We start from the raw sequence: 56596 nt of genomic DNA, 5'->3' as shown, positions 1-56596 counted from the left end.
CATACCATACCACTTGTCCCTGTTGCAAACTGCGCAGCATCTCCCGAATATCATCGCGTGGAATCGCCTTTCCATAACGTTTTTGGCGTAATCTTGCCACGCGCCACTCAATAACTGGATTTTGATGCGGGCGATAAACGACATGCAGGTTAATAAATTTTGCTAATAGACGACCACCTAGCTCTAAGCTAGTAAAATGAGCACTGAGCAAAATAACCCCACCTTGTTGTTGTGCTTGCTGCAAATGCTCCAACCCCTTGATTACTGTTTGCTGGTTTAAGCGCTCACCATCCCCCCACCAACTCAAAGCGGTTTCTAATAGCCCACGCCCTAAAGAAACAAAATGTTTTTTAACCAGATTTTCTTGTTGGGCTGCGTTTAGCTCAGGAAAAGCCAATTGAATATTGACTTGGCAAACATGCCGACGTTGACTTAATAGGTAATACATGAGTAAACCTAGATACTTACCTAGCCCCATTTGTACCGACCAAGGTAACTGCACCACCAGCCATAACCCACCTAACCCCAACCATGTCAGCCAATGGCGGGGATGTAAAAATGATTTGCCCGATAGTCGAGTTTTTTGCTGCATTATTTTACTACTCACCTGTTAACACGACCTTTTATCCTATTTTTCAATTCATCTCAGCTTCAGCTCTTGACAAGCGCGAGTCTGCTTGTTGTACTGAACCTAGTGTTTGGATAGACCAAACTATATCATTACCTCAGTAAGGAGTTTACTGAAGATGCTAGATACCCCAACCTCTACTGACCTCACACCGACCTTTGATTTTTTGGTGTTCATTGGGCGGTTTCAACCCTTTCATCTAGGGCATAAACAAATTATTAGTACCGCACTAGAGCAAGCTAAACAGGTCATTGTATTAGTTGGCTCTAGTCAGCAACCGCGTAGTATTCGTAATCCGTGGAGTTTTCAGGAGCGCGAACAGTTCATTCGTGGCGCTTTTCCTGAGCCTATTCAAAACCGTCTTAATATCCTCCCCATTATGGATGATATGTATAACGATCAAAACTGGATTGCCCGTATACAGCAAGCGGTACAGAGTGTTATCGATACTAAACATCCTCATAGCCCCCCGCATATTGGGTTGATTGGGCATAGCAAGGATGAAACCTCCTATTATCTATCCTTGTTCCCACAATGGGATTCAGTCAGCGTACCTTCTTATTACAATGGCTTATCGGCAACACCTTTGCGTGAACAATATTTTTTAGCCGGTATTATTAGCGAACAACTACCCCCCTCCGTGCAACAACAACTCGCTCAATTTAAAACCACTGAAGATTATGAGCAAGTCGCCGAGGAGTGGAAATTTATTCGTCAATATCAACAAGGCTGGGCAAATGTTCCCTATCCTCCCACCTTTGTCACCGTGGATGCGGTAGTGATTCAGGCCGGGCATGTATTACTCATTCAACGCCGAGCACGTCCGGGTAAGGGGTTGTGGGCTTTGCCGGGAGGCTTTGTGGGGCAAGATGAAACCTTACGCGATGCGGTCATTCGTGAATTACGTGAAGAAACTCGGATAAAAATCCCTGCGCCCGTTTTACAAGGCTCGATTATTAAAACCCAAGTCTTTGATCACCCCGACCGCTCGGCACGCGGACGTACCATTACCCATGCCTATCTCATTGAATTAAAGCCCGATGCCCAAGGTTTGCCTAAAGTAAAGGGTAGTGATGATGCACAAGCGGCAAAATGGGTACCCTTAAGTACCTTGAACCCTGAACAGTTCTTTGAAGACCATTATCATATTATTACGGCGTTAGTGGGCTAGACCTTACTCGCGCCTTATACACGTGCTACTGATAGACGGTAGCTTATTTAACCCCTGAACCGGAGGATTTCCATGTTCAACAATCTCATTCTTAACACTGATAGTTATAAAGCCAGCCACTTTTTACAATACCCTACTGGCTCTGAAATCATTTCAGCCTATGTCGAAGCCCGTGGCGGTCAGTTTAAACAAGCGCTATTTTTTGGCTTACAAGCTTTTATTAAACACTATCTATTGCAACCGATTACACGCTCAGACATTGATGAAGCTGAGGCACTTTTACTCGCTCATGGCGAACCCTTTAACCGTGCCGGCTGGGATTATATTGTTAATCATTATAATGGCTACTTACCTATTGAAATCAGTGCCTTACCCGAAGGTGTAGTCGTACCCACCAAAAATGCACTGGTACAAGTCCATAATACTGACCCGCAATTATTTTGGCTCACCACCTACCTAGAAACGGCTCTGCTTCGTGCTATCTGGTATCCCACTACAGTGGCAACGGTATCATGGCAAGTAAAACAAATTATTGCCAACTATCTCAATCAGACCTGTGATAATCCAGCCCCAGAACTACCTTTTAAACTGCATGATTTTGGCTCTCGCGGAACCTCCTCCCTAGAATCTGCGGCATTAGGGGGACTGGCGCATCTGGTCAATTTCCAAGGTACGGATACCGTCTCTGCCCTGCTTGCTGCCCGTAAATACTATGGTGCAGAGATGGCAGGCTTTTCTATTCCCGCCGCCGAACACTCCACGATTACCAGTTGGGGACGTGAGCACGAAGCAGATGCCTATGCCAATATGGTGCAGCAATTTGCTAAACCCGGAAAATTAGTCGCCGTGGTATCAGACTCCTATGATATTTACCATGCGGTAAGTGATATTTGGGGTCAACAATTACGTGAACAGGTATTAGAGAGTGGTGGTACGGTGGTGATTCGTCCTGACTCTGGCGATCCTGCTACGGTTGTGCCTGCGGTACTCGAACGCTTATATGCTAGTTTTGGTGGCACTATTAATCAAAAAGGTTTTAAGGTACTGAATCCTGCGGTGCGGGTGATACAAGGTGATGGTATCGACATAGACTCCATTGGCGGTATTTTAGAGTCGATTAAGGCTGCCGGATTTTCCACGGAAAATGTCGCGTTTGGTATGGGAGCGGGACTACTGCAAAAAGTGAACCGCGATACCCTAAGCTTTGCCATGAAAGCCTCGGCTATTCGTATTCAGGGGCAATGGCAGGATGTGTATAAGCAACCCATTACCGATCCGGGTAAAAACTCTAAACGTGGGCGCTTAGCGGTCGTTCGCACTGCAGAGGGAATCAAAACCATTCGCCTTGAAGAGCTAAAGGAACAAGAAAATCTCCTCCGTCCGGTGTTTAAAAATGGTGTATTACTCATTGATGAGCCTTTTGATGTCATTCGGGCGCGTAGCGGGGAATCTTTTTAGATTCCCTCTAACCCCTTAAGGCTTTATGATGCTTGAAGGAGAGTTAAGTTATACACCCATAACCTAGGAGGAGAACATCATGCTTTATACTAATCCCAATACCGACGGTGCGGTTATTCACTTCAAAGCTCGCTATGACAATTTTATTGGAGGCGAATGGGTAGCCCCTGTTAAAGGTCAATACTTCGACAATATTAGCCCTGTTACGGGCAAACCTTTCTGCCAAGTCGCCCGCTCCACTGCTGAAGATATTGAATTAGCATTAGATGCTGCCCATGCTGCCGCTGAGCGCTGGGGGGCTACTAGTACTACTGAACGCGCAAATATTCTTAATAAAATTGCCGACCGTTTAGAGCAAAATTTAGAAAAGCTAGCCGTGGCAGAAACGTGGGACAATGGTAAGCCTGTACGTGAAACCTTAGCGGCAGATATACCCCTAGCCATTGATCACTTCCGTTACTTTGCAGGCTGTATCCGTGCCCAAGAAGGCGGTATTAGTGAAATTGACCATGATACTATCGCTTATCACTTCCATGAGCCTTTAGGTGTTGTCGGGCAAATCATTCCGTGGAATTTCCCTATTCTCATGGCTGCGTGGAAATTAGCCCCTGCCCTCGCTGCTGGTAATTGCGTAGTCCTTAAACCCGCTGAACAAACCCCCACTAGTATTTTAATAGTGATGGAGTTAATTGCAGACTTACTGCCTGCTGGAGTGCTGAATACTATCAATGGCTTTGGGATTGAAGCGGGTAAACCCTTAGCCACTAATCCACGTATTGCCAAAGTAGCCTTCACAGGTGAAACCACGACCGGACGCTTGATTATGCAATATGCATCTCAAAACATTATTCCGGTCACGCTAGAGCTAGGGGGCAAATCACCCAATGTCTTCTTTGCAGATGTTGCCGCACAAGATGATGCCTTCTTTGATAAAGCTATAGAGGGTTTTGTGCTCTTTGCCTTAAACCAAGGCGAAGTCTGTACTTGCCCGTCACGCGCCCTGATTCAAGAGTCTTTCTATGATCAATTTATGGAAAGAGCACTGCAGCGAGTCGCAGCTATTACTCAGGGCAATCCATTAGATACTAATACTATGCTTGGGGCACAAGCTTCTAATGATCAATTAGAAAAAATCCTGTCCTATATCGATATTGGTCAACAAGAAGGGGCAGAATTACTCATTGGTGGTCAACGCAATATACAAGCGGGTGAATTAGCCGAAGGTTATTACGTGCAGCCAACGGTATTCAAAGGCCACAATAAAATGCGTATCTTCCAAGAAGAAATCTTTGGCCCTGTTGTCTCTGTCACCACGTTTAAAGACCAAGCTGATGCTTTAGCACTAGCAAATGATACCTTATACGGCCTAGGTGCGGGTGTTTGGAGTCGAGATATGAATACCGCTTTCCGCATGGGACGGGGTATTAAAGCCGGTCGGGTCTGGACCAATTGCTATCACTTATACCCCGCTCATGCCGCTTTCGGTGGCTATAAGCAATCCGGTATTGGGCGTGAAAACCACAAAATGATGCTGGATCACTATCAACAAACTAAAAACTTATTAGTGAGTTACAACCCTAATAAACTAGGTTTCTTCTAGCTAAACACATACTGCCAACTTTGAGCCTTGCTTAAAGTTGGCAGACTCAGGAGGGTTAAAATGGCTGAAACGAACATACCTTTACGGGTTGAATGTACCGCCGCTGCTACCGCATTAATTCATAAACTCCAAGCCCAACATGGCGACCTGCTCTTTCATCAATCAGGGGGCTGTTGTGATGGTAGCGCTCCGATGTGTTATGAGCGCGATGAGTTTATGATTGGTGACGCTGATGTATTACTCGGCTGGGTGGAAGCACAACCGTTCTATATGAGCGCTGCACAATTTGAATATTGGCAACACACCCACCTAACCCTTGATGTCGTGAAGGGGCGTGGCGCTGGATTTTCCCTCGAAGGCCCCGAAGGCGTTCGATTCCTCATCCGCTCGCGGTTATTTAGCGATAGTGAAGCGGAATATTTAGCCCAACATCCGGTACAAAAGGGTGTGCAGCACTAATTAGGCTGCTTCCCAAAATACCTCAATGCTATTTTTCCATACCTGTGGCAATAGCTCATCGATTGCTATGCCTTTAACAGCAGCCACTTTTTCGACAATAAACGGCAAATACTTAGGCTCATTGGTTTGCCCACGATAGGGTACTGGCGTTAAATACGGTGCATCCGTTTCAAATAGAATTTTATCCTGAGGCGTTAAAGCAATAATTTCTCGCACATTGTCTGCTGGTTTAAAGGTACTAATCCCATTAAAACCTAAACAAAAACCCTCACTTAAACAGTACTCGGCTAAGGCTTTACCTGAAGTAAAACTATGAATTACTCCACGCTTTTTCATCTGTGGAATAAAATTCTTTAAAATCGCTGCTGTATCTTCATCCGCTTCACGGGTATGAATCACTACTGGCAAATTTAAATCAATCGCAATTTGTAATTGGCTCTCAAAGGCTTCGCGCTGCTTAGTACGATCGGAATAGTCATAGTGATAATCTAGACCAATTTCACCAATCGCCAGGATTTTAGCATGCTGAGCATTGGTACGAATCTGTTGCTCAACCTCAGCCGTATACTCCTTAGCATCATGGGGGTGTATACCCTGTGTGCCCCACACCTGCGGGTAACGCTGTGCTAAATCAAGTACTTTAGCTAAATTATCAGGCGATACCCCAATCGTAATAATACGCTCGACCTTGACCGCTTGGGCAGCTTGTAAGGCCGCTTCGAGTACGTCTCCCTCAAGGTAATCAAGGTGGCAGTGTGTTTCAATAATAGGATAATCAAACACGGGAATAGCTGGTTTTTTTGACATGACTTATATTTTTATAAAACTATAAATAAGGGCTAATATTGGCTAAAGCACGTTGCACATACTGCTCTTTTTCACCCACAGGTGCAACATAATGAATAATAGCTTGATTAAACCTTAAGTTTAAACCTCAAAAACTACGTCCAAAATTAAAATAAGCTTGATTATCATAGCCTTTCATTTTACGGATACCCAAAAAGGCAGGCCCTAGTGGTGTTGTTGTACCCACATAGAGTGTAGCAGAAGGATCTAAATCACCTAAATCCACATCATCACGTTTTTGCCACACCTGCCCTAAACCAATACTAGCACCCACATGTACTTTAGCGATACGAGGTATTTCTTTCACTTCTCTTAAATACCCAACAGTACCCTCTAAAGTATAATTACCCTCTAATTTAGTATTATCCGATAAGGCCAAACGCCCTGTTTGCAATGTATCTTGTAGTTCGGCTAATACATTTTCATTATTAGAGGTCGAAGTTACTCGTCCATTTGCCAGTATGCGTCCTTTTTCTGAAATCTTCCAAACTTTTTCAGCGTCCACTGTTAAGCGATTAAAAGCGCTATCACTATTTAATGCTGTTAGACCTACTCTTAAATTGGCATTAATGCGCTTACCAAAGGTAGGAAAATCAATCTGATCAAAACTATCAAAGGCATAATTAAACTCTAATCCGGCTGATTTAAGTGAATCTGTACCTAAATCTATGCTACCTGTTTTAACATCAGGTTTTAAATTCTCATAAAATAGTCCAACACGCGCCTCACCATTTTTCCCTAAGGCACGTCCAATATCAATTCGCGCACTGTGTGTTTTAGCACGTATTTCTGCTACCTGTTGACCATCTTCTAATAATTTAATATCACCCTCTTGATACGCAATCTTAGGATTAATAAAGCTATCCCATTTATCTTGAAAGGGATGAAAAATCTCAACATCACCTAGAATCTGATCGCCGATGACTGCGCGACTGCGTAACTCTGTCCCCTTACGAGTGAGTCCTTTATTCACAAAGCGCACACCCGCTTGATACCCCGTATCTCCATCAAAGTCATCACTGAGAGAGAAACCAAAATTTAAGCGTCGATTGCCTTGATCAGATTTTTGCGCTAATACGGTTAGGTCATATTGCCCATTCTCTTTAAGGTCTAGGTCATAATCGACTAAAGAAAACTGCCCCAAACGATACACCCGATTTAAAGCCGCTTGTAATTGATCATTAGTGATTGCACTACCTGCTTGTAGGTTTAAGGCTCGCTGTAAAATCGAGGTTTTTAATACCGAATCATTTTTAATCTGAATACTGGCCAGTCGTAAACCTTCTTTAGGGATTTGAGGTTTACTGATTTTTGCTTTAGGTGCTTGCCCTATTGAACTCATCAACTGTTTTAAGGCGGCTAATTGCGCCTGTGCTCCCTTTATCCCCGCTGGAATCGCGTCTCCCACCAGTTGGAAATCTAAGCTACCAATATCACCAATCGGTGGCTGAATTAGAATATCTTTTTTAGTAAGGCTTTTTAATTGATCTTCACTAGCTTTATAGACCAATAAATCCATCGTTTGTAAGCTAATATCTAAAGCAGAATCCAAACTGCGCTCTTTTCCTTGTGGAATACGGGATACAATCACAATATCTGCCCCCATTTGTCGCGCAATATCCACAGGTACATTATTCGAGACTAAGCCATCTACTAATAGTCGCCCATTTAACTCGACGGGACTAAATAACCCCGGAATCGACATACTCGCTCGAATGGCTGTCGCTAGATTACCTTGTTTTAATACTACCGCCTCGCCGGTGCGAATATCGGTTGCTACTGCTCTAAATGGAATCGGTAATTTATCAAATTGATTAATATGGGCCACGGGCGATAATAAGCGCCGTAATTCAAACATGAGATTTTGCCCACTGATCAAACCTGAAGGTAGTTTAATACCGCGTTTAGATACCCCCATACTCACAGCACTAAAAAACCCACCACTCATTTGTTTTTGTTGATAATTTTGATCGCTGTAAACGCCCGTGTCATTAAATAATTTAAACCAATCGAGAGTACGTGCGGTTTTTTCTAACTCACTCACACTCATACCCGATGCATATAAACCACCGACAATAGCCCCCATGCTATTACCTGAAATGACATCAATGGGAATACCCTGCTCTTCTAATACCTTAATCACCCCAATATGAGAAAGACCTGCTGCACCGCCACCGCCTAAGACTAAGCCAATTTTAGGACGTGCCTCTGCATTTTGTAGGGTAAAAGCTAGGGTTAGTGATGACACTACAATAATCCACCGTTTCATACAGCAATACCTATTGGGGTTTAAAGGAAATAGCTAAATTATAGAACTGATTAAGCCACGCAAGTGTTCATAATGTATCACGTTGCCGTGCTCATTATAACTTTGCTCAATAAACTGGTAATGCGTAGGGGAGTAGAGCAACACACTACTAGAGCGTGTGCCATATTGTCCCTGAGGAAAATTAGCGGCTGGAATAAAGATAGAGGATAACCGGTGCTCATACTTCAGCGGTATGCCTGTCTGGGGTAAGCGCTCATAGGGTGCGGGTGTTGAATCCTGTAATAAGGCCAGCAAAGGCTCTGGCTCTAGTTGTGCATGTGCTTGAATATAGGCTTGTAAGGCTTGTGTACCGCGTGCCATTTTAGGCCAAATATCATCCAGAGCACCATTACTGATACTGTGAAATCCGGGGGGCATTGGTGCAATTTTTGAACGAACACTATCGAATGTCCACAATTGCTGTGCTGAGCCAAATAATAAATTAAAGGGGTTATAGTCTTGTGCATGATCTATTAGCCAACTAGGAAAATCCTCCGTAGCCAATAAATAGTTCACCACTAATTCACCCCGACTGCGTTTATGTAGCTGTGTGAGATCGGGGCGGCGAATATTGGTCAGTCCTGCAATATGCCCTTTAGTAGTTAAGCCTAACCAGGTTCCCCCAGCGGCTAAATCACGCCCGGCGATAATGGGTTGATCTGTCCAAGGAGCTAAGGAAGCCGTATTGCGCTCAAAATATTCATCTCGATTCGCTGCAATAATCAGAGGGTAATCTGGATGCGCTTTCCACGCGATAAACAATACACACATAGACTAGACTCCTCCTGCTCACGCTTAAAGCTGCCAGTTTATCGCATCACGCCCTTGTGCGGTAAGCCAAGTATTGATTTGTGAAAAAGGGCGACTACCAAAAAAACCTTGGGACGCAGAAAGGGGGGATGGGTGAGCTGATTTTAAAATCAAGTGTCTAGTCACATCAATCATAGCCGCTTTCTTTTGGGCATGAGCACCCCAGAGCAAAAACACGACGGGTTGAGCTTGGGCATTAACCGCCTGAATCACCGCATCAGTAAACTGCTCCCAGCCTTTTTTCTGATGACTCCCTGCCTTACCTACCTCAACGGTGAGTACCGTATTGAGCAGTAACACACCCTGCTCCGCCCAAGGCTGCAAATAGCCGGTGTGTTTATTATGAATGCCTACATCACTCTCTAGCTCTTTATAAATATTCACTAATGAACGTGGCAACGGTTTAACCGAAGGCAATACCGAAAACGATAAGCCATGGGCATGTCCTGCCGTGGGATATGGGTCTTGCCCTAAAATGACGACCTTAATATTATCTAGCCCCGTTGCAGCAAGTGCATTAAATCGATCTGCCTTAGGTGGCAATACAGTAGTACGCTCCTCCTCCGCTTGCAAAAAGGTATCTAGCGTCTGCATATACGGTTTTTGCCATTCTGCGCTTAAAACCTGCTGCCATGAGGGATGTAGGGTAGAAATATCGAGCATCATAGAAAATATCCTAATTACACAATGATGTCGGTAGTATAAAGCATGTGCTAGGTCTAGTACTGACCAAGACTTTAATTGATGAGTGATGCTCTATTGAATAACCCCCTAATCCTAAAAATATGCTCAGGATTAGGAGGAGACGATAGTTAGAACTTAATGCGCCAAAATCTGACTGAGGAATAACTGAGTACGCTCATGTTGTGGATGATTAAAGAACTCATCCGGCGTATTCATCTCAATTACCTGACCACCGTCCATGAAAATGACCCGATCTGCTACTGTTTTAGCAAATCCCATTTCATGCGTTACGCACAACATGGTCATACCACTTTCGGCAAGCTCAATCATGGTATCGAGTACTTCTTTAATCATTTCAGGGTCTAATGCAGAGGTCGGCTCATCGAATAGCATAATGCGCGGATTCATACATAAACTACGCGCAATCGCCACCCGCTGTTGTTGACCACCGGATAATTGCCCCGGATACTTTTTAGCTTGATGCGGGATTTTAACTTTTTCCAAGTATTCCATTGCCACCCGCTCGGCTTCTTTACGCGGTACTTTACGTACCCACATCGGTGCTAAACAACAGTTTTCTAATACAGTTAAATGAGGGAATAAATTAAAATGCTGGAACACCATACCCACTTCACGCCGAATTTGGTCGATGTTTTTTAAATCATTCGTGAGCTCAACATTATCAACAATAATTTGTCCTTGTTGATGCTCTTCTAAACGATTAATACAGCGAATCATTGTCGACTTGCCCGACCCTGAAGGTCCACAAATAACAATACGTTCGCCACGTTCTACATTTAAATTTACATCTCTTAAAACGTGGAACTCACCGTACCATTTATTGACACCGATGAGTTGTATCGCCACATTATTTTCCATGATTGCACTCCTTCTTAGCGCTTATGACCGGTATTGAGTTGTCGTTCTAAATATTGGCTGTACCGTGACATTCCAAAACAGAACATCCAGTACACAATCGCTGCAAATACAAAGCCCTCTACTTGCGAGCCTAACCAAATAGGGTCAGCCGCAGCAATTTGCACAATATTCAGCAAATCAAACAAGCCAATAATCATTACTAAAGAAGTATCTTTAAATAAGGAGATAAAAGTATTCACAATACCCGGAATTACTAATTTTAACGCTTGCGGTAAAATAACTAATCCCGTACTTTGCCAATAGCTCAAACCTAGCGCTTTACCTGCTTCATATTGGCCTTTAGGTATGGCTTGTAAACCACTACGCACTACCTCCGCTAAATAAGCCGCCTCAAATAGTGTAATACCAATCAAAGCCCGTAATAATTTATCAAAGCTAGTGCCTTCGGGTAAAAATAAAGGCAACATGACTGAAGCCATAAATAAGACCGTTATTAAAGGTACTCCGCGCCATAGCTCAATAAAGGCAATACATAAAGAGCGGATAATAGGCAGTTCTGAGCGTCGGCCTAAAGCTAGTAAAATACCTAATGGTAAGGAGGCAACAATACCTACAATAGATAAAACTAACGTTAAAGTTAAACCACCCCATTTGCTAGTTTCGACCACGGGCAAATCAAAGAAACCGCCGCGTAGTAATATAAAGGCAATCACAGGGTAGATAATTACCATGAATAAGCCAATATACGCTTTAGCCGGAGTCTTTTTATACATTAATAAACCTAGACCTACCGCTAAAATTAGTGCAGCGACATTAACACGCCATTGCTCGGCTTCAGGGTAAAAACCATAGATAAACTGGTTAAAACGTACTAGGGTAAACGCCCAACAAGCGCCTCCACTGGTACAATCCGTTCGTTTTGTACCTGCCCAATCGGCATCAATAAAAGCCCATTGAACGACAGGAATCAAAGCCCAGAGAATAAACAACACCATTAATACAGTGATGACACTATTAGTCGGGGTCGCAAATAAGTTTTGCTTGGCCCATGCCTTAAAGCCTACGGTGTGAGCCGGAGGGGGTAAGCTAGGCAGTGCTTTTTCTGTGATAATTGCCATAATTTAACGCTCCACCAAGGCCATTTTATTGTTGTACCAATTCATAAATAAAGAAATCAATAAACTGACACTGAGATAAAACATCATTGTCATGAAGATAATTTCAATAGCTTGACCGGATTGATTCAATGTTGTCCCTGCAAATACAGCGACTAAATCAGGATAGGCAATAGCCGTTGCTAGGGAGGTGTTTTTGGTGAGATTCAAATATTGACTAGTAAGCTGAGGAATAATCACACGCATAGCTTGAGGAATAACCACTAATTTAAGTGTTTGATTATGCCTTAAGCCTAGCGCATTAGCCGCTTCTGTTTGTCCATGACTGACTGATTGAATACCTGAACGTACAATCTCAGCAATAAATGCAGCCGTATAAACTGAAAGTGCTATCCATAATACGACTAATTCTGGAATAACACGAATACCCCCTTGGAAGTTAAAACCTTTTAGTACAGGTAATGACCACTCTAAAGGCCGACCTGTCATAAAATAGGTCACTAACGGTGCTCCAATAATTAAAGCAACCCCTATCCAAAACATAGGCCATTGTTGTCCGGTTTTTTCCTGTACTTTACGAGCTATCCAACGTAGTACAATAACTAAAGCGACTGCTAAAACGAAAGCCCAAATAGTCCAATCAAATCCTGCTTGAGGAATAGGCTCTGGTACATAAAAACCACGTTTATTAACAAATACAGCCTCAGCAAAAGAATAACTCTCTTTTGCTGAGGGCAGTATTTTTAATAATAAGGCATATAAAAATACGATTTGCAGTAATACGGGAATATTACGAAAGGTTTCAATGTAAACGGCGGCACTCGTAGATAATAACCAGTTTTTAGATAAACGAGCGACCCCTACGATAAAACCTAAAATAGTCGCTGTAACAATACCCAAACCGGCAACTAATAAGGTATTGAGTAAGCCTACTTTAAAGACTTGCCAATAATTGTCAGATTCTTGATAGGGAATTAAGGTTTGGGAGATACCAAAACCGGCGGTATTATTGAGGAAACCGAAACCGGTTGAGATGCCGCGTTGAGCATAATTAGATAAGGTGTTATAGAAAATAAAGCCAAAAAAAGCGAAGATTGCTGCTAATACAAGTACTTGAATTAGAATTCCACGTTTTTGTGGATCGTTCCAAAGCGAGGGCTTGCTAGGAGCAGCTTGTGGTGTTGCATTTGCCATACCGTGTGCTCTTGTTTTGAAGTTGAACAAGAACTCCCCGCCTGTGTCAACACAGGCACAGGGAGCTACTTAAGATAATACGGATGGATTAACGAATAGGAGCAGCGTATTGCAAGCCGCCTTTGCTCCAAAGTGCATTCAGACCGCGCTCGATTTTCAGTGGTGAACCACTGCCTACATTACGCTCGAAAGACTCACCATAATTGCCTACTTGTTTGACAATATTATAAGCCCACTCATTGCCAAGTTTTAGGCCTTGACCACCGACACCCTCTTCAGCGCCCACGAAACGCTTCACAGAAGGATCTGCACTGGATTTTTTCTCGTCGATATTGGCTGAGGTTAAACCTAACTCTTCGGCTTCAACCATAGCGAATAAAGTCCAGCGTACAATTTTGAACCAGTCTTCATCCCCTTGGCGTACTGAAGGGCCTAATGGTTCTTTAGAAATCACTTCAGGTAGTACCTCAGCTTTCTCTGGCTCTTTTAATTGCAAACGTAAGGCATAGAGTTGAGATTGATCAGAGGTTAATACGTCGCAACGGCCTTCTTCAAACCCTTTAATGGTCTCTTCAACCTTGTCATAGGTGATCGGCTCGTACTTCATATTATTAGCACGGAAGTAGTCAGACAGATTCAGCTCAGTCGTAGTACCGGCTTGAATACACACAGAGGCACCATCTAATTCTTTAGCACTTTTAACACCATTATTAACCAAGAAACCTTGACCATCATAATAATTCACGCCGGTAAAGCTGATACCTAGATTGCTATCACGGGTTAAAGTCCAAGTAGTATTACGAGAGAGTAAATCAATCTCACCAGATTGCAGTGCGGTGAAACGTTCTTTTGCAGTTAGAGAAGTATATTTAACTTTAGTGGTGTCACCAAAGACAGCAGCAGCAACAGCTTTACAGAAATCAACATCTAAACCTGACCATTCGCCTTTGTCATTAGCGATAGAAAAGCCAGGAACCCCACTATTGATACCACATTGGATGAAGCCCTTTTTCTTCACACCATCAAGAGTACCACCTGCATGAGCGCTAGCCATCATGGAGACTGCAACAACCACGGTGCTAGCAATAGCTAATAATTTAGTAGTTTTCATAAATTTTATCTCTCATCCTAATTTAAGCGTTGAAACCGTAAAAGTGCTCAACCCCAATGAGTTAAATCATTCATGTGGTATCTGCCCTCAAAGCGGTCTTTGCATCTTACCACAAGATTCTCAGTACGGAGGAGAAATGAGCATTTGCCCCTAACCAAAGCAAATCCCATACCAACGATGAAATATATTAAAATATCAGGTAATACCCCCCAGCATTGCCCTACTATGGCGCACTAAAGGTGCGTAGGCATCTAAAACGCCCCCTAAAAGCCTACAGCTTACCTCGCTGGAGGCAAGAAAACTGTAGACTTTTAGTGAAATAAATTGGCTAGCTTAGGTATTAACTACCCAGCGCCTAGCGTATGACGACCGAACCTGATAGTGGCACACTAGGAGTGGATAAGCTCGGTAAGGGTGGGAGTTCAATAGTAGGTAAAGGAGTCAGCGCGGGTGCCGCTGGCAATGAAAGGGAGTCTCTAGGCGCTGGGGTATTAGAGCGTGGGGTAGCAGTATTACGACCAGCCCCCAAAAGATCTAAATCCACGGGCTTTAATAATTCCTTGGTTTGCCGATCTAAAGCCGCGCGTTGTAAGCTGGGGGATTGCGTGAGTAGCCGACTCAGTTGTGCTAAATCTTGCTCAGCCAATACACCAGAGGACATCTTTAAATTTACCATATTTAACAGATAGTTATACCGCGCACTGGCATAATCACGCCGCGCACTAAAGGTTGCTGTCAAGGCCGCTACCATATCCACCGCAGTACGTGTACCCACCTGAAAACCTACTTGAGTTGCCCGTGCGGCTGTTTCGGCTGAGAGCAAAGATTGGCGATTGGCATTCGCTTGGGCAATGCTAGATTGCACACTTAAAAAGGCTGAGCGCACCTCTTCCTCTACCAAACGTGCTTGGTATTGATAGTTTTGCTGCGCTTGTTTAAAGAGTAATTGTGCTTGGCGTACTTTAGAGGCCGTTTCCCCACCTGTATATAGCGGGATAGAGGCTTGGACACCGGCACTGAATCCGGTTGATATTGGATCTAACGCACTACTCCCTGAACTCATACTCCCCGTATGATTGGCGTATAGACTCACTACTGGTTTTTTAGCAGCCCGTGCAACCTCAATACTAGCACGCGCCACCTCTATCGCTTTTTGGCTGACTAATAAGGTTTTATTATTTTTAACCGAAGCAGTTATCCACGTATCTACATTATTAGGCTGAGGCATCACCAGCTTAATATTCGGCTGGGGGGCATTCAGGGTTTTATAGTTTTTACCTGTGACAACCCTGAGAGCCTCACGCGCTACTAGTAATTGTTGTTGAGCACTGACTTCCTGCGATACCGTTAAATCATATTTAGCTTGTGCTTCACGTACATCGGTAATCGGTGAGCGTCCCGCCTCGAAAAAGGCTTTGGTTTGCTTTAACTGGCGCTCGGTACTTTGTTTTTGTGAGGCCGCATAGTCGACCGTATCTTGAGCTAAGAGAAAATTAAAATAACGCCGAGCAACATTTAATAATAAACTCTGGCGTTGATTTTCTAGACTGGCATAGGCTTGGGCAATACCCACATCCGCCTGAGCAATGGTGGCCTCAATCGTTTTATTATACAGCGACTTGGTCAGGCTTAAGGTATACGAAGTACTAAAAGTATTATTATGCGCGGTATCGGATAAAACCGAGGCATCATAAAATATATCCGAGCGACTATAGCCGGAACTACCACTTAAAGTTATTTGTGGCTTTTTACTGGCTTTGGCTTGAACGCGGTTTTCTAGGGTAGCTAGATAACCTGTTTCCTGCGCTTTTAGCTGAGCATCAAAGGTTTTAGCTTGTTGATAGACCTGGAGTAAGTTCTCTGCTTGAGCAGACAGACTAACACTACCAAGCGCCACGCACATCCATGCGGACAGAGTGAGTTTTTTCATTTAAATAAAGTACCGTATCTTGCGGTTAGCTCGGTTTAATAACATTGTAAAGGATGAGCTACCTACTAGAGTATTTAGTATTAATGGCATTATGGGATCAATAGCTCTTCTGCTCCATTGATCAATGCCTCCCATTAAATTGATCGCCTCAAATTCGCCTCGCTCTACTATACAGCACACTGTTTTCACCGCGCATAGCGAAAATTATTCCATGAGGTAATCTCAGCGGTATGCTCAAAACTCAAACACCGCCTCAGTATTCATACCACTCAGTGGTGGTAGCTCAGTCTCAAACAGTGGACGACGCTCAAACTCATCTTGATCTTCACGGGTAATTAACCAAGCTTGCATCGGATAATGAGCACCAATGACCACAAACATACGTCCACCAATCACTAATTGCTGCTCCAGTTCTGGTAACGTTTTGGGCAATGAGGCGGTGACAGCAATAACATCATATTGAGGCGTTTGGAACTTTTGCCAATCCTGTAAGATATTACCCACGGACAAGTTTACATTATGGATACCTAAATCATGTAGGTGAGTCTTGGCCTTACGGGTAAAATCGCTAAATAACTCAATAGAATCCACTTCACGCCCTAACTGTGCCATACAGGCGGTGATGAACCCGGTTCCGGTGCCGATCTCTAAACAAAGGTCATTGGTTTTAATATCCAATGCTTGTAGCATTCGCGCCTCAATTCCGGGTGTCATCATGACTTGCCCATGCCCAATAGGAACCGCTACTTCAGCAAAAGCGAGATCCTTCCATTGATGAGGAACAAATTTTTCCCGTGGAATATCATTTAATATATTGAGTATGGTTTGATTGAGAACACCCCACGGTCTAAGCTGCTGCTCTATCATATTTGTGCGAGCTTGTTCTAAATTCATATGTAATTCCAGCAAGTCAGTGACATACACTAATTAAGAGTACGTGTTCTACTCAACTCCTGCAATAAACATAATAGACAAAGGAGACTTCTCAAATGAGAATATTATTTAATATCAGATCTCTATTAACGATAACCGTGTTGCTTATCATGCCATTACACGCATCAGCAACCTCTCTAACAATGCAAACCGCCGCTAAAATTCAAATTAGAATCGTAGCTTGCGAATTACCACGCCCGCTTATCTGTGAACATAATTTTTCACCCGTTTGTGGTATTTTCGCACGTAATAAACCTTCTAAAACCTTTCGCAATGCCTGTCTGGCCTGCAAAAATCCAGAGGTGAAAGCGTATGAAAGGGGGAAATGCCAAAAAGACTTAAAGTATTAAACACCTCGGCAAGAGCGTAATGCTCTCACCGTAGTGTAATTTAAGACTCAACCTAGCGAATGCGTGTTAGAAGCAGATCTGTCCTAGTAGGGATATCTTGGTTGACAAAAGTGAAGTTCTATCAGAAGGAGATAGTCTTCTTTTTGCTAACTGCTTATCAATTTCCGCTATTTTCTTTCTAATCTCAGCCACTTCTTTAGGATTACATGTTCTAGGGTGTACTCGTGTAATCGCCTTACGTGCTTTTTCAGGCAAAAAGTTAAACACAGGTGGCAAGGGTCTAACCCAAGGATTAGGCGTTGGGGTTGGCACGGGTGTTGGTACTGGCGTTGGCACTGGTGTCGGTACGGGTGTCGGAGTTGGCACTGGTGTCGGTACGGGTGTCGGAGTTGGCACTGGTGTCGGTACAGGTGTTGGCACTGGCGTCGGTACGGGTGTTGGCACTGGTGTCGGTACGGGTGTTGGCACTGGTGTCGGAACCGGGGTTGGTACTGGCGTTGGCACTGGGGTTGGTACGGGTGTCGGAGTTGGTACAGGAGTTGGTACGGGTGTCGGTACTGGCGTTGGCACTGGTGCCGGTACAGGTGTTGGAATCACTACCTCTCCGCCCAAATTGTCACAATCCACACTAGAACCATAGTTTCCAGTATATCCAACTAGCCAACCTAGATTAGTGAATTCATTACCCGGATTAGTGCCTGCTGAATTAGGGAATTGAGCAAATGCTTCGCTACTCTCTAATAAACGTACATTGCTCACGCAGCCGCCATTACTATTACTAAAGGCAAATACAGGAACCTCTTGGCCTAACACCCAGTTAAAATTAGGCAACGTACTAGATAAGAAACTAAAACCGAACGAAATAAAATCGCTATAAGGGCTTTCTACAGGGGCATCTATACGTGAATGATTATTCCATGCAATGCCATCTACTAGACTAGTAATACCAGAAACATTAAAACGCTGATTATCTAATAAATGAGGTACTGCAATCGTCACCTGTGAGGAAATACTTTGATCTGGCACGGGTAGTGATAAAGGTGCCATATAAACAACATACCGTTGCGTATCCTCCTGAAAGGCAACACGGAATTTAACTTCTGCGGATACAGTTTGAGTCGCACTTGCTAAAGCTAAAGCACAGAGACTGCTTTTAATAAAAGCGGGGCTATAAAATATTGCGGTTTTCATTATGTCGAGCCATTATTATGGTGATTATTTGGACACTCTGAGCTTCGTTAAAAATTCCTTTTTACCTAACCGCTTCCCTTAAGCTCCCCTTAATTATTTATAAGTAAAAAATAAGTGTCAATAATAAAAAATAATCACCCCGACAAATGGTAGCATATTAATTCTAAACTGACGCTTTTGTGCGATAAAGCCACACGCTACCCCACAAAGTTAGGCTATATACCACAAGTGAACAAAGTACAATTCCTAGCCATCCCGCCTGATTCCAAAACGGACTCAACACTAAACCGCCTAAACTGGCTCCCATATAATAAAATACCAAATATAATGAAGAAGCACTCGCCCGCGCTCGTGTTGCATGATGACTGACCCAACTACTCGCTAAAGAGTGTGTTAGAAAAAACCCAAAGCTATTCATCATAAAAGCAACAATAATAACCCATAGCTGCGGTACTAATGTTAATAACGAACCCAACATTAATAGTAAAATACCTAAAGCCATCCCTAAAGCAGCCGGTATATATTTACTGATATGACCTGATAGAGCAGCGGCTATTGAGCCTGTTAAATAAGTTAAAAACAACATACCTAACTGATGCGTGGATAATTGATAAGGCTCCTCAGCTAATACGAAGGTAATATAACTATATTGATGAATAAACATCATAAAATTACCTCCTGCAATTAAAAAGGCTATTAGTAAAACAGGATTTTTTAAGTGGAAAATAATATCATTAATAATTTGCTTTAAGTGCAATGGCTTAGCAACAAATTGCTTAGACTTTGGGAGTAACACACTAAAAAGTAGGAGAAAAACCAAACCCAATACGCCCATGACTATAAAAGTCATGGCCCAACCATAATGCTCGCCCACAAAACCACTAATAAGACGCCCTGAAACGCCACCAATACTATTCGCACTAATATAAAACCCTACAGCAAAAGCAACTGCCTTACGACTAAACTCATCGCCCATATAAGCAATCGCAATCGCGGGTATGCCCCCTAAACAAAACCCCTGCACGCCGCGCCAAAAAACTAACATGCCATAGCTTGAGGCTTGTGAGATAGCAAACGTACTAATAACCGCCCCTAATAAGGACAAAACCATTAAAGGTTTACGTCCTAAAGCATCTGAAAGTGGGCCATAGATTAATAGCGATACCCCTAACATTAATAGGGCAATAGTCAAACTCCAGCTCACCTGCAATTCTGTTAATTGAAATTCTTGAGCTAATAATGGCAACAGCGGCTGGGTCATATGTAGATTAGCAAATACTAATACGGAGCCTAGACACAAAGCCCAAGTAGCTAACCAAAACTCCCGACTATTTATCTCGACCATACCCTATTCACCTTCACTAAAGCACGCTAGCATAGCCCTTTTGAGATAACTGAATAAGTCTTAGAGGAAAAAATTTTATGCTGCCCTATTGGCTGGATTTAATGGGTACGGGTGTTGGAGCGATTGGCGGGGCTTTAGCGGCTGGGCGTCGCAGTTTAGACCTCGTGGGGGTGATTATTATTGCCATGATTGCCTCAGTAGGCGGTGGCACAGTGCGTGATTTATTATTAGATCGCAATCCGGTGTATTGGATGCGTAGTTCGGATTATATGTTAGTTATCCTGATTTGCTCCTTGAGTACGGTACTGTATCTACGTTACCGCCCTATGCCTAAATATGTGCTAGAAATTGCTGATGCGATTGCACTAGCTATTTATGCCATTTTAGGCGCACGTATTGCGGAATCATTTGGAAATACCCCCGTTATTATGACGGTAATTGGCGTTATTACCGGTATATTTGGCGGTATGATACGCGATGTATTAGTGAATGAAGTACCTTTCATTTTAAATCAAGATTTTTATGCCAGTGCTGCCATTTTAGGAATTGTGGCTTATTGGGGTACAAAGCAATTAGGGCTACATGCCGAATACGCCGCTTATATTGGGGTAATCACCATTATTACCTTGCGGCTAGCTGCCATGTATTTCAAATGGCAAGTGCCGGTTTTACATATCAAGCACTAACCGGCGGTATTATGCTCCACCCAACGCCTAGAACCATCCGCGAGTACTTCATGTTTCCAAAACGGGGCATCACGTTTTAACGCCTCCATGAGTTCCCGACACGCTGCAAAAGCGAGTTTGCGATGGGCTGACCATACCGCTACCACCACAATTGCATCGGCTGGGACAATATCTCCCACCCGATGCTCAATCAACACATGATCAACGGGATATTGCGTTAAGACCTGCTCGGTTAAATCCTGCAATTGGCGCTCCGTCATACCCGCATAATGCTCCAAATGCATCGCTACGATATCATCGCCCTGATTAAAATCGCGCATGGTACCTATGAAAATTGCATTCGCGCCATATGCAGCCGCACGAAATTCAGCTTGCTGTTGAAAGGTTTGAATCGATTGCAAGGGGTCAAAGGCGTGGGGATGGAGCTTAATCTGGATCATCTTAGCCACCTGTTACGGGTGGGAAAAAAGCAACTTCATCCCCTTCATGCAGGATAGTCGAGGCATCACTATAGGATTGATTGACCGCCACCCGCACAGTATTAGGGATGGCCTCTTTGCCTGTCACCTGTTGCCACAATTGTGCAGCCGTTAAAGGCTCGACATAATCAACCAGCACTTGTGCTTTATTAATTTGCTCTTTTAAGCTACCAAAAAACAATACTTTAATACTCATTTATTACTCTTACTCACCCAGTTAGAACTCGCCTTTTCCGCTAGCCCAAAATAATCCATCACAAACTCGACTATTTGCTCTGGTTGATTTAAATCCAACACTGGCAAAATACTCTCTATCATTTCATCACTAACTACTGCAATCATATCGGGATCGGTCAAATGTAATAAGGGATTACCCAAAGCAGGACGATGAATTTCAATTTTGGGATAAGACTCGTGTTTAAAGCCCTCTACAATCACCAAATCCACACTATGCGGGGTTAGCATACTCAAAGCTCGTGTGAGAGAAGCCTCCTCCGGTGCGGTATCGCCCTGCCACGTCAAAGCACACACCTTAGCCGACATCAACAGCACCTGATCGGCTCCGGCTTCACGCATGCGATAGCTATCTTTACCCGGCTGATCTAACTCTAATTGATGATGAGCATGTTTAATAATGGCTACCCGAATCCCTTTGGCTTTAATTAAAGGAATTAATTGAGTCAATAATGTTGTTTTACCTGTACCACTATAAGCACAAAAGCCTACAACGGGGCAAAAATAATTAGAAATGGATAGAGTCACGCGCTGCTATTCTCCTGAGCAAATCATTTTGAACTATCCATATTGTCAAACCTAATAGAATAGAGCAATCTGCAAAACTCATGAATAGTCTAAGTTAGCGATTTCAGTTTGGAGATTTTTTTATGTCCATCATTCACGCGGCCTGCCCTCACGACTGCCCTGATACTTGCTCTATGTTGATTAGCGTCGAAAAGGGGCGAGCGGTCAAAGTAGAGGGCAATCCCGATCATCCTCCTACTGCTGGGGTCTTGTGTACCAAGGTAGCGCGTTATTTAGAGCGTACTTATCACCCTGAGCGCTTAGTCACTCCACTGAAACGTATCGGTGCCAAAGGCAGCGGACAATTTACCCCTATTAGCTGGGATGAAGCCCTCACTACCATTGCTTCGCGTTTACAAACGATTGCCGCACGTGACCCTGAAGCAATTCTGCCCTATAGCTATGGCGGAACGATGGGCTTTGTGCAAAGCGAAGGCATGGCAGCACGCTTTTTTAATAAACTAGGTGCTTCACAACTTGATCGGACTATTTGTGCCGCAGCCGGTGGAGCGGGATTAAAAGCAACCTATGGTTTAGGGGTGGGTTTAGACGGGGATACTATTGATCAAGCGAAGGTGCTGATTCTGTGGGGTATTAACCCGATTACCTCTAGCATCCATTTTTGGCGTAAAGCTCAAGCAGCGAAGCGCAATGGCTCCATCCTAATTGCTATTGATCCCTATCGCTCCTTAAGTGCAGAAAAGTGTGATCAACATATCGCGCTGAATGTGGGTACAGATGCTGCGTTAGCCTTGGGTCTAGTCCATATTTGGATACGTGATGATTTGCTCGACCATGAGTATATTCAAAACCATACCTTAGGTTTTAAGGAACTTAGCGAGCGTGCCCAGCGTTTTACCCCAGACTATGTGGCGCAGACCTGCGGTATTTCGGTGGAAACTCTCGAAAACCTCGCCGCCTTAATCGGGCACACTGCGATTATTGACCAGCAACCGATAGCCATTCGTGCCAGCTACGGCCTACAACGGGTGCGAGGCGGGGGTAATACTATGCGAGCACTGGCCTGTTTACCCAGCCTATTAGGGGCGTGGAAACATCAAGGGGGTGGTTTACTGCTTTCTAGCTCAGGCTTTTTCCCGGTGAATAAGGCCGCTCTAGAGCATCCAGAGCTATTACCTAATACCCCTCGCACTATCAATATGAGCACGATTGGGGATGCTCTATTACACGAAACCACACCCGAATTTGGTCCCAAAATTGAAGCCGTTATAGTCTATAACAGCAATCCGGTCGCCATAGCCCCTGAAGGCGGTAAGGTCGCACAAGGCTTTGCACGCGAGGATTTATTTACCGTCGTGCTCGAACACTTCATGACGGACACGGCTAAATATGCGGATATTGTATTGCCCGCCACCACGCAATTAGAGCATGTGGATATTCACAAATCCTATGGACACCAATATGTACTCTTCAACCATCCAACGATTCAGCCGCTAGGGGAGTGCAAACCTAATAGTGAAATTTTCCGTTTATTAGCCAAACAGATGGACTTTAGTGAAGCATGCTTCCACGAAGATGATGAAACCATAGCCAGCCAAGCCTTTGACTGGTCGCATCCGCATATGCAAGGTATTAGTTTCGAGTCCCTAAAAGCACAGGGTTGGCAGCGTTTAAATACGGACTCTATCCCCTTTGCTCAAGGACAATTTCCTACCGCATCGGGTAAATGTGAGTTTTTATCCAGCACCTTAGCCGCGCAAGGCTTAGACCCGTTGCCCGACTTTATACCCCCCTATGAATCGGTAGCTAGTAATCCCGAATTAGCTGCACGCTACCCCTTAGCGATGATCTCGCCTCCTGAGCGGCATTTTCTCAATAGCACCTTTGTGAATATTGAAAGCCTACGCAAAACCACGCCTGAGCCTACCTTAGAAATTCACCCGATTGATGCCGCCGCACGGGGGATTAGTACGGGTAGTTTGGTGGCTATCTTTAATGATCGCGGTAACTTTCAGGCTAAGGCCGTCATTACGGATAAGGTACGGGCTGGTTTAGTAGTTGCTCCTTCCACTTGGTGGAAGGGTATGAGTCGAGACGGGAAAAATTGCAATGAAGTCACTAGCCAAGCGCTCACGGATTTAGGCAATGGGCCTACCTTTTACGATTGCCTAGTTGAGGTCAAAGTTGCCTAACTCAAGGATGTATTTACAGCGGCTGCGGAAGAAATGCTCGCTTACTTTTACTCAGTGACCTAATAACGGAGCTGGTAAAAAGGGTGGGACTTTATGGTGTAGGAGTTTAACCAACTCCTCATCCATATAGTCATATTCATCTGGAATATCTAAGCAGACAATCTTTTTATTATGCAAATAGGGCTTAAAGCGTTCTGATAGCTTTTTACGTTGGGCTTTTTCCATAACGAAAATCAAATCAGCCCACTCCAATAAATCAGGAGAGACAGGTATTTCAGCGCTCTTATTCAATCCGGCGGAGCTAGTTTCTACCCCAGCCCAATCAGCAAAGAGATGTTCTGCTGTTGGGCTACGTAGTTTATTTTGGCTACAAATAAAGAGCACGTGTAGCAACTGCACACCTAACTTTCATTAATTCGCCGGATCTGGAAAAGTCGACTGAGGAGGCGTACTAGCCGTTTGTAGCGGCGGCTTCCAAATAAAGGACTCAATTTGCCAATTAGCCAATACGGGTAACGGGGGAACGGTATTACTAGCCCCCTCCCATTTGCCATTAAATAAATACAAAATATTGGCGGAATTAGGTGCTCGACATAATACCTTACCCGCTAACTCATCCATGCCCGCCACACACTCTTCTACTTTGTCAGCAGGATAGATATCAACAAACTTAGTCCCGATCTTATGCGCGAGGCGATTACCGATGTAGTTATCATGTACCATCACTGAAAACACCTTATGCTGCTCATGATCAGGATTAATCGTCAACAAAGGCTTAGAGCGCTGCTTAATGGTAATAACAGGATATTTATCACCCTCAATAAAATGGGTTTCTTCGGTGACATTTAAGCCCTGAAACGCATCACCAATCAAACGCAAATTAAAAGGGGTTGCCGCATTAATTGGCCCTACCCCATCTTGGGATAGATAGTGTAGCGGTGTGGTGGGTTGAGATTGATGCAATGAGGCATCACTATCATTACAGCCTGCTAACCCCCCCATACTTAAGGCACTCACTACTAGGGGTAGCAGCCATCCTTTTACATACTTTTTCATACAGCATCCCTCCATATCTTTTAAGGATGGTCTTGAATTGCCCGTACATCTGTGACGCAGATGATTCATTAGATCCTTTCAGTCTACTCTAGTTGTACTGGATAACAAAGGCATCAAAAATAACCGTTTGTCAGAAAATAATAGCCTAATCTGTGATAAATCCCGCAATCAGGCGTTGAGGAAACTATAACTTAGGTTAGGCAATGCGTTGTAAACACCTGCAGCCTAGCTGCGACAACCAATTAACCCCTTACAATGCACTGCTAATATTCCCAATGCCCGTAAAGTAAGGTCTATCGCCGGAATATAACAATAAGCTCAGCCATAACACCAACAGCGGATGCTCCCATGCCAAAGGCTTAAAAGGTTGTAGACTACTATAATTATCCCGCCAGACTTGTGCTGGCGGTTTTGTTATACTCAGCAGCATGCTAAAACCTCCTACCTCTTCGCTTACTACATCGCGGCTCGTCTGGCTGATTGATACCAGTATTTATATTTACCGCGCTTGGCATACTAAAGAACCTACTCTAGTCAATGCCCAAGGGCAACCTATTAATACAGTACGCGGTTTTTTACGTTGGCTATATGGTTTTTTGCTAGAGGCAAAACCGACTCAGATCGGCTTTGCTTTTGATGCATCCCAAACCCAAAGCTTTAGACGCTCATTATACCCCGCTTATAAAGCACATCGTAAACCTATGCCAGAGGATTTAAAGGAACATATTCAACTCTGCCGTGAATTTTTAGCGGCTTTGGGCTTTGTTCAATGCTCTAGTCATCAGTTTGAAGCTGACGATATTATTGGCACTTGGCTCACTCAGCAAGCTCCACCAATCCCTTGCCATATTATTAGTGGCGATAAGGACTTAATGCAGCTCGTACGTGATAAGGATACTTGGTGGGACTATGGCAGACGTCCGGCTTTGACTGAGGGCAAAATCAAAAAAATAACGGGCGTCTGGCCTAAACAAATCCCCGACCAGTTAGCCCTAGCCGGAGATATAGCAGATAATATTGTGGGTATTAATGGTATTGGTTTAACTAGTGCTGCCAAAATTCTGCATCACTTTACCTCTATTGAAGTGCTCTTGTTGCGCCTACCCGAATTATCACAAATCAAACATTTACGCTATGCCAAAACCCTACAAGAGCGTATTAATGAACATCAAGACCAGCTTAAAATTAATAAGCAACTGACCAAAATCTACTGCGCTGTACCGGATATACCCCATGATTTAACGCGCCAAGCTCATGATTTGCACGAGCTACAGCGCTTAGGGGAAAAACTCGAACTCAGCGAGGAACAGTTAGCACTATGGCAACAAGTTTAGCGGCTACTACATAAGTAATCGGGTATTTCTGGAGCAGTCTTGGCGGCAAGGATGCCGCCTTGTAGCGTACAAGGATGTATTCACAGCGACTGCGGAGGAAATGCTCGATTACTTTGGCTCAAGTACTGAGTCATTTATTTATTAAATCTTCATCATACTTTGGCGGTAGTGTTTTAATTCAGCAATAGAGTCACGTACATCATCCAAGGCTAGATGAGTTGACTCTTTAGTAAAGCCCTCTAGGCTCGCTGGATTCCAACGTTTACCTAGCTCTTTTAGGGTACTCACATCTAAATTACGATAATGGAAAAAGCGTTCTAATTGCGGCATGCAGCGGGCTAAAAAGCGCCGATCCTGACAAATACTATTGCCACACATAGGCGATACCCCTGCAGGCACATACTGACTCAAAAACTCTAGCGTTAGGCGCTCTGCTTCGGCTTCATTGGTTTTACTATGCTTTACGCGCTGAATCAGGCCGGATTGACCGTGTTGGTTTTGGTTCCACTCATCCATGGCCTCTAAGACCGTATTAGACTGGTGAATCGCAAACACCGGCCCCTCAGCAAGAATAGCTAAGTCTTTATTCGTCACGATGGTAGCTATTTCAATAATATAGTCATTAAACGTATCGAGTCCGGTCATCTCCAAATCAATCCAAATTAAGTTAGTATCACTAAAGCTCATATATCATCCAGTCTCAATCGAGTTTAAATTGACGTAGCGGGCATGATGCAGTAAATCCATACCCTTTCATGGTTGAAATAGTAACAGAAAAATTTATGCAAACCTTTACCGTCTTATTTCTTATCTTCTTGCTGGCTTATATGGGGGTACAACTGTGGCTATCCCTGCGCCAGTCCAATTATGTGAGCCAACATCGTGAGCGTGTACCGGCTCCTTTTACGGATAAAATTACCCTCGAACAACATCAAAAAGCCGCTGATTATACATTAGCAAAAGGACGCTTTGGGCGTATTGAGTTAATGATTGGTCTAGTGGTGTTATTAGCTTGGACCTTAGGGGGTGGCTTAGAGTGGTTAGATCAAGCGTGGCGCTCACTGAATTGGAGTCCACTCTATACGGGGGTGGCGGTGATTCTCAGTATGTTAGTAATCGGTAGCCTCATTGACCTACCCGCGAGTTTATACCGTACTTTTGTATTAGAAGAGCGCTTTGGCTTTAATAAAACCGACCTTAAAACCTTCTTTATTGATGTAGCTAAAGGCACAGCTTTAACACTGGCGTTAGGTGTACCGTTAATCATGTTGATTCTATGGCTCATGGAGTCCATGGGGGATTATTGGTGGCTGTATGCGTGGGGAGTATTAACAGCGTTTTCCTTAATCATGATGTGGGCCTATCCTAAATTTATCGCCCCCTTATTTAATAAATTCGCACCTCTTGATAATGGCGAGGTGGCAGAACGGATTAATGCGCTACTGGCACGCACGGGCTTTAATAGCAATGGTATTTTTGTCATGGATGGCTCTAAGCGCTCGGCACATGGGAATGCTTATTTCACGGGGTTTGGTAAGAATAAACGCATTGTCTTCTTTGACACCCTCTTAGAGCATTTAACCCCTGCAGAAGTTGAGGCGGTGCTCGCTCACGAGCTGGGGCATTTTAAGCGTAAACACATTATCAAAGGCATGTTGGTCTCCATAACAATGACCTTTGTGAGCTTCGCGGTATTGGCTTGGCTAATGAAACAAAACTGGTTTTATCAAGGCCTTGGCGTGAGTCAAGCCTCTACCTATATGGCAATTGTGCTCTTTATGGTAGCCAGTCCCGTGTTTACCTTTTTTATTGGCCCGATTATGTCGTGGTGGTCACGTAAACATGAGTTTGAAGCGGATGCATTTGCGGCTGAACAATCAAGTGCTACGGAACTCATTGGGGCTTTAGTGAGTCTGTACAGAGAAAATGCGAGTACTTTAACACCCGATCCCTTGCACTCGGCTTTTTATGATTCGCATCCACCGGCGTCGATCCGCATCGCGCACTTACAACAACACAACCTTGGGGTAACATAAACATGAAACCATCACTTGGCGTACTCAGCATCCTTCTAATGCTCCATAGTGCCACTCTATTAGCCAATAATGATGCTGCCTTAGGGCAGCGTCTGTTTAGTCAATCGCGCTGTTTAGAGTGTCATGGGGCAGAAGTATTCACTAGCCCCGCACGCAAAGTAAAAAACTTACAACAACTAGAGCAAAAAGTACGTCAATGTGATGCTAACCTCAGTACTAATTGGTTTGATGATGAAATCCTAGCGGTCGTGAACTACCTCAATCAAACCTATTATAAATTCCCCACCTCGAATGCCGCGACAGCTACACCTCCTGCCACGACTAGCCAGTGATGTAGTAGATAATGGGTATTTGCACTATCAAATCATAACTTCAACAAAAGTAAGTGCATCTTTCTTCCGCAGTCGCTGTAAATACATCCTTGCCGCCAAAACTGCTCCAGAAAGATCCACTTACTTTGCCCTAGTCATATGAGGTTGTAGTTAATCATTTATCCTTGTTGCTCAATCATTTTTCTAAAACGGATAATTTGCTTTTCGCGTACTTGTTTCATATCTAATTGATAAATCTCATAGGGAAACAAAAACTCCATTACCCCCGAATCAAATAAGCGCCGCACCTCATACTCATCATGCGATGTCCCACGTTGATAGCGATAATTCAAATAACTCTGATTCGTGTGGATAATAAACTCCACCCGCATCCCACCCATACGCGCGAAAAACTTCAACATTTGCGTCTGATTACTACTGCCTACCGCTGTAGCACTATAGGGATTACCGGCTAAAGTATCGGAAATATCCTCTAACACCATAATCGAGCCGGCCTTAACTGCCGCGCGGGTTAGATGGCGTACAAAACGCTTAACATGATTCACATTATCCAATACTGCCATGAGTCCTAGCTCATCATCGACAGCCACCGCTGGATTTTTTTCATTTTTACGTAATAGCTTTAATACCTTAGCCGCAGAGTCTTTTTTACGTACCGAAACATACACCGGAATATCACGCCCATTCACTTGAAACAGGCGGCGCTTAATCAGGGTTAGTTTTTCATTTTCGCCGAGATCCGGCAGATTACGCATACCTTCTGCATCAATGACTGAGACTTGCGTGCAACTAAAATCGGTAGCGGTATGGTGACTAGCTAAATAGGCAATTTCTAATTCACCAATTTTAAGCTGCGGACTCCAGACATGCTGATTAAGAAAATTCAAAAACACGGCAAACTTATTTTCAATATCAGTTTCACGTTCGCGTTGATCAATCGAGCCTGCTAATCCCATCAATACCAGCTTACGCTTGGCTTCAAAGCGGATTTTTTTGTGATAGCGATCATCAAAGGTGATTAAGAGCAGCTCAACCGGATTTTTTAAGGTTTCGATTTCATTGCTGATTTCAATATATGAACTATAAGGCGCTAATACTTTACTGCGTAACTGAGCAATCACCGCATCGGCGGTATTCATATACTCATGAATACGGGTCTGTATTTCGGGTAAATCACCACTGACACCGAATAAATGCCCTAATAATTGATAAGCACGTTCACTACGCCGCGCCCGTAACTCGGTATCTGCTAGTAATTTAGGAACTTCATGAAAACTTTCAATTTGGAGTAAATCAAAAATCTGGTCGCGTACCACCCGATATTTAGTAGCAATGGGCTGATCTTGACGGAAAGCCTTTGCCCAGCGCCTATTGTGCTCGGAAAAAAGCTGCTCAAAACCAATGTGGTCTTGTACCGCAAAGGGACCTTCTTGCTTCATAGCAATAAAAATAGATTTTTCATCTACAATACTCATCTTTTCATGCGCTTATCTTGGATTAATAGGGCTTATTATATAAGTATTCGCATGAAAGTAAGCGGGTATTTCTAATTCGCTTTATCTTGCACTTTCCCGCACAATAACGCTTTGTTCGCACTAGATGATCTTGCCTATGAATGATTCTATGACAGCCCGTGTGATTACCCGCTTTGGTGCGGATGTCTTAATTACGACTCCAGCCAATGAGACCATTCGTTGCACTCCTAAGCGTAAGCTAGAGCATATTACGTGTGGTGATTACGTAACATGGGAAGAACATAGTCAAGGCAATGCGACCATCACCGAGATTCTGCCGCGCAGCAATGTGCTGACTCGCCCCGACTTTCGTGGCAAACCTAAAAATATTGCCGCTAATATTGATTTAGTAATTATTGTCATTAGCTGGCGACCTAGCCCTCTATGGGATATGTTAGATCGCTATCTCATTGCTACCGAACTGCTACCTGCACAGGCGTTAATTGTCATGAACAAGGCTGACTTAGCGACTGATTACGCCACGGCAGACGATCTAGCTTGTTTGGCTGAATACGAAAGCATTGGCTATCCCCTACTCTATGCCCAAGCCACAGAGGGTGTAGGTATCACTGCTATACGCGAAGCGATTGGGGATAAAACAGCGATTGTGGTCGGGCAATCTGGGGTAGGAAAATCCTCTCTTGCGGCTAAACTCTTGCCTACTCAAGACATTCGGGTGGGCGAAATTGCCAACACTGGCGAGGGTAGACATACCACCACGAATGCGATGCTGTATACCCTACCGAAACGTGGCTTTTTAATTGACTCTCCGGGGGTGAGAGACTTTGGCCTCGGAGCCGTGACACCAGAGCAACTGCGCCAAGGCTATCGCGAGTTTCAACCCTATCAAGGCCAGTGTCGCTTTAATAACTGTAGCCATACTCATGAACCGCAATGTGCGATTAAAACCGCACTAGCTACCCAACAATTACCTCCACACCGCTATGAACGCTATTTGAATCTATTAGCGGGTTTATGACATGCTACACACCTGACCCCGATACCGCTTGCCCTCCAATTATATTAATACTGCGGCGGATGGGCTTATTGGCTGGCTTAAGTTTGAATGTGATGAAAATAGTAATGTTAATCTTAGGGGTATGTGGCACTTTGTCATTGCCCCTAGCACAAGCAAGTGCAACACCTGAGCAGCGCACCCTGTTTCAGACCGCCTACCGTGCCGCTCAACAAGGACGCTTTGAGGACGTCAATGGCTATAGTAAACAGCTAAAAAACTATCCTTTATTCCCTTGGCTAGAATATGAGTATTTAAAGCAAAACCTCAACACGGTGACAGGTGACAGTATTGTCGCTTTCACCTCGCGCAATCCTAATAGCCTTATGAGCGACGATTTATACGAGCGGTGGGCGAATAAATTAGCCGCTGGGGCTGACTGGGCTGGTATTTTAGAACTACTCCCGACCGAACACCCGAATGACTCGGTGCAGTGTTATCGTGCTCTCGCTTTAGGCAAATTGGGGAATACCGAAGCGAGTATGAAGCTTAGTACCACTCTTATAGAGGCAAATCCCGGCGGTATGCCAGCGCCCTGTACTGAAGTGATCAGCCTAATGGCTCAAAATGGCTTACTTTCAGAGCACCAGCTTTGGCAACGTATTGAGAAGGCTATGGAGGAAAACCAAGTCAGCTTTGCCCAAGCAGTTGCTAAATTATTACCTCTTGATAAACAGCTACTCGTCGAACGCTGGGCCACTGTACGCCGGAATCCCGCTACAGAAGTACCCAAGCTTTTTAGCCAAACCGACTCGGTAGAGCTACGCGATATTATCGCCTATGGCATTACGCGCTTAGTTGCCAAACAAGAAAAAACTGCCACCAGCCTGTGGGCACAAGCTCAAGCCTCCTTTCAGTTTAATGGCGCTCAACAGGGTAAAGTGAATAGCGAGTTTGGCCTTTGGGAAGCCTTTCGTCAAAAAAATAGCGCTCTAGCTCAACTACGCGCCATTCCTGATGAGTATCGCACCCAAGAAGCTAATGAGTGGATGGTGCGTATTGCCTTGCGCCAAGGGGCTTGGGAGGATGTACTCAAAGCGATTAATAGTATGCAAGCGATACCTGCTAGTGACTCTGCTTGGCGTTATTGGAAAGCCCGCGCACTCTATGCTACGGGTCAATCGGCACAGGCCAGTACGCTCTTTAATGAATTAGCGCCGAATGCTACCTATTATGGTTTTCTAGCCTCCGATCAAATTAATCAGGATTATGCTCTCCTCAAAGAAACGCCCCCTGATCGTTCACAGCGCGTCAATGGTATTAAGCGTCTAGCTGCCTTTGAGCGCTGGCAGGAATGGATCAACTTAGGGGAGCGTGATAAAGCCCGGAAAGAATGGTTTCGCTTGCTTAAAGCCATGGATAAGGTAGGCGTGCAAGCAGCAGGACAATTAGCCAATGAATTGGGTGATCCCAATTTAGCCATTTGGACAGTCTCGCGGACTAAAGACTGGAATGCAGTAGATGTACGTTTTCCAGTACAATTTGCCGATTTAGTGCAAACCTCCTCGCAAACCCAAGGAATAAATCCGGCATGGATTTTGGGAGTAATGCGGCGTGAAAGTGCTTTTGATCAACGCGCCAGATCTTCCGTTAATGCCCTCGGCTTAATGCAGCTCATGCCCGCGACTGCTCGACATGTGGGAAAACGCTTGGGGCTGACCCTTACGGCTAATGAAGACATTCTGCACCCTGAAACCAATGTAGCGTTAGGCAGTGCCTATTTAAAAGAAATGTTTAAGCGTTTTGGGGGTAACTATGCACAGGCAACAGCAGCCTATAATGCAGGCCCTGGACGCATACCTAAATGGCAACCGCAACAAACCTTATCGGCTGATCAATGGATTGAGAGCATACCCTTTGAAGAGACGCGCGAATACGTCCAAGCAGTTATGAGCTATACCACGGTCTATGATGCTAAATTACATCCCGGACAAAGTGTTAGCTTATCGAGCCATTTAAAACCTATTGCTACGGACTAAAGAGCCTCTATGCCTAAGCTGCCGCATACTCAACAGGGAATTGCTTTACTCACTGCGTTATTAGTGATGTCTATCGCTGTAATGATAGCGGCGGCGGTTATTAGTACCCAGCATTATGATGTAAAAATTCAAAATAATATGCAGCAACTCGAACGCGCCTATCAATACAGCAGTGGTATTGAGCAAATGGCAGGCTTATGGCTACAGCGCGATTTAAAACTCAATGAAACCGATAGCCTCACGGATACTTGGGCTATTCCCTTACCAGAACTGCCTATTCAAGACGGTGAGACCGTCATTGGTAGCTTTTCTGGTAGGATTGAGGACTTACAGGGCTTATTTAATCTCAATACCTTATTAAACAAAGAGGATAAGCTCACCGATTTAGGCCAAACCTTATTTGCTAAGCTGCTTGAAGCACAAAGCTTGCCGGACTATTTTCGGTTTAGTGTGACCGACTGGATGGATAAGGATACTACCACGCGCAATAATAATAGTGCTGAGGCTGATTTTTATCTAACCCGTACCCCCGCTTATTTTGCGGCCAATCAACCCTTTACCGATCCGAGTGAATTATTTTTAGTGCGCCTTGATTCACTAGCTCCTGAAGAAACACGTGAAAAATTAGATGAGCTCTTAAAAATCACCACAGCGACAGCCTTACCTAGTGAAACCTTTACTAAAATTAATATTAATACCGCATCAGAGGCCTTATTAGCGGCTTTAGTACCTGACGATGTAGAGGCTATTCTCAGCACACGTCAGGCACAACCCTTTGATCAAAATAGCCTAAATAGTTTTATCGCTAATAACAGTACTAATTTAAAGGAAGCCTTTAAATCTATAGTTCCTAACCCTGACTACAAACCTGCTAAAGATAATGAAGCGGCTAAAGGTGAAGAATTTAACTCACTACAATGGTCTGATGTTTTTGGTGTCACTTCGCATTATTTTCGTCTACGTGGGCTTATAAAAATTGGTGTGGTACGTCTTAATACCGTAACTTTATTAGAACGTACCGATACGGGAGAGATTCATATTTTAATGCGCCGATTTGAGTACACAACGGAGCACACTAAGGCGGCTGATGAAACCACTCTGTTTAACTCCTCTATATAGCCTAATAAAGCCATGAGCAAGATTATGCTAGTGTTGCGCCTGACTGCGCCTGAGCCATTAGAGCTAGATTATGCCCTGCTAAACAAGGAGGAGAATGCGTCTTGGCAAAGTGCTCCATGGGAACATGTACCGGCACTGTTGAAACAGTCACGCCAAATTGTCGTACTAATTCCTAGTCGTGAAGTACTGATTACCACGGTAACACTGAAAACTCGTAATCAACGCCAGCTTGCCCAAGCTTTGCCCTTTGCCTTAGAAGAGCAACTCATGAGCGATCCTGAGGAACAACACTATGCCCATTACAGTTTAAATAGTGAGGAAGGGTTATATCAGGTCGCGATCATTGAACATGCTCGCCTGCAATTATGGTTGGATTTTTTACATCATAATGGGATTGTGCCCACCGCTATCTTGCCAGATTTCATGGCGTTGCCTGTTACGGATGGGTATCAAACCGCGTGGTTGGGTAAGCAGGGTCTGTGGGTAAGACAAACGGCGACTGCTGGTTATTATACCTCGGCTAGTACATGGCCTTTACAGCTCAATCAATGGCTCACACAAGGTACGGAAGAACAGCCCATCCACCTACGGGTGTTAGAGCATACCCCGCCTATTCCAGACACGCCACAGCTTGTGCTGGCCTATGATGCAATAGCACAAACACAACTGCTGCAAGCTACTGATATTCAAAGCGCCTTACCGCTTAATGTAATGAAGGGTTTTAAAACACAAGCACACTCGCAACTCGCTAATATATGGCAAAAATGGCAAGGGGTCGCTTGGGTTGGTGCGGTAACGGCTATGATAGCCCTCACCTTACAAGGGCTGGAAATCCGTAATTTACAAAGCGAAACTGATGCACTACAAGTACAAAATATTGCCCAATTTAAAACACTTTTCCCCCAAGCCAGAGAGATCGATCCCGATTTAAATTTCGGCTCATTAATTAATGCCGAGGTAAAAAAACTCCAGCTCAATAATACCGCGAATAGCTCACCGAGTGCTTTACCTTTATTAAAAATATTAGCTCAAGTATTACCGCAACAACCTATTACTTTACAAAGCATTAATTGGAATCAAAATAAACTCACTATACGCTTTACCTCAGAATCTACCGCCGTCATTCCAGAGCTAGAAAAAGTACTAAGCCTGGCTTTAAAGCGCGAGGTTAATATTAATTACCAGCGCGATGCGAATAAAGTGGTGGGTGAATTTAATCTTATAGCGGAGCCTGTTGGATGAAAGCATGGTGGTATACTCTTGCTCCGCGTGAGCGTTTATGGGTGATTATTGGCAGTCTTTTGATACTTGCTACCGTAATATGGTTTTACGCCGTCACCCCCTTATTAAACTATAAAAAAGAGCTAGATCAGAGCCATGCCGATGCACTGGCCTATCAAGCACAACTCGCACAATTAGCCCCGCTGATCGCCTCACAATCTCAACCTAGCACTCTCCCATCTGCTAGTAATGGAAAGCTGGCTTATGTTGTAGAGCCTTTATTAAAACGCTATGCATTAGATCGGCCTGATATTTTGCTCAGCCAAAGTGAAACCGCCACAGGAGCTGTTAATTTACGCTTACAAAAAGCCCCTTTTAATCAGATTGCTTCTTTATTAGGTGCGCTAGAGCTGCATCATCAGGCCTATGCGGTACAATTTAATATAACCCCTACTCGTGATAACGGCTTGGTTAATGCCAATATCACCCTACAACGATGAAAAAAATACTGCTATTTTTATTGATCGGCTTATTGAGTTATGGGCTTAGCCTAGTGATGCTAGCCCCCCTTAGCGTCATTTGGCCTTACCTACCTAAACCAGAAGGTTTACAAGTCGGTGGGGTCAAGGGTTTATTATGGCAGGGAGAGGCTTATAATATTCAGCTCCCCGCCCCTAATAGCCCAATGATTCGGCAATTTAGCTGGGATTTTCAACCACGCTTATTATTACAGGGTCAACTTGCTTTTCAGTGGCAAATACAAACCTTAGGGGGTAATGCTCAGGGCAATTGTGGATTTAACTGGCGCACTCAGGTGCAATGTCAAACCTTAGAATGGGATTTGCCGGCTAATGTGGTAAAATCACTTGCCCCCGATTATGCCGTTATTATTCCGAATTTAGCAGGCCAACTGCGTGGTAATGCCTTTGATTTCACTTGGTCACCTCAAAATTTGCCCCAATTTACAGGCCAAATTCGTTGGGATAATCCTGAAACACTAACCGGTGTGCCTATGAATTTAGGCAAAGCCTTCAAAATGGCACTGACGGGAGATGAAACCGGTATCAAAGGATTTGCCACCTCAGAACAAACCAGCATTGATATTACGGGTAGCCAATTAAATCTAACACCCAATGGACATTACCAAGTAGAGACTGTCATTCATGCCACTCCCGAAACTAATCCTCGTCTGCGCCAGAATTTAGATATGCTGTTTGGTATGCCACAAGCAGATGGTACTTATCGCCAAGTATTAGAAGGCGAAGTTATTTTACCTACTTTTCTACGGAAATAGCCCCTAATTAACGCCTAGTTATTAAGCTAACTACCCTACACTTCTACCGCTTACATGTTAATTTGTGAAGTATGTCATATACTATCTAATCATAGCATTACAGTAGCGTTTAGTTCTAACGCGTATCATGGCATACTAAACCCCTCCTTAATTTTAAAGGAGCATATGGGCTAAACTTGACTGTTTAGCCAAGGTTTTCAGTCCAATTATCAAGAGTGTGTCAACCCCTTTCAATTGATGACTGAAAATCTATTTTCACCCATCCATTACTAACAACCTAGTGAAATAATTAGTGTATGAGTCAATTTGATGATCTATTTTGGTTAATTGAGGTTGCCGATGCTGGCACATTAACCGCCGCCGCCGAAAAGAAAGGCGTTACCGTCGCCGCCGTCAGTAAACGTATCCGTGCCGTGGAGGAGCGTCTAGGAGTCCGTCTACTGAATCGCAATACTCGCCATTTAAGTCTTACTGAAGCCGGTAATATCTATTATCAGCGTGGGAAGCATATTTTAGATGAGTTATATCATTTAGAGGAAAATGTAATTTCCACTAGTGAGCACCTATTGGGCGATATCCGTATTAATGCGCCCCTATCTTTTAGCATTAATAAACTGTCTAAATTATTGGTACAGTTCCAACAAGAACACCCCAATATTAATATTACTCTGCACTTAGATGATCATTTTATCGATGTGCATAATAGTGAATACGATTTAATTATTCGTATTGGTAAACTACCGGACTCTTCAGTAGTTGCCCAGCGCTTAGCCAGTGTTAAACTGATATGTTGTGCTACACCACAATATTTAGAGAAACACGGTATCCCACAAACGCCTGCGGATTTAAGTAAACATAATTGTTTAGAGTATAATCAAATCAATCGTAAAGATCGTTGGTTATTCAAACAAAATAAAACTGAGTATGAAGTTGTTCCACGTGGACAATTTAGAGTTAATAACGGTGATATGATCCTAACTGCTATTTTAGAGCATCACGGGATTGGTATATTGCCTGACTTTATTGCTGAGGAAGCGCTACAATCTGGTGCGATTGTACCTGTTTTAGCCGATTATGAAATGGAAGAGTTAAATGCTTATGCGATTTATGCTAGCCGTAACTTCTTACCTGCTAAAATCAAACGCTTAATTGAGTTTCTCAGAGACGAACTATCCGATGGAGAAATTCACGAACCTATTGAATGAAATACCTAGCCTAAGGAGTTTGTTATGTCTAGCCTTAATCCGTTTGAATCGGTCATCCGTGGACTCTCTAGCGCTCTACCTGAGCCGCTGAAAACCATGCAACACGAGTTTGAACAAACAGCTAAACAAGCTTTAGAAGGCACATTACATAAAATGAATCTAGTCACTCGTGAAGAGTTTGACATTCAGATGGCAGTATTACAACGGACTCGCGCAAAATTAGAAGCGCTCGAACAACAAGTAGCTGAGTTAGAATCTCGCTTAATGGCAAAAAACGAGATTCAATCGACTCCTACGGACGATACTTCCAACGCCCCTACCTAATCCGTAGTGGGATCTTCAGGTGTGGACTGGCTCTTAGGGGGCAGTTTCACACCTGAGTCTTGGTTGGTGCTTAGCTCTTGACGTATCCCTTCCGTTAACTGATTTAGGCTGTTACCCTTCAAACCCACCTCACTTAATAAGCTTTCAACTATTGGCAATTGCGCTCGATAGCGTAGAGCACTGTCCACCACCTGATCTGATAAACTACTAGAAGGATTAGGATTAGCTCCCCCCACACCTGATCCACCGGCTCCACCGCCCCCAATCACCTGATTTAAGCCATCAAGGTGCATAATTTTAATACCCTCAATATTTTCTAAGGGGCGTACACTTTCACGCACGATATTAGGCAGTTGTTTAACAATTTCTAATTTAAGCTGCATAGAAATTTGTTCATTCGATAATAAATTAGCCGCCTCATTTAAAGCCCGCTTACCGGCTGCTTCAATACCATAACGAATTTCCGCTGCTTTCGCTGCTAACTCTTCTGATAGCGCATTAGCTTGAGCAATAATACGCTGCCGCTCGGCTTCTTTTTCCGCACTAATAATTTCAATGATGCGATTACGTTCTGCCTCGGCTTTTTCGCGGGCGGTGCCAATCTCCTCGGTTACCGCAGCCGCTTGCGCCTTTACCTTATCAGCCTCTATCCATGCCTCTGCTATGCTTTTATCTAGTTGGGCTTGCGTGACCTCCATATCACGTCTTGCCATATCAATCTTAGTCGTTTTGGCAAAATTAATCTCTTCGATTTCACGCGTAATTTTAGCTTCTTGCTCGGCTTTTTCTTTTTCACGTTCTTTTTGAGCAAAAAATTCCTGCATATCTAATTCTAATTTTTTCTTTTCACTTTCTAAGTCTTTTTTCTGAATCTCTACCTCTTTTTCACGTAAAATAAAATTACGCCGCTTTTCATTTTCAGAGGTAATTTGATCAAGAATAGTCAATCCTTGCGCATCAAACGCATTGCTAGGATCAAAATATTCTCGTGCGGTTTGATCTAGACGGACTAAAGATACTGATTCTAATTCTAAGCCGTTTTTTTCAAATTCTTGATTAACCGCTTGCTCTACATTGCGCTCAAAATCTTTACGTTTTAGATGTAACTCCTGTAGCTCCATATTAGAGGCGACTGAACGTAAAGCGGCAACACACTGCTCTTCGACTAGTTTTTGCACTTTTTCAGGTGACATAGTCATTGTTCCCAAAGTACGTGCTGCCTTAGAAATAGCATCTGGATCTGGGGGAACGCTCAGGCGAAACTCAGCCATCACATCTACGCGCAACGGATCTTTAGTAATTAAGGCCGCTTTATTGGAGCGCTCCACTTTGACCGCAATGGTTTGCATATTAATCGGGGTGGCTTCATGAATAACCGGAAGCACAAAAGCGCCACCATTTAACACCACTTTTTCACCGCCAAATCCGGTACGCACAAAAGACAAATCTTTGCTAGTACGCTTATAAAAAGCAGCCATGGCAGCCACGACTAGCAAAAGTACCATTAGTACTATGATAAAGAATAAGGTCAGACTATCCATGAGTATTACCTAGTAAAATAGTCCGGTTCATTACCGGCTTTCCACTTAATATTGCAACCTAAGGATGCTTTTTGCTCGGTTGTGACGGGTTGTTGCTGTACAACGGCCTCTAGGGCATGGCGTAAATCGGCACCTGTGACAGGTTCCTCATTGCGGGGACGCGCATTATCAAATTGCCCGCGATAGACCAAACGATGCTCAGCATCGAAGAGAAAGAAATCCGGTGTACAAGCCGCTTGATAGGCTTTAGCCACTGCTTGCGTTGCATCATAGAGATAGGGAAAGGTATACCCTACTTGTTCTACCTCAAGTTGCATTTGTTCGGGTGAATCATCGGGATAAGCCTCCGCATCATTGGCATTAATCCCTACAACACCTACACCTTGAGCCTGAAATTCAGCGGTCAATTGCGCTAAGGCTGAGCGAATATGGATCACATAGGGGCAATGATTACAGATAAACATCACCAATAGCGGTCGACCTTGAAAGTCGTGGCGACTCACTATTTTATCGGTCTTAGGCTCAGGTAGGGAAAAATCAGGGGCGGTTGTACCGAGGGCTAACATAGTAGAAGGAGTGCGAGCCATCACTATAACTCCATTGAATCAAATGAGTGATGCTATCGAATTAACAGCTCTAGAGGAAGTTTATACCTAGAGTGGGTAAATTCACTCACCCACTCTAGCGACTAGCTGCGGCTCATTACAGCAAATAACCTAGGCGCGTTGAGCATATTCGCGTGGATCATCCTGATAACCCTGCGGAACACCTTTAACCACGACCGCCACCGCATCATGAGCATGAAGGCTTTCCATATGATTGACCCGAATCCAAAAATCGACCACTGCCGTATTATCCTGTAGCTTCGCCTTTAAGCGTCGTGCTGCATCCTCACAAAACATTAAGTTGGACGCATTTAAACGGGCAAACTCTTGCTCATCGGCACGCTTCACAGCGGCTTGTACAGGCGTTTGTAGTGCCGCTTCTAATTGATCAATCAATGCACTAATTGGTAATTGCTCGGTATCAGGGGCTAAGCGCACTTTCACCTGAGCCACACTACGTTGACTGTGGGGGGTGGCACGAATCCCTTGCACTGTACCTAACCAATCATGAACCTGACGCGCGCTGACCAGTTCAGCCGTACCAAATTGCTCCTCGAAACCTTCTTGAATGAGCTGGCGAGCGAGAGCAGCCGAGCAGGGGCAAGTGGAAGAATAAGGAACCTCTACCGCAAGCTCTAGCTCAAATTGACCTTGGCGCAAGGAGGCTATAATGCGTACTGGGTAATTTTTCCAGCCCCGATTATCGGTCACTAACGAACGGCGCTTTTCATAATAATCTAGCCGACACTCTAAATAAGCAGCATCACTTAAACCTTGATGTGACTCTACAAATTGCCCTACTACCTGTTTTAATAGCGCAGGTGTTAGTTCAGACATGCCTAGGTAATTATCCAGCGCTAAATATAGCCGTGACATATGAATCCCTTTGCTCAAGGGATCGATTAAATTGACATAGGCCTGTACACGAGCGAGCACTTGAATGGCAGGTTGCGTGGGGGTAGGAATGTATACAGGCAATTCAATTTCACTCATCCCTACCCAATTGAGAGTCCCTTGTGGCTCTGAGTTTGGTTGTTTGGCTACATCCGGCAAAGCGGCTGCCACACAAGATAACTCTTGGCAGGCATTCGGTGAGCTCATGTCGTACTCCTAAAATCTAATGTACTGAATATGGGGGCAACGCTAACAGAACCCAAGCCCTAGGAACAATATACCCCGTAGAAGGCGCGATTTTAGGTTAAAGAAACAACACGATAAAAGACTAAGGGTGTTTAATCATGAAACACCCTTGATGAGGTGTGGGCTAAAGCCCTTTTTTCTGAATATAAAAGTAGCTCAATAGCCACTGATACAAAGGCCAGATTAATAAACTACTTAATAATGGTGCCCAATACTGCCAAGTATTGCCCTCTTGGGCATAGCCTGTCACGCCACGAATCCACAGACTTAGCAGCATATACAATCCCAGCACGGCTGAAATTAAAACAAACTGCTGAAAATAAGCCTCTGGCGTCATGCGCCCCCCTAGGCGAATGGCTAAATAACCCACTATCACTAACTCTAACGCATGCTGCCCTAAGAGTGAGTTATGCAAAACATCCATTAATAGTCCAATAATAAACGCCATCCATAAGCCTACTCGATGCCCTAGTACCAAAGCCCAATGAATAAGGGCTAAGGCTACCCATTCTGGACGCCACATTTGCAAAGGTTCGGGCAAAGGCACAACGCTCAAAATGACAGCTAATAACATCGATACCAAAACCGCGCCCCAGAAACGCGGTGTTATAGCATTCATGGCGCACTCCTTTCAGATTGTGTGGATGAGCTGTGTTGAGGTATAGATGTAGACCCGTCTGCTGGAGCCGCTGCTAAGGGTGACTCATTAGGATGATTTTTAGGCCACACGAGTAATACCTCGCGCGTCTGCTCAAAATCAACCAAGCTTTCGGTGGTAATCTGGGCGAACTGACTACTTTGATCGTAGCTAATACCATTTTTAATGACCCTAGCTACCGGAAAATCCGGTGGAAATAACTCATCTAACCCCGAAGTGACAAAAATATCACCCTCTTGAATCTTATCCTCGCTTTGAATCACCACTTTATCTAAACGTAAGGTATTCGTTTTACCAGTACCTAACGCTAAGGTGGTAAAGCCGGTGCGCTGATTACGAACGGGAATAGCATGGCGTTGATCGGTTAATTGAATCACGGTAGAGCTAAAGGGGCTAACTGAAAGCACCTGACCATAGACCTTACCGCCTGCTAATACCACCTGCTTCTCATAGACGCCGTCCCGCGAGCCTTTATTAAGGGTCACAATACGCCGTACCCGCTCCCCTGACGAAGATAAAATCTCAGCCATCGAAAACTCAAACCCCTTACGCGGATTAGCTTTTAGCTCTTCTCGTAAGCGTTCATTTTGTTGCTCGACAATCACCATATCTTGATAGCGTGCTTCATAAAGGCGTAGTTGATCCTTTAAAGCGTTGTTTTCTACCGTAAGATTGCTTTGCTCCGTAAAAAAAGCAGCCGTCTCATTATAGACTCGAAAAGGCACATCCACCGACCATTGCAATGGATAAGCCAAAATCGAGAACAACGTTCGCACAGGCGCCATCGATTCGGCTTTACGATAATCAAACGCCATCAAAGTAAGAGCTAGTACAACCAACAAAATAAACTTAATGAAAAGCCCTGGCGCTGAATGAAAATTGCTATTACTAATGTCCGCCTCCATGCCATTGTGGCTAGAGTAATATTTTTATTAATCTTAAGGGCAACGAGCTGCTAGTTCGGCAACCTGTTGTCTAGCCTAATCAAAGCATGCGCTTATCAATCAGTCGATAAGAATGCATCTCCTTCGGCTTCTAACATTTCTAAAATACGCCCACCCCCACGCGCCACACAGGTAAGTGGATCATCAGCAATCACGACCGGAATACCCGTTTCTTCCATGAGAAGACGGTCAAGATCACGCAATAGCGCCCCACCGCCGGTCAAAACAATGCCACGATCAGCCACATCAGCACCCAATTCAGGAGGCGTTTGTTCTAATGCGGTTTTCACGGCACTGACAATACCAAACAGGGGTTCTTGTAAGGCTTCTAGAATTTCATTACTAGTCAGAGTAAAGGCACGCGGTACACCTTCAGACAGGTTACGTCCCTTAACTTCAATTTCGAGCAATTCTTTACCCGGATAGGCCGAGCCAATTTCACATTTAATCCGCTCAGCCGTCGCCTCACCAATTAACATACCGTAATTGCGGCGTACATAACTAATAATGGCTTCATCCAAGCGATCACCACCAATGCGTACCGAGGCTGCATACACAATACCGCGTAACGACATAATAGCGACTTCGGAAGTACCCCCACCGATATCGAGCACCATCGACCCTACCGCCTCATCCACTGGAATACCCGCGCCTAAAGCGGCAGCCATAGGCTCTTCCACTAGATAGACCTTGCGAGCACCGGCTCCTAAGGCTGAGTCTTTTATCGCACGTCGCTCCACTTGAGTTGCGCCACAAGGGACACATATTACTACGCGTGGACTGGGGCGTAAGATACGACCCGAATCGACTTTACGAATGAAGTGCTGCAACATCTTTTCGGTATACGTGAAATCGGCGATAACGCCATCTTTCATCGGGCGAATTGCAGTGATATTTTCTGGGGTACGTCCCAACATTTTTTTGGCTTCGATTCCCACCGCTTCAATCGATTTTGGACCACCAGGGCCTCGGTCTTGGCGGATAGCAACCACAGAGGGTTCATCCAAAACGATGCCTTTACCACGCATATAAATAAGGGTATTAGCCGTGCCAAGATCGACAGAAATATCATTGGAAAACAAACCAGAGATGGCTTTGAACATTTTGTTAGTCCGAAATAATGCTAAATTAAAAGTTAGTTGCAGAAACGTCCTGTCAGATTCTGGTTATTCCTTGCAAACAAGCCCCACCTGCCCAAGCGCAAACAGTTGCCAAATGTAACAACCGAGATAGTTTTGAGCAAGCCAACAGATATGTTAAGTTGTTCTCAATACCCTCAAGATTGCACTAGTGCAGGCAAATCCTTGCTGAATTAAATCAAACTTTCATCGATTGGATTATTATGAGCACCGATATTTTACACCGCTTTTTACTAGAAACACCTAATGTACGTGGAGCATGGACTTCTCTAGAGCAAACGTGGCAACAACTCAGCACTAAAAGTAATTATCCCCCCGCTATTAAAACACTTTTAGGTGAGGCACTCGCGGCAATTACTTTATTATCTACCACGATTAAACATAATGGCTCCATTATTCTGCAACTACGTGGCAATGGCCCTGTGCATCTAGTGGTAGTACAAATTCAAGCCAATGGCTCTGTGCGCGGTCTAGCCCGCTGGTCTGCTATTCCAGAAGACACCCGCTCACTCAACGCTATGATGGGGCAAGGACATATTGCTATTACCCTAGAGGCGGAGAAAGAATCTGAACGCTACCAAGGTATTATAGCGTTAGAAGGTGATTCTTTAGCACAAGCTTTAGAAAATTACTTTCAGCAATCCGAACAACTACCCACACGTTTGTACTTAAGCGCTAATGATCAGCGTTGTGCCGGTATTTTAGTACAACGTATCCCCGAATCCCAACCAGACCCCGAAAACTTTGAGCGGGTTAGCCTGCTATTGGACACGTTAACCCCTGAAGAATTACTGGATTTAGCCGCAGCACCTATGCTTTATCGTTTATTCCATGAGGAAAACGTGCGCCTCTTTAATGCCAGCCCAGTCTTTTTTCAATGCACCTGTAGCGTTGATCGAATTGAGCGTATGCTAATAACATTAGGAAACGAGGAGGTAGAGGCTATTTTGGCAGAACAGGGCAAAATAGACATTACCTGTGAATTTTGTAACACCCTCTATTCGCTAGATAGTATCGATGCTAAACACCTCTTCCTGAAAGGTGTGGCTCCGATCAATAATACTTTGCACTAATAACAACGAAACCTAGGATGCCCTATGCGTGTATTAATTGTTTACACCCACCCTAATGCAAAAAGCTTTAATCATGCCCTGGTGGAATATTGCCAACAGGGTTTAATCGAGGCAGGGCATGAGGTAAGACTAAAAGACTTATATGCGGAGAATTTTGATCCGGTATTACGTGCTGAACATTTGGCTGAATTACAAGCAGGTATTATCCCTGCTAAAATTCAACAAGAACAAGCCGACCTATTATGGGCAGACGGTTTAGTCTTTATTTATCCGCTTTGGTGGTTTGGGCGTCCGGCTATTTTAAAAGGTTGGTTTGATCATGTACTCACTCGTGGCGTCGCTTATGACTACTCGCAAGAAGGCGTCACCGGCTTATTAAAGCATAAACGAGCGGTAGTACTGATTACAGCAGGCGGTTCACAAGATTATTTTAAAGGTATCGATGCTGAAACCCTGATTCATCGCCCCATGACAGATGGAACCTTATCGTATTGTGGTATTCCTAAAGTCGATCAATTTATTTACTACAATGTACCAACGATGAGCGAGGCCGAGCGCCTTGCAATTCTGGATCAAGTTAAACAATTAGGTAGAGAGTTCGATGCTTAATTATCGTAGTTATGGCGAACTAACCGAGCGTAGCACCCCACTGGTGGTGCTGCATGGTTTATTAGGCTCCTTAGATAATTGGCATACCTTTGCCACTCGCTATGCGAATACTCAGCCTATTATTGCGCTAGATATGCGTAATCATGGTCAATCACCACATGAGGTTGGTATGAGCTATCAGCTCATGGTGGATGATATTCTAGCTACCTTACAGGCTTTGAATATCGAGTATTTTGATTTAATAGGGCATTCCATGGGGGGTAAGGCCGGTATGGTACTCGCCACCCAAAACCCTAACTTAGTTAAGCGTCTAATTGTGGTAGATATAGCCCCCTATACCTACCCTCCTCGTTTACAACCCTTATTGCACACAATGAATGCTTTACCTCTGCCTAGTCTAAAAAGCCGTAAAGAGGCGGATGATGCTTTAAGTGAGGTGGTGAGCAGTGCGTTTGAGCGTGGCTTTTTATTAAAAAATCTAACTCGCCAACAGGATGGAAGCTTTAAGTGGCTGTGTAATCTGCCTGAAATTACCCGTAATTATTTAAAAATCACTGGTTTTCCTGCATTAATACCGCAGTACACAGCACCTGTCTTAACCATTGCGGGGCGTCAATCAGACTATGTGACGGAGGACACTTGGGCTGCAATGCAAACACTTTTACCCCAAGCTCGTTTAGACTATATCGAAACCGCTGGGCATTTGCCGCATGTGCAAACGCCCGACCTATTTGAACAGTTAGTGAGAGAGTTCTTAAACTAATGGTACGCGATAGGTATTGATGCGTCGTGACCAGCCAGCTAGCCAACGCTCTTCACCGCTACCACTGGGCGCATTACTGACTCGACGTTGTAACACTTGCATTGCAGCATCAGCAAATGCATTGAGCGCATCTTGTCCTTGTTGTGCGGGTCGCATATTTTCGAGTACCTGTAATAGCCCCCAGTACGATTGAGACCTTCACCTTTGAAGTTCACATAATCAATAATGGCATACCATCCTCCCGGTGTATTAGCGAGGGCATTGAGGTTTTGTGCTACCAGCGGGCGTAAGTGTTCCGGTGAGGTACGTACCAGTTTAGGCATCGCTAAACGGGTACGATCCACAATATATTGCGCCTGTAACTCACGGGTTTGGAACAGGATATTTTGTAATTCTTTGACCTGTGGTGTATTTTTTGCCCGCATTAGCTCGGCTTTAGAGCGCCATGGTGCTCCGGTATGGCGTGCTTGGCGCACCCAGCCCGGCAGTTGTACCCCATTACGCTCTAAGTGGTCGAGTAATTGAGGGAAGGTATTACCAAAACGTGCAGCACGTCCAGCCGGATACCACGTAAAGTGCCCAATCCCCATGGAAGCAAAATTTTCACCATCATTCCAATGGGTTAAATTACCAATACTCCCACCGCTCTCATTTTGGAAAATCTGCTCACCGATTTTGCGTAACTCACTCCATTGTAGTGCTGGCATGCCATTGCCTAACTCAACAGGACGATTAGGCTGCATTTGTGGCGCAGGCGTATAACTTACCATCTGAGGTTGGTACTCATATGGCTGTGGCTGATAAACAGCCTGAGGAGGCGGGATATATTGAGGCTGCTGTACGTGAGGCTGCGGCTGTTGATAAACATACGGACGCGGCTGGGGTTGTGGTCGCGGTGCCGGACGGGCGACAGGTACAGGACGTGCTTGGGGTTTAGATTTATCAAAATGATAACCTGATCCAAAACTGGAATCGACCACACGATTAGGGTTAGTAGTAGTGTGCGGGGATGAGCCCGGCTCTGCTTCAGGAATAGATTGGGAGGGACTACAAGCAGTTAATTGTACCCCCGCTATAGCAAAAAGAACCGCCCAGGTTCGTTGTTTCATCATATAGCCTCGCACTTATTTTTATATTGTTATAGCGAGCCGATGTTTTGCTTATAAACGGCCCTTATTGGTGAATAAGGCTATAATTTATTCCTCAGAATTGCTAGACATTTTTGACAAGCTTACATAACTGCTCTCAACTATACTGTTCTAACGCTACTATTAAGCGCTCCTTCACCAAATTCCGCAGTTCTTCAGGCTCTAACACCGTCACAGACGCTCCTCGGCGTAAGATTTCTCCTACTAACTCCGTGGGATTTCCATACGGTATTTTTAACAAATAACTACCATCGGTCTGCCACTCCCCTGTTTGTTTAGGATGCCATACCTCGTCTGCAATCCAACGCGCCGCCTCTGGACTCACTTTTAAGACTGCCGTGGCCTGAACCTCGCCGGAAAAGATCCCAAAAGAATCAAACAAAGTTACCGATAATGTTTCAGGTGCTACTGCTTCACTCGCCTGCTCTAATTTTTCCACTTGTTCCAAACGATCCAAGGAAAACGGTTTGAGTACACCTGACTCATGACACAGTGCAGCCAGATACCAATTATCACGATAGAAAATCAGTTTTTGAGGTGATAAACGATGCTCAGAACGCTGATTACTAGAGCGTGAATAATAGGTGGCTTGAAGCTGTTTCCCCTGTAAACAAGCTCCTGCTACCACTTGAAAGTATTGATATTGGCCTAAACGCTTACCATGCGGGATGACATGAATAATATTGGCTAGATTAGTATCCGGTTTAATTTCTGCCCCATAGCGTAAAATCGAGTCCACCCTATCCTTTAATAGTTGAATATCATCTTGCAATAACTCTGGGTCAAAGTGCGTAATCAACTGCTGCATGGTGAGTAGCGCATAAATCTCTTTTTCAGATAGCCAGACCCCCGGAAGCTGATAAAAGTTTTTCTGATCAGGGACATAGTAATAGCCATTGCGCTTCACATCATACTCAATTGGCGCACCTAAGCGATCGCGTAAAAACTCTATAGCACGGCGTACCGACTTCTCCGAGCACTCTAAACGCTCCTCTAAAGTTTTACGGGGTATAGGTAATCGCGCCTGCATTAATAGATTATGTAATTTTACAATTCGCTCTGTGCGTTCCATAGTATGAACCTCGTTTAGATCGGACTAACTTAATGTAGTTAGTCGATGCACACAATACACCTAGATAAAATAACAATGGGCTTTAGGTATGAAGAAATTATTAGTAAGTTTGGCACTGAGTCTACTACCCCTCACCACACACGCGGTGAGTCATAATCCTGATGTGAAATTCAGTCCACTGCAAACACAAGATCTCTCGGTATCCTTTAATCAACATCAAAACGGTTATTATAAAGGCGACCTGATTTGGGAAGATTGGGTCACTTTGGCTTGGGATGGTACGAAAAGTCGCGCCCAAATCTATCAAGATAAAGAGCAACCCACCAATCCTTTTTTGCGAGTCAATTACCCTAAGGATGGGGTCGGCCCTTTGCACAGTGGCGCACAATTTATGGTGCATCTGCCACCTGCTGATGAGTATTGGCTCACCTATAAGGTACGCTTTAATGGGAATTTTGATTTTAATTTAGGGGGTAAACTCCCCGGTTTTGCCAGTGGCAAGGGTAAGTATGCCAATGGGGTGATCCCCACTGATGGCAAAGGCTGGACAGCACGGCTGATGTGGGTCAGAGAGGGAGAATTAGTGCCTTATCTCTATTATGTCGATATGCCGAAAGAAAATCGCTGGGGTCATTTTTGGTCAACAGGTAACTTTATTAAACCCGATGCTTGGCAAGTGATCACTCAGCGCATCCGCCTCAATACGGGTGGACAACGTAATGGGCTGTATCAGGTCTGGGTCAACGGTAAGCCACTAGTCGATAAGCGCGATATGTTGTGGCGCTATGGTAATTATGGGCAAATTGATTCGTTTATCTTTGGCACCTATCACGGTGGCGCTCATCATGAGTGGGCACCGCGTTGGAATAGTACGGCGGATTTTGATGATTTTAGTATTAGCCGCCAAATGCCCGCCTATTTAAGAAATGCCTCTCCCGTGCAACAAGCCAGCCTACCGAGTAACCAAGCTAATCAGGTGCGACGTTTTATTCATCCACGTCCTGTGATAGTTAAACCTATACAATTTAATATCAATTTCCCTAAGCGTTAATTGAGCCTATCTGAGGTTTTAGGAATAGTATCACTCCTTTGAAATAGACGCGGAGGAGTGATATTAGCCCACTAATAAAACAGTAACTAGTATACCAATCAAATTATTGATTTATATAAAAAATAAACAGATATTAGTTTAACATTATCACCTCTTTATTTAGAGGGTTAATACTAAAAAACCCATAGAGTTTCCAGAGCAACATCTGGTAATATAGGATATGACAAATAGAAGTTACTTTTATCAGATATTAACGATACAATATTAGTTAGTATGTGACATATTTCCCACTCCAATATAGCGCCGTAATTTAATGTTAGGTAATAAGGCAAATGATATGACAGAAAAAAAAGAACTTAAAGGTTTAAGTGGATGGCTTATTCTCGTAGGGTTAGGAGTCATCATTTCACCGCTGCGTATTGCTACACAAACTTTTCCTATTTATTCAGAGATGTTCTCTAATGGGTCTTGGGAAGCTCTAACTACACCTGGCACTGGAGCTTACCATCCGCTCTGGGCACCTATTCTATGGGCGGAAATAATAATAAATGGAGGGTTGATTCTTGTGTCGATATTTATCGCTTTTTTATTCTTCTCCAAGAAAATAGCATTTCCGAAATGGTACATTGGTATACTATTTTTTAGTCTGGTGTTCGTTTTTATCGATGCATTGGCTATAAAACTCGTTCTCCCCAATGAACCTATATTCGACACTGAAACCATTCGAGAGTTAGGGCGTTCGCTTCTCACTACGCTGGTATGGGTACCCTATATGCTCGTTTCAAAACGGGTAAAAGCAACCTTTGTTAATTGAATCCTCCCTCGCTTTTTAGACTATCCATTTTTGGCGGGGTAGATCACTTTCCAAATGAATACTTCTAAGGCTCTAATGGTTGAACTGACTCCAACTCACGCACTGCCATATCAACCATTGTTCCGTAGAGATCTGCATTGTCACTGATGACAATCGCATCTCTTACCAAAGGAATGGGTAACTGACGCATTCCTCTCATAAATTGGACTACTTTTTCACCAGGCAGCGCTAATGCGTCGGGTCGACAATAAACGACGACTAGCTGCCTACCACATGATGTGACAATACGACCACGCAGGAAGCCGCCATAGTCCGGCTCATCTTTCAGAATATGCGCGTAGCCCTTTGGAACATTCTGTGCGTGAGCTTCTCTTGCATCGTGCAGCCTACCATCAGGGAAAATCCAAAACACGAAGTCAGGCTGAGTATGTGTCAGCTCTTTGATCACACCTCGACGACCACGAAACTTCTCTGCTAGAAATGGAAATACTTCTGCCATCTGCTCACGGGAGAGCGAGCCAATAGTAACCATGTAGTGCTACCTAATAGTTCATTAAACAAAATCATACCGCTTCCCCTAGAGACTTACAGCCGTCTTGCGAAAAACTCGTTTAAAATACTAAAAACTATCCCTCTTTCTACACTCTTACGTTAATATCGTGAGAGGGCTTCGTCTAATAAAGTGTTATGAATTAGTGAGGTGAGTATTCAAATGGAATTTAGCGACAAAAAAACAGCAGATTTAATTAATCTTGCTTATCATGAAAATGACCAACAACTATATTGGGATATTATTAGTGAGTTACATAAACGCGGCTCTGAAATTGAGTTTTCTAAGGCTAATAAAAAACGATGAAAACTATGATGTTCGTAACTGGGCTACCTTTGGGTTAGGAAGCCAGTGCGAGATGGATACTCAAGCAACTAGAAATGCCTTGCACAAAAAGTTATTAGATGATGATTATAAAATAAGGGGCGAGGCATTGGTTGGTCTAGCAAAACGAAATGACATCAGTATCTTGAATGTACTCATTGATGAACTAGAAGGTGAGTTTAATGGAAGAGTATAATCCCGCAAATACAAAAGCGCTCTCCCTTGTTGAGGCTATTCGCAAACGACCGGGAATGTTTTTTGGAGAGATTAATTCTTTAGCGGTTAATCATGCCATTTACGAGGTTGTTGCAAATGCTGTCGACCAATACCTTGCTGGAAACGCTACCAAAGTACAAGTAGGCTTTAATGAGAAAATCATTTGGGTTTCAGATGACGGTCCTGGCCTGCCTTATGATAAGCCTTCCCCCGATCCAAACCTTTCATTGGCAGAATTTTATTTTACTCATCGACATAATTCACCGACTGCTGACAATCACGCACCACATATTCATTTAGTTGGAGGTGGGCTTGGATTAGCGGCCATTAACGCTGCGTCAGAATTTATAAACGTAACTAGCTCTAACGGCTCATCAATCTGGAAGCAACGCTTTGGCAAGGGAAAAATATTAGGTAAAGCCTCTGAACAAAAATACCTAGGCTCTAGTGGAACTACGCTAGAGTTCCAACTGGATAGGGAGATTTTTCAAGGATACTCACTAGATCACTTTGATTTAAGGAAAACGATGTTTGAGTTGGCTCACTTTTATCCGAGGCTTATCGTTGAGTATCAGCAGGAGCGGTTTATTGCATACCGAGGCTTACTAGATTTAGCCTATATTCATTATAGAACCCCCGCCCTCGCTGATAAGCTACCCATAGCGTTTTATTTTGAAGGTATGTCAAATAAAATTCAGGTACAGGTCGCTACACTAGGAGACTCACAAAGAAAAACGAAGTACATCTCTTGGGTCAATGGTTTAGCATCGGTTGAGGGAGGAACGCATGTTGAAGGGTTGCAAGATGCCTTTAAGCACGCGGGCTGGAAGCCAACACTTGCGCTCATTCATATTATTATGCACGATCCCAAATTCGCAGGTCCTTCACGCGATGTATTGAGAAGTGAGAGCGTGAAGCATGTAATATCACACCTTTTGACTAAGCCAATCGAAGAGTTTAGGCAGGCTCAATCCTAGAAAAACGTGAACCTGATCGCTTTGTCGCATTTGACTCAATAACTATTAAAGGAGTAACAATGAAAACGTGGATGTGCATTGTATGTGGTTGGGTATATGAAGAAGAAAAAGGCTGGCCTCAAGATGGCATTCCCGCTGGTACACGCTGGGAAGATGTGCCTAGTGATTGGCACTGCCCTGATTGTGGGGTAGGAAAAGATGATTTTGTGATGATGGAGATCTAAGCAAAGCTATGATGGCTCCTCTAGCAGGGGCTGTTGGTAATGGAAGCATAGCCCACCCTTAGGCTGATTCTGTAACCATACTTGCCCACCCAAACGTTGAGCTACTTCCCGACTAATGGTGAGTCCTAGGCCGGAGCCGGATTCACTGTGTACCGCAGCACGGTGGAAAGGCTCAAAGACCCGCTCTAGTTCAGTCTCTGGAATACCGAAGCCAGTATCACAAATCTGTAGCACCGCACACTTGCCCTCCTGATATAGCTCAATATCGACCCGTCCCCCTACTGGAGTATAACGCAGGGCATTTTCCAATCCATTACGTATCAACTGCGCCAGACTACCCTCATCATCCGCAACTATTAAATCTGCTTGACGGTTCATACCCAAATCAATCTGGCGTGACTCGGCTAATGGATAGAGGTCGGCTACCACACTTTGTACACAAGCCAATAATCTAGTGGGCTTAAGCTCGACAGGTTTACGCCCCTGCAAACGTGCCAACCCCAATAGCTGATTTACCAGTGCTTGCATCCGTTGCTGGCTGGTTTGTAAGGGCTGTAGGCGTTCTCTAACCGTTTCCAGATCAGGAGCACGAGCCACATTTTCAGCCATCAAGGATAAGGCTGTTAACGGAGTACGCAATTCATGGGCAGCATCTGCCACAAAACGCCGCTGTTGAGCCATACTTTGCCCCACGCGCATTAGGAGATGATTGAGGGAACGAATAAAGGGCATAAGCTCTTGCGGAATTCGACTATCCTCTAATGGCGTTAGATCCTGCTCATGACGAGCATCCACCTTGTTAGCGAGCCGTGTTACTGGCCTTAGGTTATAGCGAATGACCCCATGTACTAACAGCAATAAAACAGGGGTCAATAACAGGAGCGGTAAGACAGATTGTAGGGTGCTTTCTAGTGCTAGTTCATTGCGAATTTCTGTCAGTTGCGCTACTGCAAAACGCTCCGGTGCATGTGTCACTAATAGAGTACGCCATTCACGCCCTTGCCAGTTGAGAGTATGTAAACCATCTGGCAGTTTTTCGGTTAGCTCGCGGTAATCTAGCGGAGCTGTATCTAATTGCAGTACCAACAAGATTTCATCCTCATGTTTATCTTGCTGATCTACTTGGTTTTGAGGCAACTTCTTTGGTCTGACGCTACCTGCTTCTAATAAACTGCCCACCTGCTGCAGGTGCATATCCTGATATTCACGCGCCTCATGATAAGCATTGAAGCCCGATATCGTTCCGCCTAGCAAAGCAAACAGCACCGTAGACAACATAATCCAACGGCTCAAAGCTCTTTGCAGCGAATACGGGTATTTCATACAGCTTTACTCACCATCCACCCCAAACCGCGTATATTTTTAATCGCATCCTTGCCCAGCTTACGACGCAGGGAATGAATCAGAAACTCGACCACATTGCTTTCCACCTCTTCATTCCAGCCATAAATACGCTCCTCTAACTCCGAGCGTGACAAGATACTACCGGGGCGCAACATCAGCGCATGTAATAAGGCATATTCCCGTGCCGAAAGCTGAATACGCTCCTCCGCTTCACGCTGAGCCTCACGGGTGGCAGGATCTAGGCAAATAACTCCATTACTGAGCACTGGGTTAGCATTACCCTGATGACGGCGAATAATGGCTCGCATGCGGGCTAATAGCTCATTAATGGCAAAGGGTTTAACCAGATAGTCATCAGCACCGAAATCTAATCCCTTAATCCGTTCTTCTACGGAATCACGAGCGGTGATAATAATCACAGGTACTAGCTGCTTGGTCTGCCGCAAGTGCTGCAACACCGCAAAACCATCCCGACGGGGCAAGCCCAAATCCAGCAGAATAAGCCCATACTCTTGAATCTGAATTGCCCCTAAAGCCTGCTCACCGTCCCTGACCCAATCTAGGGCATAGGCTTCATCTTTAAGTGCCTGTCCAACCGCCTCACCGATCAGCCCATCATCCTCTACCAGTAAAATACGCATGGCTCCTATCCTACCGACACCAAACCTAGATCATAAAACAGAAAACTTAGTAATGACTTAGAAACAAACTAACACCAGCGCTCCCCCTCACTAACTAAGCACCAGCTAATTTTTAACATCCAGACTTTAACCTGCCAAATTCATCGGGGCTATTCTGCCCCACTCATCAACATTCACTAGCTTTCTGGAGATTTCCTATGGCTGACATTACAACATCAGGGGCATTACCTACAGACCCTGCCCTTGCCATCAAGGTGCCGGTTATTATCACCTTGTTTTTCTGGATTATAAAAATTCTAGCCACCACAGTAGGAGAAACTGGCGCGGATTATCTGATTTTCAATCTACATTTCGGGCTGCCGACCACCTCTATTCTGATGAGTATGGTACTAGGGATTATCCTCTTTCTACAGCTACGCGCCAAAAGCTATATTCCTTGGTTATACTGGCTGACCGTCGTCATGGTCAGTATTGTTGGTACTCTGATTACCGATAACCTAACTGATAATTTGAATATTCCACTGACATCGTCAACGGCTGGTTTTAGTCTTGCTCTGATCTTGACCTTCGCCTTGTGGTACTGGAAAGAAGGCTCGCTATCGATCCATAGTATCAGTACCCTAAGACGTGAATTGTTTTACTGGGCTGCCATTCTAGTTACGTTTGCACTAGGTACGGCTGCGGGTGATCTAATGGCGGAAAGTCTGGGGCTGGGATATGCGGTTTCAGCACTAATTTTCGGTACTGCCATTCTGCTTATTACCTTGGGCTATTACCTGCTTGGACTCAATAGCGTACTGGCATTTTGGTTGGCTTATATCATTACTCGCCCATTAGGTGCTTCTCTAGGCGACCTGTTAGCTCAACCCGTGAATGCGGGTGGGTTGGGACTAGGAACGGTAGTAACCAGTGAGGTGTTTCTAGTAGCTATTGCCATACTGGTTGGCTATTTGACCCTATTTCGTGTAGATGCTCCTAAAACGCTAACTACTGACTAACAATAGAAAAGGCTCGCAAACAACTGGGGTATTTGCGAGCCTTAGATCAGTCAGCCTATTTAAAACTTAGCTGAATTATTTCTTATCGCCATCATCGTCTTTGTCGCCCTCATCTTCATCATCTTGCTCATTATCCACCGCATTTTTTACGACTGAACCATTGGCAGCATCAATTTGAACTTCATGGCTGGTTTGGTCAGCAGCA

61 protein-coding genes (2 of these 61 running past the window's edge) are annotated in these 56596 nt (G+C 44.2%); 28 read left to right on the top strand and 33 right to left on the bottom strand.

The features are described from left to right. On the bottom strand, nt 1-592 hold the 5' portion of the coding sequence (lpxL, locus tag A3IK_RS0116570; protein ID WP_020561092.1) for an LpxL/LpxP family Kdo(2)-lipid IV(A) lauroyl/palmitoleoyl acyltransferase. 344 nt of this gene lie to the left of the window's left edge; the window shows 592 of its 936 coding nt (coding positions 1-592); it begins with the start codon at nt 590-592; its stop codon lies beyond the left edge, outside the window. Between the two features lie 154 nt (nt 593-746). Here lpxL and A3IK_RS0116565 point away from each other — a divergent pair, with 154 nt between their 5' ends. From A3IK_RS0116565 to A3IK_RS0116550, 4 genes are all read left to right on the top strand, one after another. Continuing rightward, on the top strand, nt 747-1799 hold the full coding sequence (locus tag A3IK_RS0116565) for a bifunctional nicotinamide-nucleotide adenylyltransferase/Nudix hydroxylase (RefSeq protein WP_020561091.1): 1053 nt from the start codon (nt 747-749) through the stop codon (nt 1797-1799). A gap of 72 nt (nt 1800-1871) precedes the next feature. Continuing rightward, complete coding sequence (locus A3IK_RS0116560) at nt 1872-3257, top strand: nicotinate phosphoribosyltransferase (RefSeq protein WP_020561090.1); 1386 nt, start codon at nt 1872-1874, stop codon at nt 3255-3257. Between the two features lie 79 nt (nt 3258-3336). Further along, nucleotides 3337-4857 carry an aldehyde dehydrogenase gene (gene adh / locus A3IK_RS0116555; RefSeq protein WP_020561089.1) on the top strand — a complete coding sequence of 507 codons (1521 nt, stop codon included), beginning with the start codon at nt 3337-3339 and terminating at the stop codon, nt 4855-4857. A 60-nt stretch (nt 4858-4917) separates the two neighbouring features. Further along, nucleotides 4918-5316, top strand: coding sequence for a DUF779 domain-containing protein (locus A3IK_RS0116550; protein WP_020561088.1), 399 nt, complete (start codon nt 4918-4920; stop codon nt 5314-5316). On the opposite strand, the gene A3IK_RS0116545 is transcribed toward A3IK_RS0116550, so the two are convergent. The 10 genes from A3IK_RS0116545 to A3IK_RS0116500 form a co-directional block, all read right to left on the bottom strand. Beyond that, entirely contained in the window at nt 5317-6123 is an 807-nt protein-coding gene (locus tag A3IK_RS0116545; RefSeq protein WP_020561087.1) for a TatD family hydrolase, read from the bottom strand. It abuts the gene before it with no gap. A gap of 127 nt (nt 6124-6250) precedes the next feature. Then, nucleotides 6251-8431: a patatin-like phospholipase family protein gene (locus A3IK_RS0116540; RefSeq protein ID WP_020561086.1), complete on the bottom strand. Its 2181-nt coding sequence runs from the start codon at nt 8429-8431 to the stop codon at nt 6251-6253. Between the two features lie 33 nt (nt 8432-8464). Further along, nucleotides 8465-9241, bottom strand: a complete 777-nt coding sequence (locus A3IK_RS0116535) for an NRDE family protein (protein ID WP_020561085.1) — start codon at nt 9239-9241, stop codon at nt 8465-8467. Between the two features lie 24 nt (nt 9242-9265). Then, complete coding sequence (gene ung / locus A3IK_RS0116530) at nt 9266-9946, bottom strand: uracil-DNA glycosylase (RefSeq protein WP_020561084.1); 681 nt, start codon at nt 9944-9946, stop codon at nt 9266-9268. A gap of 153 nt (nt 9947-10099) precedes the next feature. Continuing rightward, a complete protein-coding gene (locus A3IK_RS0116525) occupies nt 10100-10843 on the bottom strand; it encodes an amino acid ABC transporter ATP-binding protein (protein WP_020561083.1) in 744 nt (247 codons plus the stop codon). Between the two features lie 14 nt (nt 10844-10857). Then, entirely contained in the window at nt 10858-11961 is a 1104-nt protein-coding gene (locus A3IK_RS0116520; protein WP_020561082.1) for an amino acid ABC transporter permease, read from the bottom strand. 3 nt (nt 11962-11964) lie between these two features. Continuing rightward, nucleotides 11965-13152, bottom strand: a complete 1188-nt coding sequence (locus A3IK_RS0116515) for an amino acid ABC transporter permease (RefSeq protein ID WP_020561081.1) — start codon at nt 13150-13152, stop codon at nt 11965-11967. Between the two features lie 88 nt (nt 13153-13240). After that, on the bottom strand, nt 13241-14263 hold the full coding sequence (locus A3IK_RS0116510) for an amino acid ABC transporter substrate-binding protein (protein ID WP_020561080.1): 1023 nt from the start codon (nt 14261-14263) through the stop codon (nt 13241-13243). A 355-nt stretch (nt 14264-14618) separates the two neighbouring features. Continuing rightward, on the bottom strand, nt 14619-16193 hold the full coding sequence (locus A3IK_RS19870; protein ID WP_040849475.1) for a TolC family outer membrane protein: 1575 nt from the start codon (nt 16191-16193) through the stop codon (nt 14619-14621). A gap of 234 nt (nt 16194-16427) precedes the next feature. Continuing rightward, nucleotides 16428-17087: a protein-L-isoaspartate O-methyltransferase family protein gene (locus tag A3IK_RS0116500; RefSeq protein ID WP_040849504.1), complete on the bottom strand. Its 660-nt coding sequence runs from the start codon at nt 17085-17087 to the stop codon at nt 16428-16430. A 95-nt stretch (nt 17088-17182) separates the two neighbouring features. On the opposite strand from A3IK_RS0116500, the gene A3IK_RS0116495 reads away from it, so the two are divergent. Continuing rightward, nucleotides 17183-17476, top strand: coding sequence for a hypothetical protein (locus tag A3IK_RS0116495; RefSeq protein WP_020561077.1), 294 nt, complete (start codon nt 17183-17185; stop codon nt 17474-17476). 66 nt (nt 17477-17542) lie between these two features. Here the strand turns inward: A3IK_RS0116495 and A3IK_RS21615 are convergent, their stop codons facing one another. Next, the gene (locus A3IK_RS21615) at nt 17543-18667 is read right to left on the bottom strand and encodes a hypothetical protein (protein ID WP_211209461.1); all 1125 of its coding nucleotides are present in this window, start codon (nt 18665-18667) and stop codon (nt 17543-17545) included. A 163-nt stretch (nt 18668-18830) separates the two neighbouring features. Continuing rightward, nucleotides 18831-20012 carry an MFS transporter gene (locus A3IK_RS0116485; protein WP_020561075.1) on the bottom strand — a complete coding sequence of 394 codons (1182 nt, stop codon included), beginning with the start codon at nt 20010-20012 and terminating at the stop codon, nt 18831-18833. Nucleotides 20013-20089: 77 nt separating this feature from the next. Between A3IK_RS0116485 and A3IK_RS0116480 the strand changes: the two genes are divergently transcribed. Continuing rightward, nucleotides 20090-20698, top strand: coding sequence for a trimeric intracellular cation channel family protein (locus tag A3IK_RS0116480; protein WP_020561074.1), 609 nt, complete (start codon nt 20090-20092; stop codon nt 20696-20698). Here the strand turns inward: A3IK_RS0116480 and A3IK_RS0116475 are convergent. Genes A3IK_RS0116475 through mobB form a run of 3 tightly spaced genes read right to left on the bottom strand, consistent with a single transcriptional unit; the run spans nt 20695 to nt 21939 of the window. Next, the gene (locus A3IK_RS0116475) at nt 20695-21138 is read right to left on the bottom strand and encodes a molybdenum cofactor biosynthesis protein MoaE (RefSeq protein WP_020561073.1); all 444 of its coding nucleotides are present in this window, start codon (nt 21136-21138) and stop codon (nt 20695-20697) included. The genes A3IK_RS0116480 and A3IK_RS0116475 overlap by 4 nt on opposite strands. Before the next feature lies 1 nt (nt 21139). After that, nucleotides 21140-21373 carry a molybdopterin converting factor subunit 1 gene (gene moaD / locus A3IK_RS0116470; RefSeq protein ID WP_020561072.1) on the bottom strand — a complete coding sequence of 78 codons (234 nt, stop codon included), beginning with the start codon at nt 21371-21373 and terminating at the stop codon, nt 21140-21142. Beyond that, a complete protein-coding gene (gene mobB / locus A3IK_RS19860; RefSeq protein WP_020561071.1) occupies nt 21370-21939 on the bottom strand; it encodes a molybdopterin-guanine dinucleotide biosynthesis protein B in 570 nt (189 codons plus the stop codon). Before mobB ends, moaD begins: the two co-directional genes overlap by 4 nt. Nucleotides 21940-22061: 122 nt before the next feature. Here mobB and A3IK_RS0116460 point away from each other — a divergent pair, with 122 nt between their 5' ends. Next, on the top strand, nt 22062-24131 hold the full coding sequence (locus A3IK_RS0116460; RefSeq protein ID WP_020561070.1) for a molybdopterin-containing oxidoreductase family protein: 2070 nt from the start codon (nt 22062-22064) through the stop codon (nt 24129-24131). A 51-nt stretch (nt 24132-24182) separates the two neighbouring features. Here the strand turns inward: A3IK_RS0116460 and A3IK_RS0116455 are convergent, their stop codons facing one another. From A3IK_RS0116455 to A3IK_RS0116445, 3 genes are all read right to left on the bottom strand, one after another. Continuing rightward, on the bottom strand, nt 24183-24530 hold the full coding sequence (locus A3IK_RS0116455) for a low molecular weight protein tyrosine phosphatase family protein (RefSeq protein WP_020561069.1): 348 nt from the start codon (nt 24528-24530) through the stop codon (nt 24183-24185). Nucleotides 24531-24542: 12 nt separating this feature from the next. Then, complete coding sequence (locus A3IK_RS0116450) at nt 24543-25187, bottom strand: DUF1131 family protein (protein ID WP_020561068.1); 645 nt, start codon at nt 25185-25187, stop codon at nt 24543-24545. Between the two features lie 250 nt (nt 25188-25437). Continuing rightward, nucleotides 25438-25617, bottom strand: coding sequence for a hypothetical protein (locus tag A3IK_RS0116445; protein ID WP_020561067.1), 180 nt, complete (start codon nt 25615-25617; stop codon nt 25438-25440). Between A3IK_RS0116445 and A3IK_RS0116440 the strand changes: the two genes are divergently transcribed. After that, nucleotides 25616-26521, top strand: a complete 906-nt coding sequence (locus tag A3IK_RS0116440) for a 5'-3' exonuclease (protein ID WP_020561066.1) — start codon at nt 25616-25618, stop codon at nt 26519-26521. The genes A3IK_RS0116445 and A3IK_RS0116440 overlap by 2 nt on opposite strands. A 141-nt stretch (nt 26522-26662) precedes the next feature. Here A3IK_RS0116440 and orn read toward each other — a convergent pair whose 3' ends face one another. Next, nucleotides 26663-27208, bottom strand: coding sequence for an oligoribonuclease (gene orn, locus A3IK_RS0116435; protein WP_020561065.1), 546 nt, complete (start codon nt 27206-27208; stop codon nt 26663-26665). Between the two features lie 95 nt (nt 27209-27303). Here orn and A3IK_RS0116430 point away from each other — a divergent pair, with 95 nt between their 5' ends. Both A3IK_RS0116430 and A3IK_RS19855 read left to right on the top strand, forming a co-directional pair. Then, nucleotides 27304-28557 carry a M48 family metallopeptidase gene (locus A3IK_RS0116430; RefSeq protein ID WP_020561064.1) on the top strand — a complete coding sequence of 418 codons (1254 nt, stop codon included), beginning with the start codon at nt 27304-27306 and terminating at the stop codon, nt 28555-28557. 2 nt (nt 28558-28559) lie between these two features. Then, nucleotides 28560-28889: a hypothetical protein gene (locus A3IK_RS19855; protein WP_110690486.1), complete on the top strand. Its 330-nt coding sequence runs from the start codon at nt 28560-28562 to the stop codon at nt 28887-28889. Nucleotides 28890-29047: 158 nt separating this feature from the next. On the opposite strand, the gene A3IK_RS0116420 is transcribed toward A3IK_RS19855, so the two are convergent. Further along, on the bottom strand, nt 29048-30364 hold the full coding sequence (locus tag A3IK_RS0116420; RefSeq protein WP_020561062.1) for a hypothetical protein: 1317 nt from the start codon (nt 30362-30364) through the stop codon (nt 29048-29050). Between the two features lie 136 nt (nt 30365-30500). Between A3IK_RS0116420 and rsgA the strand changes: the two genes are divergently transcribed. The 8 genes from rsgA (at nt 30501) to A3IK_RS0116380 (ending at nt 38560) form a co-directional block, all read left to right on the top strand. Then, entirely contained in the window at nt 30501-31382 is an 882-nt protein-coding gene (gene rsgA / locus A3IK_RS0116415) for a ribosome small subunit-dependent GTPase A (RefSeq protein WP_020561061.1), read from the top strand. After that, nucleotides 31379-33397: a lytic transglycosylase domain-containing protein gene (locus tag A3IK_RS20570; RefSeq protein WP_020561060.1), complete on the top strand. Its 2019-nt coding sequence runs from the start codon at nt 31379-31381 to the stop codon at nt 33395-33397. Before rsgA ends, A3IK_RS20570 begins: the two co-directional genes overlap by 4 nt. A gap of 9 nt (nt 33398-33406) precedes the next feature. After that, nucleotides 33407-34516 (top strand): type II secretion system minor pseudopilin GspK, encoded by a 1110-nt coding sequence (gspK, locus tag A3IK_RS0116405; RefSeq protein WP_020561059.1) that lies wholly within the window; start codon nt 33407-33409, stop codon nt 34514-34516. A gap of 12 nt (nt 34517-34528) precedes the next feature. Further along, nucleotides 34529-35758 carry a type II secretion system protein GspL gene (gspL, locus tag A3IK_RS0116400; RefSeq protein WP_083915762.1) on the top strand — a complete coding sequence of 410 codons (1230 nt, stop codon included), beginning with the start codon at nt 34529-34531 and terminating at the stop codon, nt 35756-35758. Then, nucleotides 35755-36237 (top strand): type II secretion system protein GspM, encoded by a 483-nt coding sequence (gene gspM / locus A3IK_RS0116395; RefSeq protein WP_020561057.1) that lies wholly within the window; start codon nt 35755-35757, stop codon nt 36235-36237. Before gspL ends, gspM begins: the two co-directional genes overlap by 4 nt. Then, nucleotides 36234-37031, top strand: a complete 798-nt coding sequence (gene gspN / locus A3IK_RS0116390; RefSeq protein WP_020561056.1) for a type II secretion system protein N — start codon at nt 36234-36236, stop codon at nt 37029-37031. Before gspM ends, gspN begins: the two co-directional genes overlap by 4 nt. 296 nt (nt 37032-37327) lie before the next feature. After that, the gene (locus tag A3IK_RS0116385; protein ID WP_020561055.1) at nt 37328-38236 is read left to right on the top strand and encodes a LysR family transcriptional regulator; all 909 of its coding nucleotides are present in this window, start codon (nt 37328-37330) and stop codon (nt 38234-38236) included. A gap of 24 nt (nt 38237-38260) precedes the next feature. Beyond that, nucleotides 38261-38560, top strand: coding sequence for an accessory factor UbiK family protein (locus A3IK_RS0116380; protein WP_020561054.1), 300 nt, complete (start codon nt 38261-38263; stop codon nt 38558-38560). Here A3IK_RS0116380 and A3IK_RS19845 read toward each other — a convergent pair. The 6 genes from A3IK_RS19845 to A3IK_RS0116350 form a co-directional block, all read right to left on the bottom strand. Next, nucleotides 38557-40101 carry a flotillin family protein gene (locus A3IK_RS19845; RefSeq protein ID WP_020561053.1) on the bottom strand — a complete coding sequence of 515 codons (1545 nt, stop codon included), beginning with the start codon at nt 40099-40101 and terminating at the stop codon, nt 38557-38559. The two genes, A3IK_RS0116380 and A3IK_RS19845, sit on opposite strands and share 4 nt — an antisense overlap. Nucleotides 40102-40106: 5 nt before the next feature. Beyond that, nucleotides 40107-40688 carry a thioredoxin family protein gene (locus A3IK_RS0116370; protein WP_020561052.1) on the bottom strand — a complete coding sequence of 194 codons (582 nt, stop codon included), beginning with the start codon at nt 40686-40688 and terminating at the stop codon, nt 40107-40109. 129 nt (nt 40689-40817) lie between these two features. Continuing rightward, nucleotides 40818-41807, bottom strand: coding sequence for a GTP cyclohydrolase FolE2 (gene folE2, locus A3IK_RS0116365; RefSeq protein WP_020561051.1), 990 nt, complete (start codon nt 41805-41807; stop codon nt 40818-40820). 163 nt (nt 41808-41970) lie between these two features. After that, the gene (gene mreD / locus A3IK_RS0116360; protein ID WP_020561050.1) at nt 41971-42465 is read right to left on the bottom strand and encodes a rod shape-determining protein MreD; all 495 of its coding nucleotides are present in this window, start codon (nt 42463-42465) and stop codon (nt 41971-41973) included. After that, complete coding sequence (gene mreC / locus A3IK_RS0116355) at nt 42462-43409, bottom strand: rod shape-determining protein MreC (protein ID WP_020561049.1); 948 nt, start codon at nt 43407-43409, stop codon at nt 42462-42464. The genes mreD and mreC overlap by 4 nt, the downstream gene beginning before the upstream one ends. Nucleotides 43410-43504: 95 nt before the next feature. Beyond that, complete coding sequence (locus A3IK_RS0116350) at nt 43505-44551, bottom strand: rod shape-determining protein (RefSeq protein WP_020561048.1); 1047 nt, start codon at nt 44549-44551, stop codon at nt 43505-43507. A 239-nt stretch (nt 44552-44790) separates the two neighbouring features. Here A3IK_RS0116350 and hslO point away from each other — a divergent pair, with 239 nt between their 5' ends. Genes hslO through A3IK_RS0116335 form a run of 3 tightly spaced genes read left to right on the top strand, consistent with a single transcriptional unit; the run spans nt 44791 to nt 47032 of the window. Further along, complete coding sequence (gene hslO, locus A3IK_RS0116345; RefSeq protein WP_020561047.1) at nt 44791-45660, top strand: Hsp33 family molecular chaperone HslO; 870 nt, start codon at nt 44791-44793, stop codon at nt 45658-45660. Nucleotides 45661-45684: 24 nt separating this feature from the next. After that, on the top strand, nt 45685-46269 hold the full coding sequence (locus A3IK_RS0116340) for an NAD(P)H-dependent oxidoreductase (RefSeq protein ID WP_020561046.1): 585 nt from the start codon (nt 45685-45687) through the stop codon (nt 46267-46269). Beyond that, nucleotides 46262-47032 (top strand): alpha/beta fold hydrolase, encoded by a 771-nt coding sequence (locus A3IK_RS0116335; RefSeq protein WP_020561045.1) that lies wholly within the window; start codon nt 46262-46264, stop codon nt 47030-47032. The genes A3IK_RS0116340 and A3IK_RS0116335 overlap by 8 nt, the downstream gene beginning before the upstream one ends. A 38-nt stretch (nt 47033-47070) precedes the next feature. On the opposite strand, the gene A3IK_RS19840 is transcribed toward A3IK_RS0116335, so the two are convergent. Together A3IK_RS19840 and A3IK_RS0116325 are read right to left on the bottom strand one after the other, a co-directional pair. Further along, nucleotides 47071-48144, bottom strand: coding sequence for a hypothetical protein (locus A3IK_RS19840; RefSeq protein WP_245539500.1), 1074 nt, complete (start codon nt 48142-48144; stop codon nt 47071-47073). Nucleotides 48145-48277: 133 nt separating this feature from the next. After that, nucleotides 48278-49252, bottom strand: coding sequence for a helix-turn-helix transcriptional regulator (locus A3IK_RS0116325; RefSeq protein WP_020561044.1), 975 nt, complete (start codon nt 49250-49252; stop codon nt 48278-48280). 88 nt (nt 49253-49340) lie between these two features. On the opposite strand from A3IK_RS0116325, the gene A3IK_RS20565 reads away from it, so the two are divergent. Both A3IK_RS20565 and A3IK_RS0116315 read left to right on the top strand, forming a co-directional pair. Continuing rightward, the gene (locus A3IK_RS20565) at nt 49341-50303 is read left to right on the top strand and encodes a polysaccharide lyase (RefSeq protein WP_020561043.1); all 963 of its coding nucleotides are present in this window, start codon (nt 49341-49343) and stop codon (nt 50301-50303) included. Between the two features lie 337 nt (nt 50304-50640). Continuing rightward, nucleotides 50641-51117 carry a DUF2569 domain-containing protein gene (locus A3IK_RS0116315; protein WP_026221027.1) on the top strand — a complete coding sequence of 159 codons (477 nt, stop codon included), beginning with the start codon at nt 50641-50643 and terminating at the stop codon, nt 51115-51117. 64 nt (nt 51118-51181) lie between these two features. Here the strand turns inward: A3IK_RS0116315 and A3IK_RS0116310 are convergent, their stop codons facing one another. After that, complete coding sequence (locus A3IK_RS0116310; RefSeq protein ID WP_020561041.1) at nt 51182-51649, bottom strand: hypothetical protein; 468 nt, start codon at nt 51647-51649, stop codon at nt 51182-51184. Between the two features lie 180 nt (nt 51650-51829). Here A3IK_RS0116310 and A3IK_RS21795 point away from each other — a divergent pair, with 180 nt between their 5' ends. From A3IK_RS21795 to A3IK_RS0116290, 4 genes are read left to right on the top strand one after another with little or no spacing between them, the layout of a single operon-like run. Beyond that, on the top strand, nt 51830-51973 hold the full coding sequence (locus A3IK_RS21795) for a hypothetical protein (protein ID WP_020561040.1): 144 nt from the start codon (nt 51830-51832) through the stop codon (nt 51971-51973). Further along, entirely contained in the window at nt 51915-52187 is a 273-nt protein-coding gene (locus A3IK_RS21940; RefSeq protein WP_245539498.1) for a HEAT repeat domain-containing protein, read from the top strand. Before A3IK_RS21795 ends, A3IK_RS21940 begins: the two co-directional genes overlap by 59 nt. After that, nucleotides 52174-53184 (top strand): DNA topoisomerase IV subunit B family protein, encoded by a 1011-nt coding sequence (locus A3IK_RS0116295; protein WP_020561038.1) that lies wholly within the window; start codon nt 52174-52176, stop codon nt 53182-53184. The genes A3IK_RS21940 and A3IK_RS0116295 overlap by 14 nt, the downstream gene beginning before the upstream one ends. 59 nt (nt 53185-53243) lie before the next feature. Further along, nucleotides 53244-53408, top strand: coding sequence for a rubredoxin (locus A3IK_RS0116290; RefSeq protein ID WP_020561037.1), 165 nt, complete (start codon nt 53244-53246; stop codon nt 53406-53408). 6 nt (nt 53409-53414) lie between these two features. Here the strand turns inward: A3IK_RS0116290 and A3IK_RS19830 are convergent, their stop codons facing one another. Together A3IK_RS19830 and A3IK_RS0116280 are read right to left on the bottom strand one after the other, a co-directional pair. Further along, nucleotides 53415-54731 (bottom strand): sensor histidine kinase, encoded by a 1317-nt coding sequence (locus A3IK_RS19830; protein WP_040849473.1) that lies wholly within the window; start codon nt 54729-54731, stop codon nt 53415-53417. Continuing rightward, complete coding sequence (locus A3IK_RS0116280) at nt 54728-55393, bottom strand: response regulator (protein ID WP_020561035.1); 666 nt, start codon at nt 55391-55393, stop codon at nt 54728-54730. The genes A3IK_RS19830 and A3IK_RS0116280 overlap by 4 nt, the downstream gene beginning before the upstream one ends. A 197-nt stretch (nt 55394-55590) precedes the next feature. Between A3IK_RS0116280 and A3IK_RS0116275 the strand changes: the two genes are divergently transcribed. Next, the gene (locus tag A3IK_RS0116275) at nt 55591-56391 is read left to right on the top strand and encodes a COG4705 family protein (RefSeq protein ID WP_020561034.1); all 801 of its coding nucleotides are present in this window, start codon (nt 55591-55593) and stop codon (nt 56389-56391) included. A gap of 75 nt (nt 56392-56466) precedes the next feature. Here the strand turns inward: A3IK_RS0116275 and A3IK_RS0116270 are convergent, their stop codons facing one another. Beyond that, nucleotides 56467-56596, bottom strand: the final stretch of a protein-coding gene (locus A3IK_RS0116270; protein WP_020561033.1) for a PepSY domain-containing protein. The gene runs 215 nt beyond the window's last position; only the last 130 of its 345 coding nucleotides appear in the window; the start codon falls outside the window, past its right edge — the gene reads right to left on this strand; the stop codon is at nt 56467-56469.

Origin of the sequence: Thiofilum flexile DSM 14609, from assembly GCF_000380185.1 — a bacterium.
In the GTDB taxonomy this organism is placed as follows: domain Bacteria; phylum Pseudomonadota; class Gammaproteobacteria; order Thiotrichales; family Thiotrichaceae; genus Thiofilum; species Thiofilum flexile.
The sequence above is the reverse complement of the archived record's forward strand: the minus strand, read 5'-3'. Positions and strand labels throughout refer to the sequence as shown.

Bases quoted from the DNA above. Each gene is read 5' to 3' on its own strand.
- A3IK_RS0116565 (WP_020561091.1), top strand. From the start codon at position 747: ATGCTAGATACCCCAACCTCTACTGACCTCACACCGACCTTTGATTTT.
- A3IK_RS0116560 (WP_020561090.1), top strand. From the start codon at position 1,872: ATGTTCAACAATCTCATTCTTAACACTGATAGTTATAAAGCCAGCCAC.
- adh (WP_020561089.1), top strand. From the start codon at position 3,337: ATGCTTTATACTAATCCCAATACCGACGGTGCGGTTATTCACTTCAAA.
- A3IK_RS0116550 (WP_020561088.1), top strand. From the start codon at position 4,918: ATGGCTGAAACGAACATACCTTTACGGGTTGAATGTACCGCCGCTGCT.
- A3IK_RS0116545 (WP_020561087.1), bottom strand. From the start codon at position 6,123: ATGTCAAAAAAACCAGCTATTCCCGTGTTTGATTATCCTATTATTGAA.
- A3IK_RS0116540 (WP_020561086.1), bottom strand. From the start codon at position 8,431: ATGAAACGGTGGATTATTGTAGTGTCATCACTAACCCTAGCTTTTACC.
- A3IK_RS0116535 (WP_020561085.1), bottom strand. From the start codon at position 9,241: ATGTGTGTATTGTTTATCGCGTGGAAAGCGCATCCAGATTACCCTCTG.
- ung (WP_020561084.1), bottom strand. From the start codon at position 9,946: ATGATGCTCGATATTTCTACCCTACATCCCTCATGGCAGCAGGTTTTA.
- A3IK_RS0116525 (WP_020561083.1), bottom strand. From the start codon at position 10,843: ATGGAAAATAATGTGGCGATACAACTCATCGGTGTCAATAAATGGTAC.
- A3IK_RS0116520 (WP_020561082.1), bottom strand. From the start codon at position 11,961: ATGGCAATTATCACAGAAAAAGCACTGCCTAGCTTACCCCCTCCGGCT.
- A3IK_RS0116515 (WP_020561081.1), bottom strand. From the start codon at position 13,152: ATGGCAAATGCAACACCACAAGCTGCTCCTAGCAAGCCCTCGCTTTGG.
- A3IK_RS0116510 (WP_020561080.1), bottom strand. From the start codon at position 14,263: ATGAAAACTACTAAATTATTAGCTATTGCTAGCACCGTGGTTGTTGCA.
- A3IK_RS19870 (WP_040849475.1), bottom strand. From the start codon at position 16,193: ATGAAAAAACTCACTCTGTCCGCATGGATGTGCGTGGCGCTTGGTAGT.
- A3IK_RS0116500 (WP_040849504.1), bottom strand. From the start codon at position 17,087: ATGAATTTAGAACAAGCTCGCACAAATATGATAGAGCAGCAGCTTAGA.
- A3IK_RS0116495 (WP_020561077.1), top strand. From the start codon at position 17,183: ATGAGAATATTATTTAATATCAGATCTCTATTAACGATAACCGTGTTG.
- A3IK_RS21615 (WP_211209461.1), bottom strand. From the start codon at position 18,667: ATGAAAACCGCAATATTTTATAGCCCCGCTTTTATTAAAAGCAGTCTC.
- A3IK_RS0116485 (WP_020561075.1), bottom strand. From the start codon at position 20,012: ATGGTCGAGATAAATAGTCGGGAGTTTTGGTTAGCTACTTGGGCTTTG.
- A3IK_RS0116480 (WP_020561074.1), top strand. From the start codon at position 20,090: ATGCTGCCCTATTGGCTGGATTTAATGGGTACGGGTGTTGGAGCGATT.
- A3IK_RS0116475 (WP_020561073.1), bottom strand. From the start codon at position 21,138: ATGATCCAGATTAAGCTCCATCCCCACGCCTTTGACCCCTTGCAATCG.
- moaD (WP_020561072.1), bottom strand. From the start codon at position 21,373: ATGAGTATTAAAGTATTGTTTTTTGGTAGCTTAAAAGAGCAAATTAAT.
- A3IK_RS0116460 (WP_020561070.1), top strand. From the start codon at position 22,062: ATGTCCATCATTCACGCGGCCTGCCCTCACGACTGCCCTGATACTTGC.
- A3IK_RS0116450 (WP_020561068.1), bottom strand. From the start codon at position 25,187: ATGAAAAAGTATGTAAAAGGATGGCTGCTACCCCTAGTAGTGAGTGCC.
- A3IK_RS0116440 (WP_020561066.1), top strand. From the start codon at position 25,616: ATGCTAAAACCTCCTACCTCTTCGCTTACTACATCGCGGCTCGTCTGG.
- A3IK_RS0116445 (WP_020561067.1), bottom strand. From the start codon at position 25,617: ATGCTGCTGAGTATAACAAAACCGCCAGCACAAGTCTGGCGGGATAAT.
- orn (WP_020561065.1), bottom strand. From the start codon at position 27,208: ATGAGCTTTAGTGATACTAACTTAATTTGGATTGATTTGGAGATGACC.
- A3IK_RS0116430 (WP_020561064.1), top strand. From the start codon at position 27,304: ATGCAAACCTTTACCGTCTTATTTCTTATCTTCTTGCTGGCTTATATG.
- A3IK_RS19855 (WP_110690486.1), top strand. From the start codon at position 28,560: ATGAAACCATCACTTGGCGTACTCAGCATCCTTCTAATGCTCCATAGT.
- A3IK_RS0116420 (WP_020561062.1), bottom strand. From the start codon at position 30,364: ATGAGTATTGTAGATGAAAAATCTATTTTTATTGCTATGAAGCAAGAA.
- rsgA (WP_020561061.1), top strand. From the start codon at position 30,501: ATGAATGATTCTATGACAGCCCGTGTGATTACCCGCTTTGGTGCGGAT.
- A3IK_RS20570 (WP_020561060.1), top strand. From the start codon at position 31,379: ATGACATGCTACACACCTGACCCCGATACCGCTTGCCCTCCAATTATA.
- gspK (WP_020561059.1), top strand. From the start codon at position 33,407: ATGCCTAAGCTGCCGCATACTCAACAGGGAATTGCTTTACTCACTGCG.
- gspL (WP_083915762.1), top strand. From the start codon at position 34,529: ATGAGCAAGATTATGCTAGTGTTGCGCCTGACTGCGCCTGAGCCATTA.
- gspM (WP_020561057.1), top strand. From the start codon at position 35,755: ATGAAAGCATGGTGGTATACTCTTGCTCCGCGTGAGCGTTTATGGGTG.
- gspN (WP_020561056.1), top strand. From the start codon at position 36,234: ATGAAAAAAATACTGCTATTTTTATTGATCGGCTTATTGAGTTATGGG.
- A3IK_RS0116385 (WP_020561055.1), top strand. From the start codon at position 37,328: ATGAGTCAATTTGATGATCTATTTTGGTTAATTGAGGTTGCCGATGCT.
- A3IK_RS0116380 (WP_020561054.1), top strand. From the start codon at position 38,261: ATGTCTAGCCTTAATCCGTTTGAATCGGTCATCCGTGGACTCTCTAGC.
- A3IK_RS19845 (WP_020561053.1), bottom strand. From the start codon at position 40,101: ATGGATAGTCTGACCTTATTCTTTATCATAGTACTAATGGTACTTTTG.
- A3IK_RS0116370 (WP_020561052.1), bottom strand. From the start codon at position 40,688: ATGGCTCGCACTCCTTCTACTATGTTAGCCCTCGGTACAACCGCCCCT.
- folE2 (WP_020561051.1), bottom strand. From the start codon at position 41,807: ATGAGCTCACCGAATGCCTGCCAAGAGTTATCTTGTGTGGCAGCCGCT.
- mreD (WP_020561050.1), bottom strand. From the start codon at position 42,465: ATGAATGCTATAACACCGCGTTTCTGGGGCGCGGTTTTGGTATCGATG.
- mreC (WP_020561049.1), bottom strand. From the start codon at position 43,409: ATGGAGGCGGACATTAGTAATAGCAATTTTCATTCAGCGCCAGGGCTT.
- A3IK_RS0116350 (WP_020561048.1), bottom strand. From the start codon at position 44,551: ATGTTCAAAGCCATCTCTGGTTTGTTTTCCAATGATATTTCTGTCGAT.
- hslO (WP_020561047.1), top strand. From the start codon at position 44,791: ATGAGCACCGATATTTTACACCGCTTTTTACTAGAAACACCTAATGTA.
- A3IK_RS0116340 (WP_020561046.1), top strand. From the start codon at position 45,685: ATGCGTGTATTAATTGTTTACACCCACCCTAATGCAAAAAGCTTTAAT.
- A3IK_RS0116335 (WP_020561045.1), top strand. From the start codon at position 46,262: ATGCTTAATTATCGTAGTTATGGCGAACTAACCGAGCGTAGCACCCCA.
- A3IK_RS19840 (WP_245539500.1), bottom strand. From the start codon at position 48,144: ATGATGAAACAACGAACCTGGGCGGTTCTTTTTGCTATAGCGGGGGTA.
- A3IK_RS0116325 (WP_020561044.1), bottom strand. From the start codon at position 49,252: ATGGAACGCACAGAGCGAATTGTAAAATTACATAATCTATTAATGCAG.
- A3IK_RS20565 (WP_020561043.1), top strand. From the start codon at position 49,341: ATGAAGAAATTATTAGTAAGTTTGGCACTGAGTCTACTACCCCTCACC.
- A3IK_RS0116315 (WP_026221027.1), top strand. From the start codon at position 50,641: ATGACAGAAAAAAAAGAACTTAAAGGTTTAAGTGGATGGCTTATTCTC.
- A3IK_RS0116310 (WP_020561041.1), bottom strand. From the start codon at position 51,649: ATGGTTACTATTGGCTCGCTCTCCCGTGAGCAGATGGCAGAAGTATTT.
- A3IK_RS21795 (WP_020561040.1), top strand. From the start codon at position 51,830: ATGGAATTTAGCGACAAAAAAACAGCAGATTTAATTAATCTTGCTTAT.
- A3IK_RS0116295 (WP_020561038.1), top strand. From the start codon at position 52,174: ATGGAAGAGTATAATCCCGCAAATACAAAAGCGCTCTCCCTTGTTGAG.
- A3IK_RS0116290 (WP_020561037.1), top strand. From the start codon at position 53,244: ATGAAAACGTGGATGTGCATTGTATGTGGTTGGGTATATGAAGAAGAA.
- A3IK_RS19830 (WP_040849473.1), bottom strand. From the start codon at position 54,731: ATGAAATACCCGTATTCGCTGCAAAGAGCTTTGAGCCGTTGGATTATG.
- A3IK_RS0116280 (WP_020561035.1), bottom strand. From the start codon at position 55,393: ATGCGTATTTTACTGGTAGAGGATGATGGGCTGATCGGTGAGGCGGTT.
- A3IK_RS0116275 (WP_020561034.1), top strand. From the start codon at position 55,591: ATGGCTGACATTACAACATCAGGGGCATTACCTACAGACCCTGCCCTT.